The 57,285-nt window shown below is 60.9% G+C and carries 52 protein-coding genes and 7 pseudogenes (1 of these 59 only partly in view); 32 read left to right on the top strand and 27 right to left on the bottom strand.

Annotation, left to right across the window (positions count from 1 at the left end; genetic code table 11):
• Both QRT08_RS14250 and QRT08_RS14245 read right to left on the bottom strand, forming a co-directional pair.
• Positions 1–325, bottom strand: the 5' portion of a protein-coding gene (locus tag QRT08_RS14250) for a multicopper oxidase domain-containing protein (protein WP_286046633.1). It extends 824 nt beyond the left edge of the window; the window shows 325 of its 1,149 coding nt (coding positions 1–325); it begins with the start codon at positions 323–325; its stop codon lies off the left edge, out of view.
• 425 nt (positions 326–750) lie between these two features.
• Positions 751–1,566 carry a DUF7839 domain-containing protein gene (locus QRT08_RS14245; protein ID WP_286046632.1) on the bottom strand — a complete coding sequence of 272 codons (816 nt, stop codon included), beginning with the start codon at positions 1,564–1,566 and terminating at the stop codon, positions 751–753.
• Positions 1,567–1,713: 147 nt separating this feature from the next.
• On the opposite strand from QRT08_RS14245, the gene cbiT reads away from it, so the two are divergent.
• From cbiT to QRT08_RS14190, 11 genes are read left to right on the top strand one after another with little or no spacing between them, the layout of a single operon-like run.
• A complete protein-coding gene (gene cbiT, locus QRT08_RS14240; RefSeq protein ID WP_286046631.1) occupies positions 1,714–2,283 on the top strand; it encodes a precorrin-6Y C5,15-methyltransferase (decarboxylating) subunit CbiT in 570 nt (189 codons plus the stop codon).
• Positions 2,280–3,140: a cobalt-factor II C(20)-methyltransferase gene (locus QRT08_RS14235; RefSeq protein WP_286046630.1), complete on the top strand. Its 861-nt coding sequence runs from the start codon at positions 2,280–2,282 to the stop codon at positions 3,138–3,140. The genes cbiT and QRT08_RS14235 overlap by 4 nt, the downstream gene beginning before the upstream one ends.
• On the top strand, positions 3,137–4,003 hold the full coding sequence (locus tag QRT08_RS14230; protein ID WP_286046629.1) for a cobalt-precorrin-4/precorrin-4 C(11)-methyltransferase: 867 nt from the start codon (positions 3,137–3,139) through the stop codon (positions 4,001–4,003). Before QRT08_RS14235 ends, QRT08_RS14230 begins: the two co-directional genes overlap by 4 nt.
• A 3-nt stretch (positions 4,004–4,006) precedes the next feature.
• Positions 4,007–4,999 carry a cobalt-precorrin 5A hydrolase gene (gene cbiG / locus QRT08_RS14225; RefSeq protein ID WP_286046628.1) on the top strand — a complete coding sequence of 331 codons (993 nt, stop codon included), beginning with the start codon at positions 4,007–4,009 and terminating at the stop codon, positions 4,997–4,999.
• Position 5,000: 1 nt separating this feature from the next.
• A complete protein-coding gene (locus QRT08_RS14220) occupies positions 5,001–5,903 on the top strand; it encodes a precorrin-3B C(17)-methyltransferase (protein ID WP_286046627.1) in 903 nt (300 codons plus the stop codon).
• Positions 5,904–5,905: 2 nt separating this feature from the next.
• Positions 5,906–6,967, top strand: a complete 1,062-nt coding sequence (gene cobJ / locus QRT08_RS14215) for a precorrin-3B C(17)-methyltransferase (RefSeq protein WP_286046626.1) — start codon at positions 5,906–5,908, stop codon at positions 6,965–6,967.
• Entirely contained in the window at positions 6,957–7,217 is a 261-nt protein-coding gene (locus tag QRT08_RS14210; protein WP_286046625.1) for a ferredoxin, read from the top strand. The genes cobJ and QRT08_RS14210 overlap by 11 nt, the downstream gene beginning before the upstream one ends.
• On the top strand, positions 7,210–7,926 hold the full coding sequence (locus QRT08_RS14205) for a cobalamin biosynthesis protein (RefSeq protein ID WP_286046624.1): 717 nt from the start codon (positions 7,210–7,212) through the stop codon (positions 7,924–7,926). Before QRT08_RS14210 ends, QRT08_RS14205 begins: the two co-directional genes overlap by 8 nt.
• Positions 7,923–9,149 carry a CbiX/SirB N-terminal domain-containing protein gene (locus QRT08_RS14200; protein WP_286046623.1) on the top strand — a complete coding sequence of 409 codons (1,227 nt, stop codon included), beginning with the start codon at positions 7,923–7,925 and terminating at the stop codon, positions 9,147–9,149. Before QRT08_RS14205 ends, QRT08_RS14200 begins: the two co-directional genes overlap by 4 nt.
• Positions 9,150–9,153: 4 nt before the next feature.
• Positions 9,154–9,525: a DUF3209 family protein gene (locus QRT08_RS14195; protein ID WP_286046622.1), complete on the top strand. Its 372-nt coding sequence runs from the start codon at positions 9,154–9,156 to the stop codon at positions 9,523–9,525.
• On the top strand, positions 9,518–10,825 hold the full coding sequence (locus QRT08_RS14190) for an outer membrane protein assembly factor BamB family protein (RefSeq protein WP_286046621.1): 1,308 nt from the start codon (positions 9,518–9,520) through the stop codon (positions 10,823–10,825). Before QRT08_RS14195 ends, QRT08_RS14190 begins: the two co-directional genes overlap by 8 nt.
• 28 nt (positions 10,826–10,853) lie before the next feature.
• Here QRT08_RS14190 and thiC read toward each other — a convergent pair whose 3' ends face one another.
• The 5 genes from thiC to QRT08_RS14165 form a co-directional block, all read right to left on the bottom strand.
• The gene (gene thiC, locus QRT08_RS14185) at positions 10,854–12,299 is read right to left on the bottom strand and encodes a phosphomethylpyrimidine synthase ThiC (RefSeq protein ID WP_286046620.1); all 1,446 of its coding nucleotides are present in this window, start codon (positions 12,297–12,299) and stop codon (positions 10,854–10,856) included.
• 149 nt (positions 12,300–12,448) lie between these two features.
• Positions 12,449–12,793 carry a (2Fe-2S) ferredoxin domain-containing protein gene (locus QRT08_RS14180; RefSeq protein WP_286046619.1) on the bottom strand — a complete coding sequence of 115 codons (345 nt, stop codon included), beginning with the start codon at positions 12,791–12,793 and terminating at the stop codon, positions 12,449–12,451.
• On the bottom strand, positions 12,793–13,587 hold the full coding sequence (locus QRT08_RS14175) for a CbtA family protein (protein WP_286046618.1): 795 nt from the start codon (positions 13,585–13,587) through the stop codon (positions 12,793–12,795). Before QRT08_RS14175 ends, QRT08_RS14180 begins: the two co-directional genes overlap by 1 nt.
• 2 nt (positions 13,588–13,589) lie before the next feature.
• The gene (locus tag QRT08_RS14170) at positions 13,590–13,778 is read right to left on the bottom strand and encodes a CbtB domain-containing protein (RefSeq protein WP_286046617.1); all 189 of its coding nucleotides are present in this window, start codon (positions 13,776–13,778) and stop codon (positions 13,590–13,592) included.
• A gap of 58 nt (positions 13,779–13,836) precedes the next feature.
• Positions 13,837–15,978 (bottom strand): ATP-binding protein, encoded by a 2,142-nt coding sequence (locus tag QRT08_RS14165; RefSeq protein WP_286046616.1) that lies wholly within the window; start codon positions 15,976–15,978, stop codon positions 13,837–13,839.
• A gap of 34 nt (positions 15,979–16,012) precedes the next feature.
• On the opposite strand from QRT08_RS14165, the gene cobN reads away from it, so the two are divergent.
• The 9 genes and pseudogenes from cobN to QRT08_RS14125 all read left to right on the top strand — a co-directional run bounded on the left by cobN (position 16,013) and on the right by QRT08_RS14125 (position 27,054).
• Positions 16,013–20,059 (top strand): cobaltochelatase subunit CobN, encoded by a 4,047-nt coding sequence (cobN, locus tag QRT08_RS14160; RefSeq protein WP_286046615.1) that lies wholly within the window; start codon positions 16,013–16,015, stop codon positions 20,057–20,059.
• Entirely contained in the window at positions 20,049–20,780 is a 732-nt protein-coding gene (locus QRT08_RS14155; protein ID WP_286046614.1) for a precorrin-8X methylmutase, read from the top strand. The genes cobN and QRT08_RS14155 overlap by 11 nt, the downstream gene beginning before the upstream one ends.
• Positions 20,777–21,547: a cobalt-precorrin-7 (C(5))-methyltransferase gene (locus tag QRT08_RS14150; protein ID WP_286046613.1), complete on the top strand. Its 771-nt coding sequence runs from the start codon at positions 20,777–20,779 to the stop codon at positions 21,545–21,547. Before QRT08_RS14155 ends, QRT08_RS14150 begins: the two co-directional genes overlap by 4 nt.
• A gap of 207 nt (positions 21,548–21,754) precedes the next feature.
• Positions 21,755–22,543: a CbiX/SirB N-terminal domain-containing protein gene (locus QRT08_RS14145; RefSeq protein WP_286046612.1), complete on the top strand. Its 789-nt coding sequence runs from the start codon at positions 21,755–21,757 to the stop codon at positions 22,541–22,543.
• Between the two features lie 16 nt (positions 22,544–22,559).
• Entirely contained in the window at positions 22,560–23,564 is a 1,005-nt protein-coding gene (gene cobT / locus QRT08_RS14140; RefSeq protein WP_286046611.1) for a nicotinate mononucleotide-dependent phosphoribosyltransferase CobT, read from the top strand.
• Positions 23,561–23,668: pseudogene (locus QRT08_RS18870) on the top strand (nucleotide-binding protein); the annotation flags it as partial. The gene cobT and the pseudogene QRT08_RS18870, both read left to right, overlap by 4 nt.
• 422 nt (positions 23,669–24,090) lie before the next feature.
• Positions 24,091–25,263: an MFS transporter gene (locus QRT08_RS14135; protein WP_286046610.1), complete on the top strand. Its 1,173-nt coding sequence runs from the start codon at positions 24,091–24,093 to the stop codon at positions 25,261–25,263.
• A 98-nt stretch (positions 25,264–25,361) separates the two neighbouring features.
• Positions 25,362–25,718 (top strand): annotated as a pseudogene (locus QRT08_RS14130) (argininosuccinate synthase); the annotation flags it as partial.
• A gap of 310 nt (positions 25,719–26,028) precedes the next feature.
• Positions 26,029–27,054 (top strand): hypothetical protein, encoded by a 1,026-nt coding sequence (locus QRT08_RS14125; protein ID WP_286046609.1) that lies wholly within the window; start codon positions 26,029–26,031, stop codon positions 27,052–27,054.
• Between the two features lie 520 nt (positions 27,055–27,574).
• Here QRT08_RS14125 and QRT08_RS14120 read toward each other — a convergent pair.
• Positions 27,575–28,309 carry a helix-turn-helix domain-containing protein gene (locus QRT08_RS14120; RefSeq protein ID WP_369684848.1) on the bottom strand — a complete coding sequence of 245 codons (735 nt, stop codon included), beginning with the start codon at positions 28,307–28,309 and terminating at the stop codon, positions 27,575–27,577.
• 89 nt (positions 28,310–28,398) lie between these two features.
• Here QRT08_RS14120 and QRT08_RS14115 point away from each other — a divergent pair, with 89 nt between their 5' ends.
• Positions 28,399–29,511, top strand: coding sequence for an MBL fold metallo-hydrolase (locus QRT08_RS14115; protein WP_286046607.1), 1,113 nt, complete (start codon positions 28,399–28,401; stop codon positions 29,509–29,511).
• A 4-nt stretch (positions 29,512–29,515) separates the two neighbouring features.
• On the top strand, positions 29,516–30,805 hold the full coding sequence (locus QRT08_RS14110; RefSeq protein WP_286046606.1) for an MFS transporter: 1,290 nt from the start codon (positions 29,516–29,518) through the stop codon (positions 30,803–30,805).
• 218 nt (positions 30,806–31,023) lie between these two features.
• Here the strand turns inward: QRT08_RS14110 and QRT08_RS14105 are convergent, their stop codons facing one another.
• The 6 genes from QRT08_RS14105 to QRT08_RS14080 all read right to left on the bottom strand — a co-directional run bounded on the left by QRT08_RS14105 (position 31,024) and on the right by QRT08_RS14080 (position 37,954).
• The gene (locus QRT08_RS14105) at positions 31,024–33,378 is read right to left on the bottom strand and encodes a heavy metal translocating P-type ATPase (protein WP_286046605.1); all 2,355 of its coding nucleotides are present in this window, start codon (positions 33,376–33,378) and stop codon (positions 31,024–31,026) included.
• Between the two features lie 67 nt (positions 33,379–33,445).
• On the bottom strand, positions 33,446–34,195 hold the full coding sequence (locus QRT08_RS14100; protein WP_286046604.1) for a helix-turn-helix domain-containing protein: 750 nt from the start codon (positions 34,193–34,195) through the stop codon (positions 33,446–33,448).
• 243 nt (positions 34,196–34,438) lie between these two features.
• Entirely contained in the window at positions 34,439–35,809 is a 1,371-nt protein-coding gene (locus QRT08_RS14095; protein WP_286046603.1) for a metallophosphoesterase, read from the bottom strand.
• Positions 35,810–36,191: 382 nt separating this feature from the next.
• Positions 36,192–36,692 (bottom strand): HTH domain-containing protein, encoded by a 501-nt coding sequence (locus QRT08_RS14090; RefSeq protein WP_286046602.1) that lies wholly within the window; start codon positions 36,690–36,692, stop codon positions 36,192–36,194.
• Positions 36,689–36,940: a helix-turn-helix domain-containing protein gene (locus QRT08_RS14085; RefSeq protein ID WP_286046601.1), complete on the bottom strand. Its 252-nt coding sequence runs from the start codon at positions 36,938–36,940 to the stop codon at positions 36,689–36,691. The genes QRT08_RS14090 and QRT08_RS14085 overlap by 4 nt, the downstream gene beginning before the upstream one ends.
• A gap of 321 nt (positions 36,941–37,261) precedes the next feature.
• Positions 37,262–37,954, bottom strand: coding sequence for a haloacid dehalogenase type II (locus QRT08_RS14080; protein ID WP_286046600.1), 693 nt, complete (start codon positions 37,952–37,954; stop codon positions 37,262–37,264).
• Between the two features lie 668 nt (positions 37,955–38,622).
• Between QRT08_RS14080 and QRT08_RS14075 the strand changes: the two genes are divergently transcribed.
• Together QRT08_RS14075 and QRT08_RS18865 are read left to right on the top strand one after the other, a co-directional pair.
• On the top strand, positions 38,623–40,959 hold the full coding sequence (locus QRT08_RS14075; protein ID WP_286046599.1) for a cation:proton antiporter domain-containing protein: 2,337 nt from the start codon (positions 38,623–38,625) through the stop codon (positions 40,957–40,959).
• 149 nt (positions 40,960–41,108) lie between these two features.
• A pseudogene (locus QRT08_RS18865) lies at positions 41,109–41,315 on the top strand (aldehyde ferredoxin oxidoreductase); the annotation flags it as partial.
• Positions 41,316–41,587: 272 nt separating this feature from the next.
• Here QRT08_RS18865 and gvpA read toward each other — a convergent pair.
• From gvpA to gvpH, 6 genes are all read right to left on the bottom strand, one after another.
• The gene (gvpA, locus tag QRT08_RS14065) at positions 41,588–41,848 is read right to left on the bottom strand and encodes a gas vesicle protein GvpA (protein WP_286046597.1); all 261 of its coding nucleotides are present in this window, start codon (positions 41,846–41,848) and stop codon (positions 41,588–41,590) included.
• 393 nt (positions 41,849–42,241) lie between these two features.
• Positions 42,242–42,514, bottom strand: a complete 273-nt coding sequence (gene gvpM / locus QRT08_RS14060; RefSeq protein ID WP_286046596.1) for a gas vesicle protein GvpM — start codon at positions 42,512–42,514, stop codon at positions 42,242–42,244.
• Between the two features lie 112 nt (positions 42,515–42,626).
• Positions 42,627–42,959 carry a gas vesicle protein K gene (locus QRT08_RS14055; RefSeq protein ID WP_286046595.1) on the bottom strand — a complete coding sequence of 111 codons (333 nt, stop codon included), beginning with the start codon at positions 42,957–42,959 and terminating at the stop codon, positions 42,627–42,629.
• On the bottom strand, positions 42,956–43,417 hold the full coding sequence (gvpJ, locus tag QRT08_RS14050) for a gas vesicle protein GvpJ (protein WP_286046594.1): 462 nt from the start codon (positions 43,415–43,417) through the stop codon (positions 42,956–42,958). Before gvpJ ends, QRT08_RS14055 begins: the two co-directional genes overlap by 4 nt.
• Positions 43,418–43,424: 7 nt before the next feature.
• Positions 43,425–44,183 carry a hypothetical protein gene (locus tag QRT08_RS14045; RefSeq protein ID WP_286046593.1) on the bottom strand — a complete coding sequence of 253 codons (759 nt, stop codon included), beginning with the start codon at positions 44,181–44,183 and terminating at the stop codon, positions 43,425–43,427.
• A complete protein-coding gene (gvpH, locus tag QRT08_RS14040; protein ID WP_286046592.1) occupies positions 44,176–44,697 on the bottom strand; it encodes a gas vesicle protein GvpH in 522 nt (173 codons plus the stop codon). The genes QRT08_RS14045 and gvpH overlap by 8 nt, the downstream gene beginning before the upstream one ends.
• A 323-nt stretch (positions 44,698–45,020) precedes the next feature.
• On the opposite strand from gvpH, the gene QRT08_RS14035 reads away from it, so the two are divergent.
• Complete coding sequence (locus QRT08_RS14035; RefSeq protein WP_286046591.1) at positions 45,021–46,325, top strand: cation:proton antiporter; 1,305 nt, start codon at positions 45,021–45,023, stop codon at positions 46,323–46,325.
• A 278-nt stretch (positions 46,326–46,603) separates the two neighbouring features.
• Here the strand turns inward: QRT08_RS14035 and QRT08_RS14030 are convergent, their stop codons facing one another.
• Together QRT08_RS14030 and QRT08_RS18860 are read right to left on the bottom strand one after the other, a co-directional pair.
• A complete protein-coding gene (locus tag QRT08_RS14030) occupies positions 46,604–47,266 on the bottom strand; it encodes a bacterio-opsin activator domain-containing protein (protein WP_286046590.1) in 663 nt (220 codons plus the stop codon).
• A gap of 281 nt (positions 47,267–47,547) precedes the next feature.
• Positions 47,548–47,706, bottom strand: a pseudogene (locus QRT08_RS18860) (DJ-1/PfpI family protein); the annotation flags it as partial.
• 369 nt (positions 47,707–48,075) lie between these two features.
• Between QRT08_RS18860 and QRT08_RS14025 the strand changes: the two are divergent.
• Positions 48,076–48,222, top strand: a complete 147-nt coding sequence (locus QRT08_RS14025) for a rubrerythrin-like domain-containing protein (protein ID WP_369684847.1) — start codon at positions 48,076–48,078, stop codon at positions 48,220–48,222.
• Positions 48,223–48,346: 124 nt separating this feature from the next.
• On the opposite strand, the gene QRT08_RS14020 is transcribed toward QRT08_RS14025, so the two are convergent.
• The gene (locus tag QRT08_RS14020; protein WP_286046589.1) at positions 48,347–48,733 is read right to left on the bottom strand and encodes a DUF7853 family protein; all 387 of its coding nucleotides are present in this window, start codon (positions 48,731–48,733) and stop codon (positions 48,347–48,349) included.
• A gap of 235 nt (positions 48,734–48,968) precedes the next feature.
• Between QRT08_RS14020 and QRT08_RS14015 the strand changes: the two genes are divergently transcribed.
• The 3 genes and pseudogenes from QRT08_RS14015 (at position 48,969) to QRT08_RS14005 (ending at position 50,550) form a co-directional block, all read left to right on the top strand.
• Complete coding sequence (locus tag QRT08_RS14015) at positions 48,969–49,400, top strand: CBS domain-containing protein (protein WP_286046588.1); 432 nt, start codon at positions 48,969–48,971, stop codon at positions 49,398–49,400.
• A gap of 197 nt (positions 49,401–49,597) precedes the next feature.
• Positions 49,598–49,717, top strand: a pseudogene (locus QRT08_RS14010) (PadR family transcriptional regulator); the annotation flags it as partial.
• A 293-nt stretch (positions 49,718–50,010) separates the two neighbouring features.
• On the top strand, positions 50,011–50,550 hold the full coding sequence (locus tag QRT08_RS14005; protein WP_286046587.1) for a hypothetical protein: 540 nt from the start codon (positions 50,011–50,013) through the stop codon (positions 50,548–50,550).
• A gap of 101 nt (positions 50,551–50,651) precedes the next feature.
• Here the strand turns inward: QRT08_RS14005 and QRT08_RS19040 are convergent.
• Both QRT08_RS19040 and QRT08_RS14000 read right to left on the bottom strand, forming a co-directional pair.
• Positions 50,652–50,917: pseudogene (locus tag QRT08_RS19040) on the bottom strand (hypothetical protein); the annotation flags it as partial.
• 158 nt (positions 50,918–51,075) lie between these two features.
• Complete coding sequence (locus QRT08_RS14000; RefSeq protein WP_286046782.1) at positions 51,076–52,122, bottom strand: carboxypeptidase regulatory-like domain-containing protein; 1,047 nt, start codon at positions 52,120–52,122, stop codon at positions 51,076–51,078.
• Here QRT08_RS14000 and QRT08_RS18855 point away from each other — a divergent pair.
• Positions 52,033–52,314: a hypothetical protein gene (locus QRT08_RS18855; RefSeq protein ID WP_286046788.1), complete on the top strand. Its 282-nt coding sequence runs from the start codon at positions 52,033–52,035 to the stop codon at positions 52,312–52,314. The two genes, QRT08_RS14000 and QRT08_RS18855, sit on opposite strands and share 90 nt — an antisense overlap.
• 286 nt (positions 52,315–52,600) lie before the next feature.
• On the opposite strand, the gene QRT08_RS13990 is transcribed toward QRT08_RS18855, so the two are convergent.
• Positions 52,601–53,560 (bottom strand): class I SAM-dependent methyltransferase, encoded by a 960-nt coding sequence (locus QRT08_RS13990; protein WP_286046586.1) that lies wholly within the window; start codon positions 53,558–53,560, stop codon positions 52,601–52,603.
• 314 nt (positions 53,561–53,874) lie between these two features.
• On the opposite strand from QRT08_RS13990, the gene QRT08_RS13985 reads away from it, so the two are divergent.
• Complete coding sequence (locus QRT08_RS13985; RefSeq protein WP_286046585.1) at positions 53,875–54,819, top strand: VOC family protein; 945 nt, start codon at positions 53,875–53,877, stop codon at positions 54,817–54,819.
• 152 nt (positions 54,820–54,971) lie between these two features.
• Positions 54,972–55,076 (top strand): annotated as a pseudogene (locus QRT08_RS19035) (DNA polymerase domain-containing protein); the annotation flags it as partial.
• A gap of 450 nt (positions 55,077–55,526) precedes the next feature.
• Here the strand turns inward: QRT08_RS19035 and QRT08_RS13980 are convergent.
• A complete protein-coding gene (locus QRT08_RS13980) occupies positions 55,527–56,987 on the bottom strand; it encodes an orc1/cdc6 family replication initiation protein (RefSeq protein WP_286046584.1) in 1,461 nt (486 codons plus the stop codon).
• Positions 56,988–57,285: the final 298 nt, after the last annotated feature.

Raw genomic sequence — 57,285 nt, 5'->3', positions numbered from 1 at the left:
CGCCGTCGTCGGCCTGGAACGCCCAGACGACGGGAAGCGTGATTGGCCCGTTCATCGTTTCGCCAGGATGGAGGTGGTGGCGGGCCATCACGGATTTGATCGTCACCTCGTGGTCACGTTCGTCGAGATTCACGACCTCCGGTCGACCGGTCTCGGGGAGGTCGGGGAGCATCACGTTCGACGCTTCCGAAACCGAGACCGGGCGAGCCGTTGGTTGCGATGTCGTAGTACAGCCAGCGGTGGCGAGAAGGCCAGTGCTGCCCGTCGCTGCGAGAAATTTCCGACGGGAGATTCCGGTTCCGGGCGCACCGATTCTATCACTCATACAGGTTGTCCTTCGAGAGCAAGGGTAATAACGGGAGAAACTGATTCCCGCATTTCGAGAATTAGACCCTATGGACGGTACCAGTGGTCGGAGTAGTGGAATGGGCGGTTCGGGTGACTCAGATTCCGTCTCAAGGTGGCTAGCAGGAGGAGGTTGATCGGAGCAGTCACTGGGACGTCGTGCGTGGGGTAGGTGTCGTGAATTCTTCTCCTTCGTATCGTCCGGATATCAGGACACCACGCTCCCTGCGAGGGGGTGCTCGTTCGCCCGATCACGACGATCATGACAACGGTTAGTAATCTCGGGATTAGTGACCACGAGTTTCTTCTCGGTCATTTCATTCCTTTGACGGCGGTAAGGCACCTTCGCGATGGTTTCACTGTCGAGCACCATGTTCGAGATAGCTCCGTAAGTAGCCAGAGACGCTACGTCTGTGCAACATCTACGACTTCATAGCTGAGGTTCTGGTCCCGTAGTTTGTTGGTGTGTGTCGAAAGCAGATCGGCCGAAGATAGCAGTAGTATATCGAGCCCTTTCGCGGCTGCTTCTCGAACGCCGGTAGCACTTCCGAAACGAATGCTTGGTTCGAGGTCGGCCGCCTGCGCGGCGACGATAGCTTCGACCCCACCGACGGCTATCACGTCATGGTTTTCGGCCAGCTCGGAGATTCTATCCGGGTCGATGGCTGAACTTCCGCCGTTTTGGACCCCTGGAATCGAAACGATCGTCACAAATCCCAGCTCGTAATCGACGACCCCTTCGAAATTCGTGATTCCAACGTCCTGGCCCGCCTTTGCGTTCGTTACTGCAACTGCAGTTGCGCTCCCAGTTCCGCCGGACATAGCGCGGAGGACACCGTCCTGCATCGTCAGTGAAACGGTCTCCCCTTCGCTGAGTTCCGTCGTGGCGATCGCAGTCTCGATCTCGACCTGTCCGATGACGTCTTCGGAAACGTGTCGGACGAAGTGGCGCAACTCGTCCGTCTGCGAAATCAGCCAGTCGACACCCTCCTTGGTTACTTCGTATCGGCCACGACCGTGCTTGGTGACGTATTCGTGTTCGACGAGGTCTCGAAGGTAATCGCTCACGGCCTGGGCGGTTATATCAATCGCGTCGGCTATCTCCCGTTGATTTACTGCAGGTTGGCGTTCCGCGATCTGGACCAAGATCTGATACCGAGTGGCATTCCGTTTGCTCTGGAGCACGCCGAATTCCTCCGCATCGTCCACGTCCTTCGCCATCATCCGTTCTCTGAACTGAGAACTAAAGTAACTTTGCCTTAAATCTGCTGAGATTGGGTACGAGCACGATTCTCGACCGATTACTCAATCTAATTTTCTCTAAAACAACCAAAATTGTTTTACGCTCTACGGTAGTTGTGTTCGGCGATGGCACGCGTATCGCTCCCCCATGATGCGAAGGCCGGCCCGACGAAACCGGAGGTCAGGGCCGTCCTCCTCGGCAAACTCGGCCTCAGGCCGACCGACCACTTCGCGGAGGTCGGTTCGTGTACCGGCGCCGTCACGATCGAGGCGGCGCGCCGCGCCGGTCGGGTCACCGCGCTCGAACGAAAACCGGAACGGATCGACACCACCAGAAAGAACCTCGCCGCGAACGACGTGACCGGGGAGGTGAACCTCCGCGAAGCCGAGGCGCCGGAGGGGCTTCCGGAGGACGCAGACGTCCTGTTCCTCGGTGGCAGTCGGAACTACGAGGCGGTCCTCGACCACGCCGTCGAAACCGGGATCGGACGGGTGATCATGAACGTCTCGCGGCTCGAAGTCGCCGGGGCCGCCACCGAGGCGTTCCGCGAACGGGACCTCCTCGACGAGGTCGTCCAGGTCCAGGTGAGCCACGGCTACGAACTCGCCGGCGCGACGAGTTTCGATTCGGACAACCCGGTCTATATGCTGGTGGGCGGGACCGGCGAGGTCGCGACGGACGGGGGGCGGCGATGACCCTCTACGGTATCGGACTCGGTCCCGGTGACGCCGATCTCGTGACCGTACGCGGCCGTCGCGTCCTCGAGGCGGCGGACGTCGTCTACTCGCCGGGACGCCTCTCCCGGTCGGTGGCGACCGAGCACGTCCCCGCGGATCGGATCGGTGACGTCGACTTCCCGATGACCCGCGACGAGAACGAACTCCGGCGAGCGTGGCGAGACGCCGCCGAAGAGATCGCACCACGTGCTCGTGACGGAACAGCGGCGTTCGTCACGCTCGGCGATCCGAACGTCTATTCGACGTTCGGGCACCTGCGGCGAACGCTCGCCGCGTTTCACGCCGATGTCGACGTCCAGGTCGTTCCCGGCGTGAGCGCCGTGACCGCCTTCACCACGGCCCTCGGCGTCGAGATCTCTGCCGGGGCGAGCATCGCGCTTCACGAGGCCGCTCGCGGTGCAGCCCCCACCGGACCGGATCGGATGGTCCTGTTCAAGGTGACCGACGTCCCGACGACCCACGAAGGGCTCGTCGAGGCGGGCTATGACGTGGTGTACGGTCGGCGACTGTACATGGAGCAGGGCGAGACGGTCGTGACGGACGATCCCGAACCCCTGACCGAACGCGACTACTACACGCTGGCCTACGCGGAGAAGCGTGACCTCGATTCGGAGCCGGCGACTGCAGCCTTCGAAGAGGCTGAATCGGAGAACGGTTCCGGTCCCGAAGCGAGTGCGAAGGGCGATGGCAGGGCCCAGTCCACCGCCGCACCCTGGGTCGAGGACGAGGATGGACCGCCGAGTGACACCGTGGCGGTGGAGCGTGCCGAAGGTGAGGCCTGCGGCGACGAGGCTCCGGAGGGTCCGCCGCGATGACCGATCCACAGGAGGCCATCGACGCGGAGGCGGCCACCCGGGCGACGGAGCGAGACCCCCGGATCGGAGAACGAACTGCCGGCGAGAAGCAGGAGGGTATCCCGTTCATCGGCGCCGGCCCCGGCGACCCCGGGCTCCTCACCGTCACCGGGAGGGAGCTGGTCGAGGCGGCGGACCTCGTCGTTCACGCCGGATCGCTGGTCAACAGCGAACTCCTCGACGAATACTGTGCGGACGCCGAGCAGGTGTCGAGCATCGGCAAGGACTTGGAGGAGTTGGTGCCGCTGATGCGGGACGCCTACGAAGCGGGGCGGACGGTCGTCCGTCTCCACAGCGGTGATCCGGCGATCTACGGCGCGGCCGTCGAGCAGATGGACGCGCTCGAACACGAGGGGGTTCCGACCTACATCGTCCCGGGCGTGACCTCGGCGTTCGCAGCCAGCGCCACGCTCCGGACCCAGCTCACGCTGAACGGCGTGGCCAACCACGTCGCGTTCACCCGTCCCCGGGGGAAGACGCTCGCCCCGGAGGACGACCACATCGGCGAGTTCGTCGGGATGGGCGACGTGACGACCTGCATCTACCTCGGAACCCACGCGGTCGGCGAGACGATGGACCGCCTCCTCGAGGACGGCCACGACCCGGAGACGCCGGTCACCGTCGTCTATCACGCGTCGTGGCCGGACGAGGACGTCGTCGAGGGGACCATCGAAACGATCGGCGAGCGCCTCGAGGCCGCCGGCTACCGTGCCTCGGCGCTCGTCGTCATCGGCGATGCGGCGCGAAAAGCGGGATACGAACGCTCCTACCTGTACGGAGACTGGGCGAACCGCAGTTCCCCCGAGAGCGAGGCGGACGACTAACCCATGAGTACCGACACCAACGCGAACGACACGGATGCAGACGCGGACGAATCGAGCGGCCACTGCTCCACACCGGACTCCGATGGCGAGGTGGCCGAGGAGATCGCGATCATCAGCTTCGAGCGGAAACTCGACACCGCCCACGAGATCGAGGCGGGGATCGGCGACGGCTACGAGCGAGTGGATGTCATCGAGTACCACGGCGACGTGTTCGAAGAGCACTGGGGCGAGTACGACTGCTTCGTCGGCCTGATGGCGTCGGGAATCGCGATGCGCAAGACCGCGCCGCTCCTCGACGACAAGTGGGACGACCCCGCCATCGTCGTCGTCGACGAGGAACTGACGTGGGCGATTCCGATCACGGGTGGCCACCACGGTGCGAATCAGGTCGCCCACGACCTCTCACAACTGGGCGCGGTCCCCGCGATGACGACCGCGAGCGAGGCCGCGGGCAAGCAGGGCGTCGAGAGCAAGGCGAAGGCACTGGACACCCACGTCGTCAACGGCGATTCGACGGTCGCGACGAACCTCGCCGTTTTGAACGATGAACTCGGCCCGGTGGCCCGTCTCGACGGCCCCCGAGCGGTCCTCGTCGACGACGACGTGACCGTCCTCGAGCGCAACGCCGAGGACGGCGTCGTCCTCGGGACCGGCACCGTCTCGGGGGTGAAGAAAGCGCAGGTACTCGCCGCCTGGGAGGCCGCCCTCTCGGACCTCGGGTTGGAGTTCTCGGACGTCGACTTCGTCGCCACCGGCACCCGAAAGGAGGACGAGGAGGGACTCTACGAGGCAGCCCAGGAGATCGGTGTAGGGATCGTCCTCTTCGAGAAGGAAACCCTAGAGGGGTTCGAGGGGCCCTCGCCCTCGCGATCGAAGGAACTCATCGGCTGGCCGGGTATCGCCGAGGCGTCGGCCATTGCCGGCGGCCGCGAACACGAACTCACCCAGGAGAAAGAGCGGTTCGACGACGCCGTGACCGTGGCGGTGGGGCGGTAACATGGATGACCCCGAACCCTCCGTCGACGACGCGATGGGAACACTCTACGTCGTCGGCATCGGTCCCGGACTGCCCCACGCGATGACCCAGCGGGCCAAGGACGTCATCGCCACCGCCGACTGCGTCATTGCGTCGAACCTCTACCAGGAGTTCCTCCGGCGCGACGGGACGCTTCCCCCGGAAAACGCCGAAGTGGAGGCGGCCGCCGACGGCGGCACGACGGCGGGCGACGAGGCCGGAACCGTCCTCGAACGGCCGGAGGGTACCCGCCAGACGCTCGTCCGCTCGACGATGGGTCGACAGGTCGAACTGGCCCGTGAGGCCTTCGGGCGTGTCCGGGCCGGCGAGGACGTCGCCCACGTCTCGGGCGGCGACCCGAACGTCTACGGCAAGAGCGACCTCCTGTTCACGATGGCCGAGGCCGAGGAGGCGTACGACGTCCCCATCGAGGTCGTCCCCGGCGTAACCGCGGCGCTCGGCGGCGCGGCGAACCTCGGCGCGCCGCTGTCGAACGACTTCTGTACCGTGTCGCTGTCCGATAAGTGGCGCGGGTGGGACGAGATCGAGGAGAAGCTGCGCGCCGCGGCCATCAGCGGGTTCGTGGTCGTCCTCTACAACTGCTGGCGGGACTATCAGCGCGCCATCGACGTGGTTCGCGAGGAGCGCGCCGACGACGTGCCGGTCGGCATCTTCAACGACGCCGGCCGCGGCGATGCAGGTCGAAATCTGGACGACGAGACACACACGATCACCACCCTGGGTGAAGCGAACGACCACGACGACGAGGTCGGCGGGATGGGCACGTCCATCCTGATCGGCAACCACGAGACGACGGTCTGGGAGAACGACTACGGCGAACACCTCGTCACCCCGCGCGGCGGGCGTGACGTAAAGGATTTCTGACAATGAGCACCGACGACACCACCGAGACGAGTACAGACACCGAAACCGGCTGTGGCGCGAGTAACGCTTCGAACGAGGCTGAGACCGAATCCGGTTCGAAATGCGGGGCTTCAAGCTCGGAGGCCGAGGCCGACGGCGACGTCACGAGGACCGCCGGAACGCCGACGGATGCCGACGAGAGTGCGTCGACGTGCGGCGGGTCCACTCCGTCGTCCAGTTCCGGATGCGGCAGTTCGAAGAAATCGGCGACCGACGAGAAGGTCGGGTCGACCGTCGACGATTTCGAGGCGGACCCCGGGCGACTCATCGCCATTGGTCTCGGTCCCGGACAGCCCGAGGGGATGACCCAACGCGCTCGCGGGGCGCTGCTGGAGTCGGAGCACATCGTCGGGTACACCACGTACGTCGACCTCCTGCCCGAGGAGGTCACGGAGTCGGCCGAGGAACTGTACGACACGCCGATGTGTGGCGAGGTGTCCCGCACGGAGGAGGCGATCGACCGCGCGCTCGCTGGCAACGACGTCGCCATCATCGGAAGCGGCGATCCGAACGTCTACGCGCTGGCCGGTCTGGCACTGGAGATCCTCGAGTCGAAGGGCGCGACCGCGAGAATGGTCGACTTCGAGGTCGTCCCCGGCGTCCCCGCCGCCCAGTCCTGTGGCGCGCGATTGGGTGCGCCGCTCGTAAACGACACGGTCAGCATCTCGCTGTCGGATCACCTGACGCCGATGCCGACCATCGAGTCACGGCTCCACGCGGCAGCCAAGGAGGGGTTCACCATCGCCATCTACAACCCCTGGAGCCGCAAGCGCCGGGAGAATTTCCGGAAGTGCTGTGAGATCCTCATGGAGCATCGCGCCTCAGACACGCCCGTCGGCATCGTCCACGGGGCGGGGCGCGACGACGAACGGGTCGAGGTCGTCGAACTCCGGGAACTGGAGGGGCTCGGCGAGACGGACCTCGTCGACATGACGACGACGATCCTCGTCGGGAACGAGGAGACGTACGTCTGGGACGGCCGGATGGTGACGCCGCGGGGCTACGAGTCCAAGTATGACTACTGAGTATCGGGTGCGGCTCGACCGCAGCGCCTGCGATGGCGTCTTCGCCTGTCTCGTCCGGGACGACCGCTTCGTCGAGGCCTCGGACGGGTTGGCGACCATCGACGGGGGCCGCGACGGTAGCCACCAGAATCACAATGGGGACGGAGACCAACTCGTGACGTTCACTGACGACCGGCTGGAGGCGGCCGAACAGGCCGCCCGTTCCTGTCCGGTCGACGCGATCGACGTCTTGGAGGGGGACGATGAGTGACGCGCCTCCCGACGACCCGGCGCCGGAGCCGGTCGGGGATCTGCTCGCGGCGACGCCAGCGACGGCGTACTTCTGGGGGCGCGTGGCCGGCGACGGCGAACTGACGCGAGACTGTGTGACCGTCCGGACGGAAGACGAGCGGGCGGCCGACGCGCTGGCGGCGATCGCCGGCACCGGCCGAACCGACCACGACCACCGAATCGCCGCCCGTGAGTCGGCGCACGACGCCTCTATCGTCCGGTTCGAGGACGAGTACGAGGTGCAGGTGTTCGGGACGCCGGCCGACCGCGCGAGCGCTGCGCTCGGCCTTCCCATCGACGGACGGCCGGGCGGGTATCGGTTCGACGCGTTCTCGGAGTACCGTCCACAGCTCGTTCGGGGCTTGCTCGAGGCCTGCGGCACCGTCTGTTTCCGTGAGTCGTCGGGGTCGGTCGGCGTCTCGTTCGTCCACGACGACGAGGCCCTGCTTCGGACGGTTCGGTCGCTCCTCGACGACGCCGAGCCACACGTTCCGACCGACGACCTCTCCGAGACCTCCTCGGGGGGCTACTGGTTCGGGCTGGCCGGGGGCGCGGACACGGCGGCGTTTGCACGATGGGTGTACGCCGACAGCGACGGGTCGGGGCTGTACTCGGCGGAGCGGCGGCAGAAACTCCGGCGGAGCGTCGAACGCGCCACTGACGGCGAGGTCGGCGAACTCTCACGATGACCACGAACGCGAAAGCCACCCCGGTCGCACTCGATGACGAGGCCGCGCTGCTGGTCGGACACGGCTCCCGCCGCGAGAAGTCGAACGAACAGGTCCGTACGCTCGCCGCCGACCTGGAGGGACGACTCGGCGTCCCGGTCGACGCGGGATTTCTCGAACTCGCGGAGCCGTCGATCCCCGACGCCATCGCAGGGCTCGCGTCGAGCGTCTCGCGCCTCACGGTCGTCCAGCTGTCGCTCTTTGCGGCGAGTCACGTCAAGAACGACGTGCCGCTGACGGTCCGGAACGCCCGCTCGGAACACCCCGAACTCACGATCCACCACGGCGCGCATCTCGGCGTTCATCCCGCGCTCGTCGATCTACTCGACGACCGGGCCGCCTCGGTCGAATCCGAGCTGGGCGTCGATCGCGAGGGAGACGACGTCGCGGTCGTCCTCTGTGCCCGTGGCTCCAGCGACCCGGACGCGAACGGCGACGCCCACAAACTCGCCCGGTTGCTGTACGAGGGGCGCTCCTTCGACCGTGTCGAAACGTCGTTCATCGGTGTTACCGAGCCGCGACTCGGAGAGACGCTTCATACGGTGGCGAAACGTCGTCCGGACGCCGTCGTCGTGCTCCCGTACATGCTCGGCGACGGCGTGCTCACCGGGCGTATCCGCGACGGTGCCGCAGAGTTCGACGGCGAGTACCCGTACGTCGATGCGGGGGCCGGCGATCCGCTCGGGACCGACACCCGAATTCTGGACGTGCTCGGCGACCGCTGGCAGGAGGCCCGTACGGATAGTGTGGACATGTCGTGTGACGCCTGCAAGTACAAGGTCGAACTCGACGGGTACGAGGAGGACGTCGGCGGCGCAAGGGCGATGCTGCGGGCGCTGACACACCAGGAATCGCATGCGGACCGCGACGACGTGGACGCCCGACCTCACGCGCACGACGCCCCGGCGAAACACGTCGCGGTCTGTACGAATCGGACCTGCGCCGCCGACGGCTCCCCGGCCGTTCTGGAACGGTTGCGCCAGGAGGCGCGCGACTCCGACGCCTGTGACGCCCGCATCACGCGCTCGTCGTGTCTCGGTCGCTGTGGCGACGGCCCCATGGTCGCCGTCTATCCGGACGGCGTCTGGTACGGCGGCGTCGACCGGACCGACGCGGAGCGAATCGTCTCGTCCCACCTCGATCGGGACCGCATCGTCTCGGACCTCGTCGACCAAACGTTGTGAAACAATGAGCTGCTACGAACTCGAAGCGCTACGACTCGGGCTGATGAACGTGCTCGGGACGGAGGACCGAAGCACACGCGAACACGCGGAGAAAGAACTCGACGGACACCTCGATGGCCCGATCGAGGCCCTGGCGAACGCAAAGACCCTCTCGGAGATAGAGCGGCACCTCGACGGGGCGCTCGTCGACCTCGAGGAGGGGATCGCCGCGGCCGATCCGGACGACCCGGAGTACGACTACATGCGTGGACGCCTGGTGGCCGTCCGTGACGCCGAGCGTGCCGTTCACCGACTGACGGACCAGGGCGAGAGCGTCCTCGACGGGTTGGGTGAGGCACACGACGTCCTCCACGAGACGTTCCCCGTCGATGAGTGATGTACCGAACGGCGTCGAGCGCCTCCGGGCGGTCGACCTCGGCGGGGTGACGCCGGCCCGCTCCCGGCACGCGGGCCGCCGCTCGGCCGTCGAACTGGTCGACGGACTGGTGATTGCCGGAACGGCCGCCGGAGACGTCCTCGCGCACGATCGAACGACGCTCGAGGAACGCTGGCGCGCGGGGACGGCGACCGAGCGGACGGCCGTCGTCTCAGTGGAGTCGTTCGGCGACGGCATCGCGGTCGGCGAACGGGGACCCGACGGGGCCGTCCGCTGTTACGACGTCGACACCGGAGAACTCCGCTGGCAATACGCCACGGCGACGGACGTCGGGTGGCCGCAGAAGCCGTCGCGGGTCTTCCTCCCCTTCGTCGTCGACGTAACGGCAGACGGCGACCGCCTGTACGTCGCGTCCCGCCGCTACGAGCGCGACGGCGAACGAAGTGAGCCGTCGGGTCGAGCGAGCGACGAGGAACGAACCGCGAGCCGCGACGGAGAGCGGCGCTCGTTCACCAGCGCCGTCTACGCCTTCGACGAACGGGGCGACGTCGTCTGGACGCGTGGGACTGACGCCTCTCCGATCAGCATCGACGTCGACGGTCGTCGCCTCGCGGTCGCCTACAACCGCTGTCCCGGCACTCACCAGCACGGTCTCGTGGTTCTCGACGCCGAGACGGGGTCGGTGCGCTGGGAGTGGGACCCCGGAACCGACGGTCAGCGCCGCGTCGGTGACGTCTCGATCGTCGAGGGCGGCGTCGTTGTCGCCAGCCACGGCGACTATTGTGGGTACAGACTCGGCGACGGAGGGACGGAGCAGTGGCGCGTCGACCTTGCGACCCCCACCACGATCGACGGCGAGACGCTGTACGCCTATCCCAACCACGTGCACGCGACGGCCGACGGCGTGGTCTTCGTCACGGGGAACACGTACTCGACCGACGGACGCGAGACGGAGTCGTTGCATCCGCGTGAACACACTGCCCTCGGATACACAGCCGATGGCGAGCGCGTCTGGACGGCCTCCGTCGGCGGCTTCGTGAGCGAACTCGGCGTCGACGGGGATCGCGTGGCCGTTCCCAGCGCGCAGCACTTCCGGACGCGCGACGTCGACGTCCACGGACTCCGTCTGTTCGAGACGGAACGCGGCGTCGAAACGAGCCTCGAAACCGCCGGCGTCGTCGCGGCCGTCGCACTCGAGGGCGAAACGGTTGCCGCCGTGGAGGAGCCGGTCGTTTATTACGACGATGGGACGGTGCGGGGAAACTATCGGTTGCTTATCACGACGACGGCTCTCGGATAGTTCGTCGGCTGGACGACGGTCGGCGATTCTAGTCGTCCGCGCGTGACTCCGGCGTGAACGTGACGCCATCGATCTCGATCTCCTCGGGGACGCGACTGGTGTCGTGGGTCCCAACCGGCGGGACGTTCACCTCCGCGGCGGGCGAGACGGTCAGGTCCGTCTCGTCGTCGAGCGCCGTCATCTCGCCGTCGGCATCGCGCGCGTCCTGATCGATACGCATCGAACAGAACTCGACGCCGCACATCGAGCAGAACCGTGCCTCCTTGTAGTTGTCACCTGGAAGCGTCCGGTCGTGGTACGTGCGTGCTCGCTCGGGGTCGAGCGCGAGATCGAACTGCCGACGCCAGTCGAACTCGTAGCGGGCCTCCGAGAGCGCGTCGTCCCAGTCCCGCGCTCCGGGGAGTCCGCTCGCGACGTCCGCCGCGTGGGCCGCGATTCGGTAGGCCGCGAGGCCGTCCCGGACGTCCTCCCCGTCAGGGAGACCGAGATGCTCCTTGGGCGTGACGTAACAGAGCATCGCCGCGCCCGCGCGGGCGGCTTCCGTCGCCCCGATCGCGCTGGTGATGTGGTCGTATCCCGGCGCGACGTCCGTAACGAGGGGACCGAGCACATAGAACGGCGCGCCGTCACAGACCACCTGCTGTCGTTCGACGTTCTCGGCGATCTCGTCCATCGGAACGTGACCCGGCCCCTCGACCATCACCTGCACACCGTGGTCCCACGCGGTCCGCGTAAGTTCACCGAGCGTCTCGAGTTCGGCGAACTGGGCCTCGTCGCCGGCGTCGGCCAGACAGCCGGGACGGAGGCCGTCGCCCAGCGAGAACGTCACGTCGTGGGCGGCGAATATCTCACAGATCTCCTCGAACTTCGCGTAGAACGGGTTCTGCATCCCGTTCTCCTCGATCCACTGGGCCAGTATCGACCCGCCTCGCGAGACGATTCCCGTCTTGCGACCGTCCGTCAGCGGTAGGTGTTCCATCAGCACGCCCGCGTGGATGGTCATGTAGTCGACCCCTTGTTCGGCCTGCTTCTCGATGACGTCCAGCAGCAGTTCGTGCGTGATGTCCGCTGGACTCTCGGCCCGCTTGACGGCTTCGTAGATCGGAACCGTCCCGATGGGAACCGGCGAGTGGCGGACGTTGAGTTCGCGAATCCCGTCGAGGTTCGCGCCCGTCGAGAGGTCCATCACCGTATCGGCGCCGTAGTGGACCGCCGCGTGGAGTTTCCGGAGTTCCTCCCGACGATCACTGGTCGTCTCGCTGTTGCCGATGTTGGCGTTGACCTTCGTGGCGAACTCCCGACCGATGACCATCGGGTCGAGCGACTCGTGAGCGTGGTTGCTCGGGATCACCGCCTGCCCGTCCGCGACCTGCTGGCGGACGTCCTCCGGCTTTCGGTTCTCCCGCTCTGCGACGCGCTGCATCGCGGCGGTTATCTCTCCGTCGGCGGCCCGCTGGAGCTGTGTGGCTGTCATCGATAACTGAGTAATACTACTGAGTTATAAACAGTGTGGTAGACTCCGCCGGGTCGTCAAGGATGTCACGCTCGTCGACGTCAGGACGCTCCGTCGGAACAGTTCGACGGAGAAGCACCAAACGTGGGGTTCGGACGTTCGCTCGTTGGTTACCGGGTCGTCGTGTCGCCGCCCAATTGCGTTGCATTGGGGCCGAACTCGTTTTCGAGCAGCGACGGAACGTCCGCCGGAACCACGTCCGAGTACCAGCGGTTACGGGGGTGGATGGCGACCGCAGTCCCCTCGGCGCTACACAGTCCGAGACAGCCCGTCTCGACGACGTGGACGCGCGACCAGAAGACGCCTCGGTCGCGCAACCACGACTTCACCGCCTCGTACACCTCGCTGCCGTGTGCCTCCGCACAGCAGGCGTACTCCGAGTCGCGGTCGTTCGTACAGACGAGCACGTGGTCGGAGAACCCGTTCTCGTGGACGTCATCGGTTCGCTCCTGCATCAGTCCCCGGTGACCGTCGTCTCGGTAGGTGTGGGTACGGTCTCGGCGGCTCGATCATCCTTCGAGGGGCGACGGAATCGGGCGTGGATACCCGCGAGGAGGAGCCAGAGCATCGCCTGCCCGAAGACCGTTATCCCAATCAGTCCGGTCGCCAGTTCGGGAGGGAGTGTACTCTCCACGGGGTTCGACGGCGCGAGAACGACTGGAATCGCGAGCAGGCCAAAGGGGAGCACCGCGATACCGGCGGCCGTGATCCGGCCATGCGCCCCCCGGAGTCGACCGTACGCGAACCCCGCTAGCAGGCAGACAACCGCGCCGACGACCATCATCCCTCCATAGAGGGCGAGACGCGTCTCCGTGGGGAGCGTCTGTGCGACGCCCGGCGGCTGGGGTGGAAGCACGAGCCACGGCGCTCCCGAGACGGTGACGAAGCCAGCCGCAGCCAGGAGATAGCTCTTCGCTCCACCGGTTCCCGGGATCGCAGGTTCGAGGAAGTAGTAGGCGATCCCGAAGACGACGCCACCGAGGAGGACGCCCCAGAGAACGCCGGAGACGACACTCACGCCGTTCGTAACCGTCATCGAGACGGCGCTGTCGTGGTGTTCTCCACCATGATCCTCGTGGTGTTCACCGGCCGCGTGTTCGTGATGCTCACCGACAGCGTGGCCTCTCTCGTGTCCGAGTTCGTCGGCGAAGGCGACGAGCGGATTGGCGACGAGTGCCATGAAAAGACCGAATACCAGCCCAGCAACCACCCCTGCCTTCACCCCTCGCTTCAGATGGGTAGCGAGCATGATCAGTGGCAGGTTATCCCCGCCGCGTGCCGGAAGTTGTGCATCGAATCGTGCAGCATCGGCTCTTGCACGAACAGGAGTGCGAATCCGAGCGCGGCAACGAGAGCGAGTCCGACGGCCACCTGCGTCGGCGTTAATTCCATGCGAGCCTGTTCGATACGACCGTGAACGGTATTGTTGGCAGTCGCCATTCTAAACCACACTTGCACATAATCAAATGAGGTTGTAAAACTTCCGGACGAGCCAAACCTACCTTTCGCGTGCGATATCGACGGCCGCATCGATTCGTTCGGCGGACAGTACGGAGAGCGGGACGCGTTCGCCGTCCGTTTCGTCGGCGACCAAGCCCGTTAGACCGGATCGGTCACCGTCGCTCGCGTCGACGACGACCACGTGCGGGTCGAACTCGCTCAACCGTCTCGCGGCTTCACGCGTCTCGCGAACCGGGCTCTCTTCCGCGACGTTCGCCCGTCCGTCGGTGACCAGCACGACGACGCTGGCGTTCGGCTCGGCCCGGTCGAGAACGTCGCCGGCGGTTCGGAGGCCGGAGGGAAGCGGCGTCCGGTCGCCGGTTGGCAGTTCCTTGAGATGTCGGGCGGCGAGGGTGACGCTGTTCGTCGGCGGGAGGAGCACGGTCGCCCCCTCGCCCGCGAACGCGACGAACGCGACTTCGTCGCGCTTCCGGTATGCGTCCTTCAGGAGTTCGAGGACGGTCCCCTTCGCCGCACGCATCGCCGGGAGCATCGACGCACTCGCGTCCACGACGAACACCACCAGCGCGGAGGCATCGCTCTGGCGGACGGATTGACGGAGATCGCACGACTCGACGGACGACGCCCCCCGGGTGGACGCCGCTCGAACCGAGGCCGCGGCGTCGATGCGCCGGCTCGAATCCGCACGCTGAGTCCGGACCCGGACTCCCTCGTTGTCGACGTGTGGCCGCGTCCGCGACCGGGAGCCGCCACCTGCTCTCGCGCTCTCGACGGCGTCGGTCGCGGCCAGTTCGGGAGCGCGTCCGCCACCGATGTCGGTATGGGACTGACCGGGAACGATCGGTGTCCCGTCCGTCGCGTCATCGTTTTCGTCAGCCTGCTGGCCCTCGTCCGTCGTCTCCGCTTCGACGCCCTCGGTCCCCGTCTCGTCGCACCGATCCGAGGGTGACGTATCGGTCTCGGCTTCGTCGCGCCGACCGTTTTCGGTGGACGAGTCGGGATCCGTCGGGTCCGGCGTGGCTGTTTTTTCGATGTCTCCAGAATCGTCCGTCCCGTCGGAAGGGTCCCCGTCGGCTTCGGACTGCCCTTCACCGGGTTGTCCCCCTCGTTCCTCCTGACCCTCCTTCTCCCCCTCACCATCGAAGTGTTCGTCGATGAGGTCGCTGGGGTTGGGGGCGTCTTCGAACGGCCGTGACCGAAGCCGGTGCGGGAGCGCGAGCTCCGCCGCCCGTCTGACGTCGGGTTCGATGACCGTCGAGCGGTCGTCGAGGGCGGCGAACGTCATGGCGGCGCGCGCCGTCGCGATGTCTCCGCGGTGTCCGTCGACTCCCGAGTCACGACACAGTTCCGCGATCTCCCGGGCGAACTGCGTCGAAAGCTCGACCTCTGCGAGCCGATTGCGGGCCCGCCACAGCCGGTCTCGGAAGGCGTCGTTCCCCACGCCCTCGTCAGTCGACTGCTCCGGTACGTCCCCGTCCGTTCGTCCGATAGCCCGGTCGATGATGCTGACCCGCTGATCGACGTCCTCACAGGCGGTGACCGTCGCCTGGAGAGCGAACCGATCGCGCAACTGCGGTCGGAGATCTCCCTCCTCGGGATTCATCGTCCCCACGAGCGTGAAGCTGGCTGGATGGGAGACGCTCATACCGTCACGCTCGATTCTGTTGACCCCGCTCGCCGCCGCGTCGAGCAACACGTCGACGAGGTGGTCGTCGAGGAGGTTCACCTCGTCGACGTAGAGGATGCCGCGGTTCGCGCGGGCGAGCAGTCCGGGGTCGAACTCGTAGTCACCACCGAGGGCATCCGCCACGGAGAGCGTTCCCACCACCCGTTCGCGGGTCGCCCCCAGCGGGAGCGTCACGAGCGGGACCGGTCGCTCGGCCGTCGGCGGGTCGGGACGCTCACGGCAGTCCTCACACTGGTGTTCGGGCACGTCCGGCGGGCAGCCGTACGGACAGTCCTCGATGACGTCCTGTCTCGGGAGGAGGTCAGTCAGCGCCCGCACCGCCGTGGACTTCGCCGTCCCCTTCTCGCCCTGTACGAGGAGGCCATCGAGGTCGTCGTTCGCCGCGACGGCCAGTAACGCCCTTTTGAGTTCCTCCTGACCGACGATCTCCGAAAAGGACAGCGCATCCCCCCGCCCGTGCGAAGCTTTTTTGCCCTCGCCATAATCAATCATACTTGTATTAGCGCAATGGAGGTTTAACAACGTTATGCCAACGATCGGCCTATACACCGCGACCGAGAACGAACTCGGGGCCGTCCAGCAGGCGGCGGCGCGAACGGACGTCGACCTGGTCGTTCGCTCGGAGAGCGATCTCGAGGAGCAGAGCGACGTCGATACGTTCCTCGACGAACTTGCCAACGCGACGGCGGCGATCTTCTGGCTGCACGGTGCCGAGGAGAGCATGCCGGGATACGACCACGCCGTCGGTCGCCTGGAGGAGGCCGGCGTCCCGCTGGTCGTCAAATCCACCGGTGACGCCTACGCGCTCGAGGACACGTCCGTCCCTGCGGGGGACCGCGATCGAGTCTACGACTACTTGGAGAAGGGAGGGACCAGCAACGTCGCGAACTGCGTCCGGTTCCTCGTCGACGAGTACGGGGAACTCGAGTGTGACTACGACGACCCCGTGGCGCTTCCGACGGAGGGGGTCTACCATCCGGACCATCCTGGAGCATCGTACGAGGAGCTGGTAGACACGCTCGATCCCGACACGCCGACGGTCGCCATCTGGTTCTACGAGTCCCACTGGACCCACGAGAACACGCGCTACGTCGACGCCCAGGTGCGCGCCGTCGAGGCGCAGGGTGCGGACGCGCTCCCGATCTTCTGTAACCCGGCGACGGACAGCGACGAAGGGTGGGACGCCGAACGCGTGACCGAGGAGTGGCTCCTCGACGACGGCGCCCCTCTCGTCGACGCGGTACTCTCGTCGTTCATGTTCTCGCTGTCGATGGACGAGCGGGGGCGGGCAGCCGACGACGAGGGCGACGGGGCGGAGGACGTCTTCCTCGACCGACTCGGCGTCCCCGTTATCCAGACCGTGACGACGATGCGCTCTCGCTCCCGGTACGAGACGAGCGACACGGGCGTCATGGGCTTCGAACTCGCGCTGTCGGTCGCGCTCCCGGAGTTCGACGGCAACGTCATCACCCACCCGATCAGCGGCAAGGAACGGACGGACGACGAGGCCGACATCGGGAGCGCGCCGAAACAGCACTTCCCCATCGACGACCGGGTCGACCACGCCGCGCGGCTCGCGGTCAACTGGGCGACCCTTCGGCATACCTCGAACGGGGAGAAGAACGTCGCGGTCGTGTTGCACAACTACCCGCCGAGCGACGACGGCATCGGCACCGCCTTCGGACTCGACAGCCCCGAGAGCACCGTCAACCTCCTCGAGGAACTCCGCGAGCGCGGCTACGACCTCGGCGAGGCGCAGCGCGCCTCGGAACGGTCGAGCGGGGAGCGAGGCGACCCGCGAGACGGCGGACGGACCCCCGAAAGCGGACAGGCTTTGATAGATCGGCTGACCGCACAACTGACGCTCGACGACCGGTGGGTCGCCCCCGAGGACGTGCGTGACCTGAGCGTCGACGTCGTCTCCACGGAGCAGTACCGCGAGTGGTTCGCGGCCACGGACGAACGCTTCCAGGAGAGCGTCGTCGACGAGTGGGGAGACGCCCCCGACCGTCCGTTCGCCATCCCCGGCGTCGAGTTCGGGAACGTCCTCGTCACCGTCCAGCCGCCGCGTGGGTTCGGGATGGACCCCTCGAAGGTCTATCACGATTCGGACCTCCAGCCCCCCCACGACTACGTGGCGTTCTACGGTTGGCTCCGACACGCCTTCGAGGCCGACGCCGTCGTCCACCTCGGAACCCACGGGAGTCTGGAGTGGCTCCCCGGCAAGACGGTCGGGCTGAACGGCGAGAGCGCCCCGGACCGGCTCGTCGACGATATCCCGAACGTGTATCCGTACATCATCAACAACCCGGGCGAGGGGACCCAGGCGAAGCGACGCTCGTACGCGGCCATCGTCGACTACCTGACGCCGGTGATGCGCAACGCCGGAACTTACGACGAACTATCCGAACTTGAGGAACTCGCCGACCAGTATCGCGAAGCCGGGATGGAGGACGCCCGCACCGACGACGGGGAGCACCTCAAACGGCTCCTCCGCGAGAGCGTCGACGAACTCGACCTCGCAGTCGAACTCGGTATCGCGGGCGAAATAGAGAACCGAGCCGACGTCCGAGGCCCCGAGGAGACCGGATCAACGCTCGCGGAAGGCGAAGTCGACGGTGACGAGGTCGCCGTCGACGAACTCGTCGAGCGCGTCCACGCGTACCTGACGGACGTGAAGACGACGCAGATCCGGATGGGACTGCACACGATGAGCGAGCCCCCCACGGGCGAGCGACTCGTCGAGTACCTCGTCGCGCTCACACGATTGGAGAATCCGGGCGGGCCGAGCCTCCGTGAAAGCGTGGCCGGTGTGCTCGGTGTCGATTACGGACGGATGCTCGATGAACCGGGCATGTACGACGATGATCTAGGCATGACACTCTCGGAGGCTGCCGACGAAGTGTACGAGACGAGTCTCGCGCTCGTGGAGACGCTGGCCGACCACGACTTCGACCTCCCGGCCTCGGAGGCGGAGACGGGGCCGGACGACGTCTCGTCCGAGCGCAGCGAGGACGAGGCTCGTCGGACTCAGTCCGACGGTGAGGTCAACATGAACCTCCTCGTGGTGGACATCGATCCACTCGGGGACGCACGTGCGAAGCCCGGCGCACACGACGACCTCCGCGAGGTGCTGGCGTTCGTCTGTGAGGAGGTAGCCCCCCGCGTGCGAGGTGCGAAAGAGGAGATCCCGAGGACGGCGGACGCCCTGGCCGGCGAGTATATTCCGCCTGGTGGGAGCGGCGCGCCGACGCGGGGCGGGGTCGACCTGTTGCCGACGGCGCGGAACTTCTACACGCTCGACCCGCGGAAGGTACCCGCCAAGAGCGCGTGGCGCGTCGGACACGAGGTCGCCGACGGGATCGCGGAGCGCCATTATGAGGAGAGCGCGGCGCGTAGCGCCGCGGAGAGATCGAGCGGTGAGCGAAGCGAGCCGCGAGACGAGGGCGAGTACCCCGAAGAGGTCGGCGTGGTCGCGTGGGGGACGCCGACCGTCCGAACGCGCGGCGAGACCATCGCGCAGGTGCTCGCGCTGATGGGCGTCGAACCCGAGTGGACCGACGCCGGACGGATCGACGGCGTCACTCCCATCCCGCTGGACGAACTCGGACGCCCCCGCATCGACGTCACAACCCGAGTTTCGGGGCTGTTCCGCGACGCCTTCCCGCAGGCCGCGAGCGTCGTTCACGACGCCGTCGACGCGGTCGTCGAGCTCGACGAGCCCCACGGGATGAACTACGTCAAAAAGCACGTCGAACAGGAGGCCGAGCGACTCGACGAACAGGGTGTCGACGACCCCGAAAAAGCCGCCAGACACCGCGTGTTCACGACGCGACCCGGCGGGTATGGTGCGGGCACGAACAAGGCCGTCGACGAGGGGAACTGGGACGACCAATCCGACCTCGCCGACGTGTACGTCCAGTGGGGCGGCTACGCACTCGGGAAGCGAGGACGGGTGACGGAGGCGCACGACGCCTTCGAGCGACGCCTCGGCAGCGTCGACGCCACGGTCAAGATCGAGGACACCGCCGAGCAGGACGAGTTCGACAGCTCTGATTGGTACGCGTTCCACGGCGGGTTCATCACCGCCGTCTCGGAGATCGCCGGCGAGGAGCCGGCCTCCTACGTCGGCGATTCCAGCGACCCCGACAACGTTTCGGTGTACACCAACGAGGAGAAGGTCCGCAAGGCGATGCGCGCGCGCGTTCTCAACCCCGACTGGCTCGACAGCATGGAGGACCACGACTACAAAGGGGCTGGCGACCTCTCGACCACCGTTGACGTCGTTCTCGGCTGGGATGCGACTACCGGCGTCGTCAGTGATACACTCTGGGAAGACGTCGCCGAGAAGTATGCGTTCGACGAGGACCGACGGGAGTGGATGCGCGACGTGAACCCGTGGGCCCTCGAGATCATCAGTGACACGCTTCTGGAGGCGATCGACCGCGGACTGTGGGACGCCGACGACGGGATGGCCGATCGGCTCCGCGATATCAACCTTCGAGTGGACGGTGACATCGAAGCGCGTGCCGGGAGCGCGACTGCACTGGAGGCAGCGAACGATGACGACTAACGAAGGACGGATAGACGGTGGTAGCAAGGCTGGGGATGGCAGTGATGTCGAGGAATACGCCGATCTCGGTGCGACCACCGAGAACGCGATGGAGATCGCCGAGACGAGCATGGATCGCGTACGCGAACTCGTTCCGGACGGGACGCTCGCCGACCGCATCCGGCAGAAGAGCGTCCACGCGACGGGCGACCCCGAATTTCAGCACCTCGTGCGGTTCACCGGCGAGACCGAGGACGAACCAATCGTCGCCGGCGCACGGGCCGTCCTCGACGAGCGTCCCATCGTCACCGACATCACGATGGTCAAAGCCGGTATTACCGGTCGCGGGCACGACTGCCCCGTCCAGAAGGCGATCGGAAGCGGCGCCGAACTCGCAAAACGGACCGGCATGACGCGGACGGCTGCGTCCGTATTCGAACTCGATCGGCAGGGACTCTACGACGACGCTATTGCCGTTATCGGGAACGCACCGACTGCAGCACTCGCCCTTGCAGACTGTATCGAAGGCGGAACACGCCCTGCCGTCGTGGTCGCCACCCCGGTCGGCTTCGTCAAAGCCGCCGAGAGCCGGAAGCGCCTTCGCGAGGTCGCCGGGACGCACGGCGTCCCCGCGATCACGAACGTCGGCCGTCGCGGCGGAAGCGGGTTGGCGGCCGGCCTGACGAACGAACTCGTCCACGTGGCGAGCGACGTCCGGAGCGGAGAGGTCGACCTCCCGTGAGCGACACGTACGATTTGGACGCCGGCCCCGATCCAGCGGCGCTGGCGGCGTCGGAACCGGAACCGGAACCAGCGTCTCTTCCGACGGAAAATCCGGTGTACGCCGTCGGGATCGGCCCGGGCAACCCGGAGTATCTGACCCCACGCGCCGAGCGCGCAATCCGCGATGCCAACGTCGTCGTGGGGTTCGAGACCGTCGTCGAGTTCATCCGCGAGAAGACGAACGCCGACCTCCTCACGTGTGGGTATCGTGATGAAGCAGAGACGCTTGCGACATTCGCTGACCGCGTGGCCAATGGGAAATCCGGAACGGCCGTTCTGATGGGTGATCCGAACCACTCGGGGTATCAGTTCGTCGGGAAGGTTCAGGTGGCTGTCGAAGCGCCAGTCCGGGTGATTCCAGGGATCTCGTCCCTTCAGGTGGCCGCCAGTAGGGCACGAACACCAATGGAAGAAACGGTCTTCGTAACGCTCCACAAGAGCGGTGATATCACACGGGATCTCCGTCGGCTTCGAGATGACGTCGGTAAGCGACACCTGCTCGTGCTCCCGCGCCCCTACGACTGGATGCCTGAGGACATCGCCGCCGAGTTACTCGAAGCAGGTGCATCCCCATCGCTTGAGGCTCTCGTCCTGGAACATTTGACACACGACGACGAAGAAGTAACGACGACGACGCTAGGGAGGCTCCAAGCACTCACGAAAGAATCAGATGGAGATACGTCACCGTTCTCTGATCTTTCGGTATTAGCTGTTCGGTCCGACTAGATTAGGTCGATTCAGCCTCCTCCTGAATCTTCGTTTTTTATCGCTATTACCGCTATCTACGGGCTACTGGGTTCCATTATGTGTCACTATTGCCACTCACACGCTGAACGAAATCGGGCTCACCAAAACTTATTTGATAGTCCGTCTCAACCCGTAAGACAACCCAAATTGGGTTAATGCAACTAAAATTGAATGCGTGGATGACCCATGACAACCGAATCAATCCTGCTCATCGGCCGGAATACGAGAAACGCCCACGAAGTGCTCGAAGCACACGCCGATCGTCTCAGCCGGCGTGATGTCGTCGACGACGTCGAGATAGCGACGTACAAGCGAGAACCGATCCGCGAGCTCAAAGCGGAATTCGAGCGAATCTCCGCCGATACAGTGTACGCAGTCCCGATGTGTGCCGCACACAGCCACGACACGATCAACGGTATCCCTGCCGCGCTTTCTTATGTCTCCGGAGACGTCAACTACTGTGAACCACTCGGTCAGAGTCCTGCCGTTACCGAGGTGCTAGAGGAGAACGGAGCGAGTATGGTTCCGGCATCCGACGACGTCTCCCTGATCCTCGTCGGATTCGGGAGTAGCTCGAAACCGTACCACCGGCAAACGACCGACTATCACGCCGCTCGCCTTCGGGAACAGTCAGCGTACGGGGAGGTGCTGACCTGCTATCTACTCCAGAACCCCACAGTCGAATGTGTGCGGTACAATACCACCAAGAATCAGTCGGTAGCTGTCCCGCTTTTCCTGACGCGAACCGAAGCGACCGAGAGTCGAATACCTGACGAACTCGAACTCGCACGCGGCGGCATCGAGTATGCTGACCCGCTCGGCGAGCATCCGCGGATAACGGATGCCGTTCACGCGGAGGTCGAAAAGCAGCGCGCGCTCGCTGTCGACGATGCCGCTTCACCATCCTCTTTCGAAGAGCAGTTAAATCGGACGCGACGCCCGGTCGCGACCGACGGGGAAGGGATTCGGCGGTAATGATTCGGGTCTCACAATGAGATTCGTTCTCGTCGGTGGGAACACCGATACGGCCCGCATCGATGGCATCAGCGCCGCAGGGGCCAACCCTGACGCGATGATTCACACGCCCAGTGCAGATCTCGAAATCGTCGAGTACGGTCACCCAGTGCAGGCGCCAGTCGTCCCCGTCAGTCCGACTGGCTGCCCGACTCCAGCGGTCGTCACTCGCGCTGTCCGCGAACTCCTCGGGTTCGACGTGCTTGCCGTCGACGCCGGACTTGCCAGACCAACCACTGCGCCAACGGTTACAATCGGAGACGGAGCCGGACGCGACATTCGCACTTCGGACCCGGTCGCGTCGGCATCAGAAACGTTCGAAGCCGCCCGTCGTCTGGGTCGATGCCTGCCGGACGCAGAACTCGTGATTGGCGAGACGATTCCTGGTGGCACGACGACTGCTCTCGGTGTTCTGACTGCGCTCGGGGAGCAGCCGACAGTCTCCTCGTCGCTCCCGGAGAATCCACTCTCACTCAAGCGTGACGTCGTCAGCGAAGCACTGGGTACAAGCGGCCTATCGCCTGGGAGCACTGCCGGTAATCCGATAGAGACCGTCCAGTGCGTCGGGGATCCGGTGCTTGCTGCCGTGGCCGGATTGACCACTGGAGCGACGGCCACTGGCACGACCGTAACGCTCGCCGGCGGAACTCAGCTGGCGGCCGCCGCTGCACTTGTCCGTCATGCAGGCACGGACGTCTCGCTCTCGCTTGCGACCACTTCCTTCCTCGCTGCCGACGACACTGCGGGAATCCACGACCTGGCAAACGACCTCGATGTGAACCTAACTACCGATCCCGGGTTCGATACCGTTAGTCATCCGGCGATGGACGCCTACGTAGCTGGTGAGGCCAAAGAGGGCGTGGGCATGGGCGGGGCGTTGGCGCTGGCTGACGCGGCCGACGTGTCGATGGCGATCGTGCGCGAGAAAATCGCCGATATCTACGACCGGCTCGTGAGTGAGGACCGTACTATGAAGATATGAACGGGGTCGCCATTGGTGACACCCGCTCAGGCGTCGGGAAGACCGTGGCCACGCTGGCTCTCATTCGGGCTCTCCAAAACCGAGAGTATACGGTCCAGGCAGCAACGAGTAGGCTCCCTCATTCGACAGTACCAGAAGCGAGGAACAATTAGTAGAGGATTTCGATCCTTCATCGATAGAGTGACAAGACGGTAATGGATTCACAGGCCGTATGATGGTCGTTTTGGAGAGGAAGGGTCCGGAACCTGCAATTACGAACGGGCTTATAGGCCATGCTACTGAGGAGAAGACGTAGCTACTCACACCGTGGTGCGATCTGTGATGTGCTCTGGGAGCGTACAGATCCGTTCGAGTGGTGTCTCGGCGGGCTGGGTTGCCGTGGTACCCGGAGTCTCGAACAGTTATCTGTCACTGCAGACATATAGACCGCTGTAATTAGTGGCTCTACTCGTCGGTGGTGTCTTCCTCTATCAGCATATTCATACAGGCACACATACCATCTCCAAGAGATCGATCAACGAATGCTATGAACTGGCGATACCGCGATACAGTTCTTCTCTCGTGTACCTGTGCTCTATTCGCAACGATGGTTGCACGACTGGTCCTCAGCCCCGTCGTGCCAGCGATCACTGCTGAATTCGACATCTCGAATACCGTTATCGGTATCGCACTGACGGGCATGTGGATGGCGTACGGACTCGTCCAATATCCGAGCGGGGTCCTAGCCGGTCGAGTTGGAGAGCGGAAAATCATTCTGGTCGCGGTCGGCGGAACCGCCGTCATGAGTTTCGCTGTCGCAATTGCCCCTCTGTTTGGCCTGTTTGTCCTCTGTACCATTCTCCTTGGCGCTGTTGCTGGGCTCCATTACAGCGTTGGGACGACATTGCTGTCACGGACGTACGAAGACGTTGGAACCGCGATCGGGTTGCACAATATCGGCGGAACCACGGGTGGGCTTCTTGCCCCGATCGCCGCTGCGTGGGTCGGTGTCCGCTACGGGTGGCGGCCAGCAGTCGCGATCGGGACGGGAGTCGCAGTACCTGTTTTGCTCCTTTTCGCGTGGCAGGTTCGACCGACCGAGCCACTGTCCCCGACGCGATCCATACGCGAGCAGTTCGAACTGCAGCCCGTACGTGATTTTCTCAGACGACCGCCGATCGCCTTCACGGTGTTCATCGCCGTTATCGTTACGTTCGTGTGGCAAGGAACGGCATCGTTTCTTCCGACATTTCTCGTCAAGCACAAGAATCAATCAGCAACAATGGCTGGCACTATTTTTTCGGTGTATTTCGTCGTCCAGGGCGTTGTTCAGGTTGGAGTGGGTACGATTTCAGATCGCTACGGTCGCGATCTCGTTATAACTGGCTGCTTGGCGACCGGTATCATCGGGTTCGTCCTTTTCATCGCTATTTCCGATCTCGTAGCAATCGTAACGGGTGTTATTTTAGCGGGCATCGGCATGAGTTCGTTTACTGCGATAATGGCGCGATTTATGGATGAATTCGCTGAAGCTGAGCGAGGGACAGGATTCGGGCTGACACAAACGGTGAATATGGTGCTATCCTCGTTCGGGTCCGTTGCAGTCGGCGTATTTGCTGATGTACTCGGTTGGGCTGCTTCGTTTGGAATACTCGTTTTTCTATTGATCTGTGCGTTCTGTGCTCTTATCGCGAACCGCCTTTTCTCGCTTGGCTATTGAAGCGAGCAACGGTATGTTCTATACACACCAGGTGATAGTGAGCGAAGCTGTCTGATCAGGGTCAGTGCAGCCATTCTCGATGACAGAGTCGCTAAGAGCAGTGGACCGAGAACGCCTATCAGGGCCTCGTTGATTCCCCGCTCGTGGCGGCTCTCGAAGCGTTCGTCGACACGACGAACGAACGCGCGACCGGCACGGTCACGATGAGTCTCGAAGACGGTCAGGCCGGGCCGGTCGGACGCGAGAGCGAGTATGCGGTCTACTCCGCCGAAACGGCCTCGTTCACCACCGAGACGGTCGGCGACATCACGCAGGCTGACGCGAGCGGCGTCGCCAAGTATCGCGGCTTTCAGGATCGGTTAGCGAACGCGATTCACGAGCGGGCACTGAAGCGGGCGATCGCGGTAGTCGCGGCAGATGGCGGCGACGACGAATCGACTACTGGAAACGACTGACGATCGGCAGTGAATTCCGGAGTGGCCGGAATTCGCTACACCCTTCCCGCTGTCCAAACCATGAATTCCTACGACGGATTGCTCGCAGCCATCATGGGCGGGCTGCATAGGGAGGGTATATTCAGGACGAGATCCCCACTCTCTAAATTGAAAAAGCTGCTTGTCGAAGGCGCGACCCCCTACGCTCGAAACTACGGTAGAGAGGGGTCAGGCGAGTAAGACCAGAGAGTTTGAGTGCTGAGGAGCGGTATGTGAGTGACCCGTGTGTGCCATCAGAAAACATTCATCTGTGTCGCTGTTCTGTTTGGGTATGGCATTGAGTCGGAGACAGGCGTTGCAGGTGACCGGTGCATCGATATCGGGTGGGTTCTTGGCCGGGTGTCTCTCGTCAAGTGATCCAACGGGAGTCGGCGAGGATGATCCAGATGAGGATGGAGACGCGGACGATATGTCGATCGATGGGCGGTTGCACAACGAGTCGGGTGAGCCCCAGACGTTCATGATTACGATCCGGAATGCGGCCGGTGAGGAGGTTACAAGTGACGAGTGGGAGGTCGGTGCGGGGGAGACGAAGCCGGTTTCGGCGGTGGGCAAGCCGAATGAGCCGCGGACGTTCGAGGTTACCGTTAACGGGATGACGGAGACGGCGACGCTGGAGTTCGACGTGGATGCGGAGCCGGGAAAGAGGGCCGGATACGTGGAGATCACGTATACGCAGGTTGGGACGGTCGAGGTCGTGTTCACGCCCGTCGGTGATGGTGGGGCAGGTCTGGCGCGTGTGGAGGAACCGCCGTATGAGATCTCGGAGCCGGAGTGCAGTGGTGCCGGTGATCGGGACCCGCTGTGGCTCTGTGAGAACATGGATGCGGAGCCGTCGGTGGCGTTCGACCAGGTGGAGACCAGTTCGATGAGCTTCGCGGATGAGGAGCTTGCATCTGATGTGGAGAATGAGGGTAATCCGCAGTTCTACGCGGCGTTGTTGACTGATGAGGATGATCTGGACCGGGTCGATGAGAACACGGGTGGCGATGTTGATGAACTGATTGGGGGGACGGATTTCGAGTCCGAGGCGTTACTCGTCGTCCAGACCGGGTGGGGGTCGGGATCGGAAACGCCGCATTTCAAGCGGATTGAGGAGACCGATGATGGCGTCCACGCGTTCGGGTGTTACCGGCGACCGTGTGGAGGAACGGGGGATGTTACGATGCGGACCGTGGTTGCTCGGTTTGAGCGCCCTGAGATCCTGAACGAGGCGATCGTGAGCTTGACGTTTGATCCGAAGTACCTGGTGAATTTCGAGGCCGGCGAGGGCGTCGTTACCGTTGATGGATTGTAGGCGGTGGATCACCTCTGGCTTGCGTGGCGTATTCAGGCATCCACGTATTCCGCATTCGACATGCCATCGGCCCGATGCTCCATAGAAGAGAGGAATATTCTGACATCGGATTGATTTTCGGCAACGGAGACGCCACGTGCCGTACAGGACGACAAAGACGGGATTCAAGCGGCGATCTGCCGGTACACGAATGCCTTCGAGAGCGAGGCCACCTACGAGCAATAGGCAGCGGAGGCGAGAGCGCGACCGCACCACTCCCCCAGCGAACGTTGTACCGCTGCTGCAGAAGTTGCTACGGAGTCCCAGCTAGCTGGACCGTGAACTGTGATACGCTCGTGTATGGTCCACAGCTCTCGGAGTCCGCGTATCGGTAGACGTCTCCGTCAGTGTACGTACTTCGTCCGATCCGCTCGGTGGTCATAGGGATTATCGTAGAAGTTCATAGATTTCCGGTCCGAGGATCGAAACACAGCGTCACCCCTCGTGAGTCACGATATACGGTTGGCTACGATAATCCCTATCAGTCAGCGTGTTGTTCGGGCCGGCGGGACCGATCAACGTCCAACGGATCTGCCGAGGAGTGTGCCGTCATCAACCGCAGGAATCGGCCAGCGTTCGTCAGCAGTTTGTTCTCCGCCTTCCGAAGGTGTTCCTCGTAGGTCGACCGGGCCACGGATGTCTGAGCGGCCAGGTCGCGAAGCGACGTCTGCCGTGGCTGCTCGTAATAGCCCTCGTCGAGGGCCAACCGGAGTGCTGCCAGCTGACGGTCAGTCACGCTCTCGAACAGTTGATCGACCGGCGCCAACATACTGTGTGGGACATGTCGCTCATCGATTGCAGTCTTCGAGAGGAGTTCGATGTCTCGGTCCGCCTCGAGGGCTTGCAACAGTGCCCGAACATCGGTTTCGTCGAAGGCGACGACGGTGTAATGCTCCCACCCGTGGCGGTGAATCGTCGGCGGCTGGTACAGACAGTCGTGTGCCTCGAATCGCTCCAAGATCGACCCTTCCAGCGCACAGAGACGGGATTGAGTGACGACGTGGAGTCCGGAGCTGTCGACGGACTCGTGCAGGATTTCACCCAGTTGGTCGATCTCGTCGAGGAGAGCGTCCGTCGGAGCTTCAGTGGACGTGATTTCGAGCACCTGGCAGTCGCTCAGGTACCACTCCCGAATCGTGAGGTCGGGGAAGCGTTCCGAAATCTCACGATATGGGCACTCGTGTTTCATCCGGAACGACGCTTGATACAGACTCACACGCGAATAGTCGTGGTGAAGCTACATAGGAGTCCCGGTCATGTCCGGCAGCACCTATATTCAGCGATTCCCCGTGATCACACCATACGATGACCGAAATCGAGCCAGATACACTCGGAGACCGTTTGCAGAATCGTACCGATGACCTCCTCGTCGTAGACGTTCGACATCGGGATAACCATACCGACTGGCACATCCCCGGGAGTCGGAACGTCGACGTCTACGACGAACTCGCGTTCGACCGGGAGTCTGCGAAAGAGGCGCTAAACGACCTGCCCGACGGGGCGGAGATCGTCACCGTCTGTGCTGCAGGGGTCATCTCGCAGACCGCAACAGATCTGCTTCAGGAGCTGGGCTACGACGCGAAAACGCTCACTGACGGGATGGCCGGGTGGAGTCGCGTTCATCGCAGTGCGCCCGTTCTGATCGATATCGACGGGATGCTCATTCAGGTCGCACGGCCGGGGAAGGGCTGCCTCTCGCACGTCCTCATCTCGGACGGAGAAGCCGTCGTTTTCGACCCGTCACACTACCTCGACGAGTACGAGGCGATCCTCGACGACTACGAAGCCGAACTCGTCGGTGTCTTCGACACGCATGCTCACGCAGATCACGTCTCCGGAGCTGCGGAACTCGCCGACCGTCACAACGTTCCGTACTCCCTCCACCTGAAAGACGCGCTTGCCCTCGATGCAACGCCCCTCGAGGATGGGAAGACCGTGACGGTCGGCGGTCTCGATATCGAGGTCATCCACACGCCGGGACACAGCGAGGGAAGCGTCTCGTTCGAAATCGACGGTACAGCGCTGATTACGGGCGACACGCTCTTTCACGAGAGCGTGGGCTGGGTCGAACTCGGCGTCGAAGCAGGGGTCGAAGACACGGACGTCGAAGGGAACGCCGCGACGCTGTACGAGAGCCTCCAGCGGTTACTGGACCGACCGGACGACGTACTGGTTCTGCCGACGCACGATCCCGGGTCGCCCGAACCGCCGGTGACCGCGACCCTCGCCGGAGTCGGAGAACGGAACGCCGATCTCGGACGTGACCGCGAGGATTTCGTCCGGGAACTCGCGTCCGACATCCCGGCTCACCCGCCGAACTTCGAACGCGTCAAGCGGACGAACGTGGGGCAGGAATCGGTTCCGGCCGAGGAACTGGCCGAGTTGGAACTGGGGCCGAACAACTGCGCGGCTGAGTGAGTCCATGAGTACGGCAACCGAGTTCAAACGGGGAATCCGCGAACACCTCGGACAGTTCTCACTACACGTCCTGCTGGTGTTCGCTACCGGGCTGACCATCGGATCCGAACGGACCGTCGTCCCCGTTCTGGGAGAAGAGGTACTCGGCGTCAAGTCGTTTCTCGTTATCGGCTCGTTCGTCGTCTCCTTCGGCTTCGTCAAAGCGCTGCTCAACCTCTATGCTGGGAAATGGGGCGAGGAGTACGGCCGCAAGCCGGTACTCGTCCTCGGGTGGGCAACTGCTTTGCCCCTCCCGATTATCCTCATCTTCGCTCCCAGCTGGGGCTGGATCACCGTCGGGAACATCCTGCTGGGCATCAACCAGGCACTGACCTGGAGTATGGCGATCAACGCGAAGATCGACCTCGCGGGCCCCGACCAGCGGGGCCTTGCGGTCGGCATCGACGAGTCGTTCGGATACACTGGCGTCGCTGTCGGTGCCTGGATCACGGGCGTCATCGCCGGGCAGTGGAACCTCCGGCCCGAACCGTTCTACTTCCTGGCCGTCGTCGTCGTGCTGGCATTTCTCATCTCGATCTTCCTGATCACGGAAACCGTCCAATACGCCCAGGCCGAAGGTGACGACGACCACCACGACGCGAACCTCCCGTTCAACGAGGTGCTGAAGCGTGCGACCTACGGCGATAAGACGCTGTTCGCTGCTGCGCAGGCCGGTCATATCGAGAACTTCGTGGACACACTGTTCTGGATCGCCGTCCCGCTCTATCTGATAAACCGAGGTCTTGGCATCGCGGCAGTCGGAGTCGTGGTCGGCGTCCACAGCGCGATGTACTTCCTCCAGATCGCGACCGGTGGGCTCGCGGATCGCATCGGTCGCCGGCCGCCGGTCATCTGGGGGATGTTCATCGCGGGTGCGGGTGTCCTCGGAATGGTGTTCGTCGAAGGATACCTGCCGTGGGCTGTGTTGGCCGCCATCTCCGGGCTGGGCATGGCGTTGCTGTATCCAAACCTGATGACCGTGCCCGGCGACGCCGCACACCCGACGTGGCGGTCGGCAGGCATGGGTGTCTACCGGATGTGGCGTGACTCCGGCTACGGCGTCGGCGCGATCCTGATCGGGCTCTCGATGGAGTTCGTGAGCGCCGAAGCCGCCTTCTACATGACGGCACTCCTGATGTTCATCTCCGGTGCTGTCGTGTACGTCTGGATGGAGGAGACCCATCCGGACTTCGGCACACACGAGCCTCCCGCACCCGCTACCGAGGAACCGGGCCGGACGGTTGCTCGAGACTAGCTCCGCAGAGATTCGAGGTGGAGCCTCCGACCTCAAGGAGCGAGCGAAGCGAGCGAGCAGATCGGGGAGGAAACCGACGATACACGACACAACCGCACGACAGTAGCTACCCGACTCGTCCCAGATCCACCCGATAGTACACAGCAACTGAGCGCACCTTGTGCAACGCTGTCCACAAACCGACCAGTCGTTGTACAAGGTTGAAACTCGATCAGTAACTAGGAGATCCGATCGGGTTTCAACCGCGAGAGTCGCATCGCGTTGCCCGTGACGCCGAGGCTCATCCCCATGTCGCCGACCACGACAGCGAGAGCGACGCTCACGAGCCCGAGCGGCACGCCAATCGCGAGCAGTAACTTCACGCTAAGGCTCACCCAGATGTTCTGCCTGATGACACCGTTTGCCGTGTGCGACAGGTCGTACAAGTACGGGAGCTTCCCGACATCGTCGCCCATCAGCGCGATGTCAGCGGTCTCCAGTGCGGTGTCAGTACCGGCCGCCCCCATCGCGACGCCGACCTCGGCGGTCGCCAGCGCGGGAGCATCGTTGATGCCATCACCGACCATCGCCACGACACCGCATTCGGTCTGGAGCTCCTCGATAGCGGTGACCTTCTCGTCCGGCAAGAGTTCGGCGCGGTACTCGTCGACGCCGACCTGTTCGGCAATCGCCCGCGCCGTCCCCTCGTTGTCGCCGGTCAGCATCACGACACGCTCGACGCCCAGTTCGTGCAGTCGTGCAACCGCCCGCTTCGACGCGGGACGTACCTCGTCGGCGATGGCAATGGCGCCTAGCAGCTCCGACTCCGTCCCGACGAGAATGACCGTCTTGCCCTCCTGTTCCAACGTGGCGAGAGCGCCCGCTGCGAACGTCCCGGTGTTGGCCTCGACCGCGCCCGCGGCCGGGACGCCACCGTCGGTCTCGTGGTGGGTCCGCGAGAAATCGAAACCCAGCTCTTCGAACAGCGCGGGCTTGCCCGCGTAGTACGTCTCGCCGTCGATCTCCCCGCGAATACCCTTGCCAGTCAGGCTTTCGAAGCCTGTCGGGTCGGGGAGGTCGCTCACGCCAGCCTCTTGGGCACGGGCGAGAATTGCTCTGGCGATCGGATGCTCACTGCGGCGTTCCAGCCCGGCAACGTGGCGGAGCAGTGTCGCCTCGTCATCGCAGAGCGGAATGACGTCGGTGACGACGAGTTCGCCCTTGGTGAGCGTCCCCGTCTTATCAAGCGCGATGACGTCGACCTCACCCATCGCCTCGAGATGGTTGCCGCCCTTGATGAGGACACCGTTTTTCGCGGCACTCGTAATGCCTGAGACGACGGAGACGGGTGTCGAAATGACGAATGCACAGGGACAGGCAATCACCAGCAGCGTGAGCCCACGGATAAACCACGTTTGCCAATCGTCGACGAAGGTGAACCCGTATCCGGCCACCTCCACCGAGAGAGGGTCCGCGATTGCGAGTGGCGGGATGACGGCGGTTAGGATCGCCAGCACGACCACGACGGGGGTGTAGTAACCTGAAAACCGGTCGACGAACTGCTCAGTCTCGGTCTGTTTCGCTTGCGCCCCTTGCACCATCTCGATGATACGTGAGAGCGTGGAGTCGCCCGCCGTCGATGTCACCTCGACCTCGAGATAGCCCTCCTCGTTGATGGCGCCGGCGTACACCTCGTCGCCAGCGGCTTTATCGACGGGGACGCTCTCACCGGTGATCGGCGACTGGTCGATCGCGCTCTCGCCCTCGATGACTGTCCCATCGAGCGGGATCTTCTCGCCAGGTCGGACGACAACCGTCTCGCCTACGACGACGTCGTCCGTCGGCACCGTCACTTCCTCGCCGTCCCGTCGGACGGTCGCTTCATCCGGCGACAACTCCATCAGTTCGCGAAGGGAGTCACGTGCCCTGTCCATTGCGTAGTCTTCTAGCATCTCGGCGATGCTGAACAGGACGGCCAGCGTCGCCGCCTCGACGAAGTAGCCGATGGCAGTCGCGGCGATGATGGCCGTTCCCATCAGCAGATCGATGTCGAGGCTTCGATTCTTCGCCGAGTAATAACCGCTACGGACGACGGGGATACCGCTGGCGGCGACCGCGCCGAGGAACAGCACATCGGCGACCTGGAGCGAGTACTCGAGGACGCTCGCCACCGCGACGTTCTGGGCAGTGAGGAGGAATTCGAGGACGAGTCCGAGGATGACGAACGCTGCGCCAAGCCAGGTCTTCTTCGCGCGGAGGCTCGTCCAGACCTCAGACGGTGGTGCGATATCGACGCCACCATTCAGTTCGTCTCCTTCGGACTCCGAGTCCGATCCTCCGACGACTTCGTAGCCAGCGGCTTCAATTGCGTTGACCAGGTCGGCCTCGCTGGCACGATCGGGGTCGTACGTGATGATGGCCGTGCCAGTGGTCGCCTGGAGCGTAGCGTCCACGAGGCCGTCGATACGTTGGAGACCCTTGTCGACCTTCTGTGCACAGGAGGGACAGTCCATCTCGGGGACGGCGAGGCGGGCGGTCAACTCTCGTCGCTGGCGGCCCTCGTTCTCCTGGCCCGCCGCATCCGGTTCATCCATCTCACCTCAAGGGACGGGGGTCGGTTCGATAAGCCTTCGTTGGAATATTCCAAAGATCGCCGTCTCGTTAGAGCAGCGTCGACAGCCCCTCTATAGCCTGCTCGCCCGCCACGTGGCGCTTCGCCAACTGCTCTTCAGCCCGCCGCAGCCGATAGGTGAGCGTCGACCGTGGGACGCCGAGATGTGTGGCCAACTCGCCGACGTCGACCCCACGCGGCGACTCATAATAGCCGTGTTCAACGGCGGCCCGGAGTGCGGACTCCTGCTTGGGGGACAGGCCGCTTGCTTTGCCGTCCGTGTCACCCATCGGTGCGGTAGAGTCCGTCGTCCGGAGCATTTCCATCCGGGCGCAGTCGCCGACGGCCGCCTCGAGGTCGTTGAAGAATGCGGCCACGTTTCCCTCGCTCGAGTGGATAAGCCGCCACGTATAGTGGCGGCCCTCATGGCGCGTCTCGAACAGCACGCCATCACCGAGATGGTCGCGAGCGATGTGGGGAACGGACGCACAAGTAGGGGTGCGCTCCCAATATGAGTAGAGAACGAGCGTGTCGTCGGTGTGATCAAGAATCTCCGTGGTCTGCGTGGCCCCGCAGTCTTCGGTGGCGAGGCAGTCCGCGTAGTAGTCGCTGGTGAAAAAGGCGTCCTCGATGTCGACGAGGGCAGCCGCCTCGCCGGTAGCATGGTCGACCCGCCAAAGGCGCTCGGCGGTAACGTGCAGCGAGAGCGAGCGGATCCGGGCATCGGGATGATCGGCGAGCGTATCGGCTACCCTGTTGCAGCCGGGTTCGTATTCGAGGGCGAAGACGAGTTCACGCATACGATTCTGTAGGGGCTACCTGAACATAACACATGGCTACTGACGGTACTCTTCTTGCTCAAATAGCAGTCCGCCGCCGATCACGCTGCTGTTGACGCTTGTGTTTCTCCCGCCGATGGGCCATGTTCTCCTCGGGTCGGAACGGGAGCACTTGCTGGTGATTCAAGAGGAACCGTCCATCGTCTCCGTAGTTCCCAGCCCGAACGCAGGCGACCTCCATGCCAGACTCCTCGATCACCTCCGTCAGGTGACCGATTCGCGCTCTGGCTCGGCGCCGGTCGTCGATTCTGGATCGGAGCCGGATTTCGCGCCCGGGATCTCGAGCGTTCCTGCAGGATCGACGACCGTGCGTTCCGGAATCGGTGTCGGCGCGGGCGGTTTACGCGCGACCAGTCGCTGAATCCAGGTGAGGTCCCGCGGTTGGTTCGTCTCGATCTCCTCGTACTCGACGACGATCCGATCGCCCTCCGGAACGATCCGGAAGTAGTTCAGCCGGAACGAGGGGTAGTAGACCCCGGGTAGCCGAGAGAACCACGTTTCGACGTGCTGGACCTTCTTCAGCCAGGTTCCCGTGTTGACGACGACGCGGTCGCCCCACCTCGTGAGCGATGCGCGGTGAGTGTGCCCGTAGACGAAGACGGTCACGTCGGGGTGCGATTCGAAGACGTCCCTGGCCGCGTTCAGAAACGGTCGATCGCCCTGGCCGACCCGAACCCCGGACAGCATGACGCCGAAGCGTTCGAGGGTTCGCCTCAGGTCCCGTCTGAAGAGCCAGAACGGGATTGCGAGCATGAGCAACACGCCGATGATGACGATGTTGACGGCGATGATGAGTTCGAGGACGTAATCGGCAACTCCGAGGTTCCGAATCACGGGGTTGTTAGTGAAAAAGTGCGGCGGGAGGAGTCCGATCACCTCGAGGACGGTACCGAACAGGTAGAAGATCGTGATGTTGAAAAAGAGCAACAGTGGAACGACGATCGCCCGCAAGAGCGGGCTCATCTCCCGATAGAAGTAGTTCGAGAGCAACCAGCGCGGGATCTCTTCCATCGGCGCGACCGACTGGATGTCGCGGAGCCAGTCGCCTCTGGCGTGCTCGGAGTAGCGCCCTGCGGCGGCGACGATCCGCTGGACGACGAAGTAGCCAACCGGCAGCGCGTCCGGATTGCCCCAGTCAGGCATGCGATTGTTTGCGTCGTACTGCTGGCCGTGCTCGATCCAGACCGTTCCGTCGGCGACCTCGCGGGTGATGGCGATTTTGGGCTCGAGGGTCAGGTTGTACTCCGCGAGCCGATCCACGTAGGACGGGTAACACGCGAGGTCGTAGTCGTGGTTACCCGGAATGAGCGTGATATCGATCTCCTCGCCGGTCGCGCGGAACTGTTCGAAGACGCGAGGGTGGTCCTCTATCACCCGCTCGAGCTTGTCGGTACCAGTCACCTCGGCGTACTCCCAGAGGCCAAAGGTGTCGCCATTGATGATCAACTCGACGTTGCCGCCGCGCTGCCTCAGGTCCTCGAGAAAGGAGATGAGTTCGTTCTCGAAGTCGAGCGTGGTGAGTTGCTCGTCACCGCCCATGTGGAGGTCGCTGATGAAGACGTACTCGGTGACCATTCGGATCGTCGTTCGATGTACTACCAGCAGCGACACGATAGTGGTTTCCCCGTTTTCGCGCTCCATCTCGTGATCCGCACCGGTCGGTATCAATCCAACAGCGTACCGAGAATAGCGTTCCGACTCACAGTGATGCGCGGGCACTCACGGTGTAGCCGCCGGAGCCCGCAGCAGGATATCCTCAAAATAACCATTGATAATTGCTCTCAAAGGCACCGTCCCAACACGACCAGCGACGACGTTCGCACGATCGACGATGGAATCGCTGCGCTTGAATCGAGACAGTCGAACGGAAAGCAGATCGAGATCACATCGAACGGGGGCCAACGGCGGCTGGCACCCACTCATCACTCCACCACTGTGCTCGTCTCTACGTCACGAATCACTCAGCCGGGACTCCCTCTTGCTTACGCTGTTCGTCTCCCGACCGATCGGTGTTATCTGCCATCGATTCGAGTGCTTCGACACCATCGTGGATCGTACAGACATCCTCACCATCCACGTGGGGATAGACTACCTGCAGGGCTCCCTCGTTCTCGGTGTAGATGGCGAGGGTAATCAACGGCGTGACGATCTCTTGTTTCTGGCTCCCGGTATCGCCTGCTGATTCGCTGGACTGCCACTGGAAGGCCGGCCGGAGCGTATACCCCTGTTCGGTTGCCCAGTGTTCGAATTCGGCTACTCGTTCGCGTGTCTCCGTCGGATTCCGCCGATCTTGCGTGGTTCCCATCGACGGTCCCCATACATCGACATCGAGTTCATCGACTGGACCCTCGTCTGCCAGCATCTGGAGGCGATTAATGACCTCGATCTGCGGAGGGTTGAGTCCCGCTGGGCCCAGCGTCCGCACTCGAACGACCGCACGGACTGAGTCTGTACTCATGCATTCCCCCCCGCTGCTGTCTGCTCCTGGCAGACGTACACGGGTCCGTCACGCTCCACGAGATCAGTTGCAGTGAGTGTCTGGAGCAGCGAGTAAAGTGTGAGCTTCTTCAGTCCGAGTGCGGCGTGAAGCTCGTCGATCGTTGCTTCGTTCTCGAGCCACAGATAGAGGTAGACGAGTTTGGCACCGGATGAGGTGATCGTCGAAAGTGCATTGCATTCTAGCTGGTGCTGGTGAGTATTGGTCATACAGCTGCTTCACGTGCCAACTCAGTAATCATTCGGCTTTGTACACGATCGTCTTTACATGGGGAGTGAAGTGTACACCAGTACGATCGTGAGCGCTGAGCGGCGTCGAGACGGAGTCGATAGAATCCAGGGAATCGTTATGTCCTCGTCTGCCACGCATCCTCGGACGTCTATAACAGGTGGCGTACCAATCTGCTCACACACGGATGCCGGCGAAACTATTACTACGATTCTGCCGTTCACCAAGCAGCTGGTGGATCTCGGGTATCGATAGCGCCCGGAATGAGCGAACACCGCCCGTGATCTGGCTGGACCATGACGTCATTCGAGACGGTTCGCAAGATCATCGAAGTTCTCGATGACGATGTCAGGGTCCGGCCCAAGGTACTCACGGGGGGTTTTCTGTTCGGGCCGTGTGAGCCAACCAGCTTTCATGCCGGCATGCTTTGCACCCCAGACATCACGCATACTGCCACCGGAAATATGCAGAATGTCTCGAATGGGTGTTCCAACACGTGTAGCGGCATGCTGATAGATCGCTGGATCGGGTTTATAGATCCCGATCTCGTCGGCGCTGATCGTACCGGAAACGAGGTCCTCGAGTTCAGCAGCCTCGATCAGGTGCTCAAGCATTGCCGGATCGCCATTCGAGAGCACGTATACTTCGTAGCCTGCGTCGACGACCCGTCCGATGCCATCGGCCACGTCATCAAAGACGGTAATCCGATCCTGGTAGACCTCATTACGAATACGGTCGCGTACGTCTCCGGGAACCTCATAGTCGTTCGCTTCGAGAGCATATTGTAGCCCGTAGCCGATTAACTCCCAGAATGGGCGATACTCATCGATCTCGTTAGCGATCATCGAGTACTGAATATACTGGTTCCGCCATGCTTGTGAGACGCGCTCTCCGTCGTCTATCTCCGCGATATGATCCTCTAGAACGGCGGCTTGTGAACTGACGTCAACGAGCGTCGTGTACGAATCGACCGTGACCACGTCGGGCTTTTCCATTCTAGATGAGAGACTATATCCCTCTATAAGCGTACCTGAACGGTTCATAGACTACAGCGACACGTACGCCGCGTTCAGATTCCCCAGACGTATGTGGCTCCAAGGTACGGGTTGACGGGACTGCCTGCATGACTCTGGAACCGCCAGTTAGAACGACGGAACGCGCCATATGGATGCAAAAGAAACAACCATGATTCTATGAGTCACCTGGAAAGGGTTGTGAGCCTCCCATTAGATGCCCTTTCCCGGCAGTTTAGAGAACGACCCCGACGAGGTTAGCGGTAATTGTTGCCCATTCAAGGTGTTTAAGCTCTCAAAACCCACTACGATTTATCTCGAAAAGATTCGATGAAAGTAAGGATCCAAAAGAAGCAACGTCGGATGCGAGATCTACAGTCACGGGTAGAGAGAACGATTATCAAAGTGCCTGATTCTGTTAATCGATTCTGTCCATTGATCCGGTACCGGGTTATTCGCCGCCTGATCACGGGGTAGAGCGTTTTTATACTCTCGCTCCTTAGCTCACTAACACTTACCTTCGGTTGAACTATGTGGAGCATAGATCCCCCCTTAACCGGAAGAGTAGGGGCTATACGTGGCAAATCAACGGGACGCCAATCGATTGAGCAACGGGGATTGGTCTCCATCGAAACCGTGGGATGGTCATAATGCTAGTTCTCGAGCCAATCGGCCATCATGAACTCTTCATCGTCATCGTCCAACTTACGGTGTTGCTGTTTGTCGCACGCGTTCTTGGCGAATTGTTGAACTCGATGGGACAACCCACGGTCGTGGGAGAATTGCTTGCTGGCGTCATCCTCGGGCCATCTATACTGGGATTGGTCGCTCCAGGCATCTACGATCCCTTGTTTGCGATTCCCGAGAGCGAGTTCCACCTGCTTGAGATCATCTCCTGGATTGGGCTGATCATGCTGCTGATCGTAACAGGGCTCGAGACGGACATCGATCTCGTCATCAGTAAGGGCCGGACGGCCGTCATTCTCTCATTGGGCGGCATTCTCGTGCCGTTCATAACTGGGTTCACGCTGGGATGGTTCCTTCCAGGCAACTTTGTTGGTGCGACCGATCAACGACTCGTGTTTAGCCTGTTTATTGCGACGGCGATGAGTATCTCAGCTATTCCCGTCATTGCGAAGGTACTCATCGAACTCGATATCGTTCGGCGGGACATCGGACAGCTTATTCTCGCAGCAGGGATGGTCGATGATACGATCGGTTGGATCCTCCTTGCGACTGTCGCTGGATTGGCCCGAAGCGGTGTGGTGGATGTGGGTTCAGCCCTGACTACCCTCCTTTCGGTAGTGGTCTTTCTCGGAATCACGTTTACCGTCGGCCCACACGTGGTTCGGAAAATCTTCCACTGGGTCGACAACGTCGTTACGGGCGAGATGGCGATGCTGTCGACGCTCATGATTCTCGCACTCACGGCGGGCGCAATCACTCAGTACATGGGTCTCGAGGCAATTTTGGGAGCATTCGTTGTCGGGGTCTTAGTCAGTCAGGTCAACCGTTTTGATTACCACCTCAAGCACACATTCGAACTGATGACTCTCGGAATCTTCGCGCCGATCTTCTTTGCTATCGCTGGGCTCCGAATGAACGTTGCTGCGTTGTTTGATCCGACGGTGTTCTTGGTCGGCCTCGTCGTCCTCAGTGTCGCCTGCTTCGGTAAGTTCGCGGGTACGATGAGTGTCGCTCGAACGGCTGGCCTCTCGAAATGGGAAGGGATCACGATTGGTGGTGGAATGAATGCCCGTGGCGCGATGGAGATCATCGTCGCGACAATCGGGCTTGGACTCGGCATTCTGACGACCGATATGTACAGTATCATCGTCATGGTCGCTATCGCTACCTCGCTCATGGCACCGCCGATCATGCGCTGGTCACTCCCGAAAATTGAGATGACCGAGGAGGAACACGAACGGCTAAAACGAGAAGAACGGCTCCGGGAAAGCTTCGTCGCCGGTATTACGCGAATTCTACTGCCAACTCGCGGTGGAGTCACCACTCAGTATGCAGCGCGCTTGCTCGGACCCGTGATTCGCGACCGCGATATCGAACTGACGACGATGTACGTTACAACCGAAGGCGACGAAAACGACGATAGGATACGTAGGTTTTCCAACTCGCTCAATCGGTTGTTCAGAAACAGAGGGCGAACCAAGCTACATACGGTACCAATTCGGGAAGCCGATGGATCGGATGGTAAGCGGACGGACGGCAAAATAGCGCTCAGGGAGGTGGGAGAGTCTCTTGAGCAAGTTGCTGATGACGACGATTCCGAAGACGTCTTTGGACGTATCAAACAGCAGTTGGGTGAACAGAACCAATCACCTCGATCTCTCATTCGCGAGTGTCGTGGAACCGTGGCCGACACGATCATTAACGAAGCTATCAACTACGATTTACTCGTTCTCGGGGAGGCCAGGCGTAGGAGCGATCCCAACGAACCACTCTTCAGTAAGAACGTCGACCAAATCCTTCAAGAGACATCATGCCCAACACTGGTTGTCAGTACGCCTTATTCGGGCGAGTATGCCCTTGAGCAAACGGGCGAGCAATTACGCCGCATCCTGCTACCGACGGTAGGGACCGAGTATAATCGCCGTGCTGCCGAGATTGCCTTTGCGATTGCTACACAGGAAAACGCTATCGTCGAGATCGTCCACATCGTCGATGAACCGCAACCTGACGATCGTTTCGCCGGTCAACCTGATCTTTCGAAGATGATCGGTATAGGTGAGGAAATCGTCGATCGGGAGGCGACTATTGGCCGCGAGATGGGCGCCAAAGTGCTCACGACTGTAGCAGTAAGTCCCCGACCTGAGATGGGGATTATCGATCTCGCTGAAAAGAACGATGCGGATCTGGTTATCGTTGGAACAGAGACACGTTCGATTAGTCAACGAGCATTCTACGGTCCGCGTGTTGAATATCTTCTCCAGAACGTAAACTGTCCGATCGTGATCGTCAATTCGATCTGATCTACCTCTATTCTAGCTGCAGTATCGCATATTCCGACGTTGATTTTCACGCGCGTTTTCAATTCCGTTTAATTCGTCGAGGAATGGAAAACACATGATTGATCAATAGTTTGCTGTCCTTCATAGCTATCTTACAATAATTCCTCGAGGAGGACGGTACCTCCGGTCAGGGCGCGAGCGAGGGCGAGTACTGCGAACTCGACGAGATGAAGGCGGAGTACTACGAGCACCGCGGTGGGGTCGACGGTGTCGTCCCCGACGAGAAGCTCGACGACCTCGGGATCGACGTCGGGCCCGGCACGGGCGTCTCGTCCGGTGACTCGCCGGCCCCGCCGACGACTGAGCGGTATGCCTAGTAACGATTTCTGTAGAATCGGGCCGATGGCCGTTGGCAGACGTGACTCCTTTCCGGGGGTCTCGATGTGAGGAAGAGATTTCGATTGACTAGCGTCTCCTATGAATCAGATAATTGGAATAAATGCCGTGGGGTACGTTGTCGAGAGCTCTCCCATCGGTACTGACGCAGGCGGTCTTCTCCTCGTCCGATTTAGGTTTCGGGGTGGGTCATCGAAAACGAGCCAGTCGGGATCGTGAAAATGGCGAACGAGGGAGGAGATGTCCCTCACATTTACGACGATGCTTGAGGTTTGATTTCGATCTCCTCGAGTTCCTCCCAGTCGCCGGATTCCTCTGCCTGTTCGATCTTGGAGATCTCCTTTGCGTAGTGGAGGAACGTGTCCACCGACGCAATGACCACTCGTGCCTCAATCGTGAGGATTTCGATCCCCACGAGCGACACGCGAACCCAGAGATCGATCACGACGCCCTTATCGAGGATTCGATCGAGGACTTCCGCGAGGCTGGACGTGTTTGGTCTTGATTGACTCATTGGTACTCGCTGTTATGGAAGGCACCCAGCCTCGTTACCATTTGCCATGCGCTGGCAAGTCCGGCCTGGGCAAGCGCATCGTAGCCCGCCGAATAGAACACATATACACCTGAAAATACGTCTCCTCTATGTCGCCTCGAACTAGCTATATTTCCCGCTATTCATGGGGATTATCGTAGAAGTTCATGGATTTCCCCACTCGGAATCAAGGGACTGGGTCGGTCGATGGGCCACAGGGGTTTCCGATTGGTTACGATAATCCCTATCAGTAGTTCACGGTTCGATCTGACCGGTCTGCTGGGTAACTCCTCTTTCCCCCTCATAGGGGAAATGCGCCGGTTAGTGGCTGTCAAAATCCTACTGGAGAACATCGGGACGCACGAAAGGGGCGTATCATTCGTCCTCAGCCGGTACCTTCGGACGCGGCCGGCGACCGAACTCCGAGTGGCGATACCGCTTCTGATTTCTAACTTCCTCGTCCCATTCAGTGAACATCCCGTACTCGACCATCGTCGTCATCCCCGCGATCGCCGCCCGGAGGTTGATCCCGATTAGTGGAATGTCCGCAATAGTGACGACGACGTCTGCCTGTACTATCGCGCCTTCGGTGAGCAGCACGTCCAGTAGATCGACAACGGCGTGGCCCTCAGGGCGTGTCGGCTCCATCAGTCATCATCTCCGATATTTGAGGTGTGCGAGTACGGCGGCCACGGACCGGTGAGCCTAGCGTCAAAGCGTTCCCGAGCGGTGAACTCGGGCGAGAACGGTCGGTTATCGATCATCGTTCTATCCCCTCGTGATGGTCATTGTACACTTGCTCGATTCCTTCGCTGAGCAGGCCGTTGAGTTCTGTTCGCAACTCGTCGACGTCGTTGTCGATCCCCTCTCGTTCCTTGATTACCTCAATCTCGTCTTCGATCGCCAGAAGCCGGGTTCCGAGGCGTTCGATCTCCTCCGGATTCAACACGCCTGAGCCCATGCGGCGAATCGCCTCTTTCTCCATCGCTTCGACGAGCAGCTCGACGACGGTCATCACGAGTGCGAGCAGTCCGGACGCCGCGTCCGTCTCACTTTCCCCAGTGGCCTCACCGACGAGATCGATCCGTCTCATGATCCGTTCTCGTCGCCGTTGTCCTCGTCGTCATCACCTCCGTCCCTCGATTCATCGCTCCTGCCACTACGACTGGTGATGGTCGGGACTTCAGGATCGGGCCGTTTGCTGGGCGACCTCTGGCCGGCGGTCTCGTCGTCCTCCGCATTCGAGCCGCCCTCGCTCGCACTGATCCCGAGGTCGATCGTTTCACGCTCGCCCTGCTCATTCTCGATTTCGAGCGGTTCGCGCCCTGAGGCCTGTTCGACTCGGCGCATATCGGTCCCACTGGGGAACGCGAGACCGTACTGTGCAGCGGTCTCGAAGGAAGCGATTGCTGCCCGGATCTCGATTCCCAAGAGCTCCGTATCGCCAATTGTCACTGCGATATCAGCGTTGATGACAATTCCCTTATCGAGCACTAGCTCGAGGACATCTGCGAGATCGCTTTGCTGTCGTGTGGGTTTCGCGCTACTCATGGTTTGTTCACTTTGTGTTCGCATGCTCGAACCGCCGGCCGTAGATCCGCCGGGGGTTCTTCGCCCGCGAGTATTTGACCTGCGATGGCACTGTCGAGACGCGCGTCGACGCCGAGTCAGGGATCGGCCCCTTCGGCATCGTTGAAATCGCCGTCGGATTCAACGAAGCCTGACCGCCGAGTTTCTCTTGGTTAATCTCGTAGAGCACCCGGACCTTGTCATGGGTCTCCAACAGCGACGTTCGGAACGTCTCGACGGCCGTCTCGATGAGTTCCTGCATCTTCTCTTGGCGGTCATCGATGTCGAACTCCGTGTTGGCACCGCCCGTGGCGAACATCCCATCCATGTTGAGAAGGCCGTCGTCTTCTTCGTTCCCGTCGCCGGTGACGTCCGCTACCTCCGTGTCGAGCTCTTGTTTCTGTTTGCGTAGCTCCGGGAGGTCGACGGCCTCCCACAGCTCCCTGAGTTCCACCGCGTCGTTCAGCTCCGAGAGATCGATCGCGTCGCGTGCGTCGCCCGTCGAGACCGCCTCTGGAACGTTCTCCGCATCGATCGCGTCTGGAAGTTCCTCGAAATCGACCGTCTCGAGGACGTCTTCTACTTCCTCTATGATGTCCCAGATCTCTTCGACAGTCTCGATGAGGGCTTTATCGTCGCTGTTCTCGACGATCTGTGTCTTCAACTGTTCGAGCGCGGCTGTGAATCCGGGAATCCGTTCCTCTAATCGGACGAGAATCGACTGTTCCGTCGTCTCGGTTTTACTCATTGGATCCTCCTTCTACGGCAGATTCGCCGGTTTGAAGGCGGACCTCGAGGACGCCATTGTTGAACGTCGAGTCAGTCACAGTGATGGCTGCATCGTCGAGTGGGATCCGCTCGATGGTCTTCTCTCCGAGTTCGATTACGAGCTCGTCTCGCTCGCGATCGATCTCGGTAGTAACGCTCTCGGCCGTCATCTGTGACAGGTCGGCCAGCACGATGATGGCGTCTCCCTCCTCGCGGACGTCGACGAGATAGCCCTCATCCGTATCGATACTCGTCGCCGTGGATTCGTCGGACAGCTCCTCGATACCGAGGTGGCCCCAGTGACTGTCAGGGTCGGGGTCGAGGCCTGTACTCACGGTAAACTCGTAGTCGGTTCGGAAAGACCGCCCGGAGACCGTCCCGTGACCGGCTGTTTCGCCCTCGTCGCTGCGTTCTGCATCGTGGAGTGTCTCGACGACGTGTCGAAGAATGTCGAGCAGCGACGAGGTTTCTTGGTTGTTGTCGTCGGTTGTCATTGTGTATCCGAATATTGGTATTGTGCTAGTCGTGTGCCTGTTCTACTGCTTTGAGTGCGGCCTTCTGCTCTACGAGAATCACAACAAACGGCGGTCACAGGAGCCTTCCGCTTGCTGAATGCGTTTAACTCCGAAGAGCGTACGCGTTTAGCGTCAATGATGGATTAGGATATCCACCGAGACAACCATGCGGGTTACTGTCGCAGGTAGTCTATGTAGGTTTCGACTCAAGGACGAAAACTTACGACGAAGACGTAATCGATACGGGAGTGATTGAGTGCCGTACCTACTCCTTTCGTACCTCGGACACCAACCACTCCAGGATGGGCACTTACGAGATCGGCCTGATAATCATCTCTATCGCTCTGCTGGGTACGGTCGTTTTGCCACGACTACTCGAACACCGGCCCTTATCGTTCCCAATGATATATGTGGTGCTCGGCAGTCTCCTCTTTTCACTCATCCCCGGCGCTCCAGCACTTGATCCGATCGCGAATTCATCACTCACCGAACGTCTCACTGAACTCGTCATCATCATCTCGCTTATGGGAGCAGGATTGAAGCTTGATCGACCGTTCTCGCTGCAGACGTGGACTGCAACGTGGCGATTAGTAGTTGTTGCATTACCACTCACGGCGGGATCGGTAGCGGTCCTGGCATGGGGGGTCCTCGGTCTCTTGCCAGCCACTGCCATCCTGCTCGGAGCTGTGATCGCGCCGACCGATCCGGTTCTTGCCTCTGGAATCGAAGCAGGAGCTCCGCTGACCGAATTCGAAGAGGAACAGGATCCACGGTATGAGTGGGGAACCGTTCGATTTGCGCTCACCTCAGAAGCCGGATTCAATGACGGATTGGCTTTTCCCCTCACAAACCTAGCAATCGTCATCGCCGGAGCGGCGTTCGTAAGGCCAGAGGTCTGGATCGTAGACTGGCTTCTCGTTGATGTTTTCTACAAAATCGGTGTTGGAATAGTGCTCGGCTACCTGATTGGGCAGCTGATGGCTCGCTTCCTGTTTCGACTCCCGACATCAGGAAGTATCGCAGACATGATGGTTAATGAGCGGGACGTAATGGCGGGTGTTGAAGCGCTGGCCACGACATTACTCGCCTACGGTATAACCGAACAGTTGCATGGGTATGGCTTCATCGCCGTATTCATAGCTGCATTGACGCTTCGACATTCCGAATGGGAGCATGACTACTACGTAGAACTCCATGATTTCGCCGTCCTCGTTGAGCGACTACTAATGGCAACGGTTCTTCTCTTATTCGGAGGGGCTATCGCCGGAGGCCTACTCTCTCCCCTGACCTGGTTAGAAGGGGCAATCGGGGTACTCTGTATATTTGTCATTAGACCAGCGACTGGAATCATTAGCTACCTTGGAACAGCTGCTTCTTGGCCAGAACGGGCGGTAATCGCGTTTTTCGGTATACGAGGAGTCGGATCGTTTTATTATCTGTCTCATGCATTAGCAGAATCATCATTCCATGAAGCGGAACTGGTTATTGCTGCTGAGGAACTGTGGGCGTTTGTGGGCTTCGTTGTGCTGGCGTCGATTATAGTTCACGGAATAACCGCAAGTCCAGTAATGGCTGCTCTCGATAAGCGACAGCAGGAGGAGGGATGACTAAGACCAAACAGATCGGACGGTTATCGAGGTGGGTATCGAGAGACACCGATATCCAGGACAATTACATAGATATGTATGTAATACATGCGCGAAGAATAGAATGCGCTTGAGGGGTTTTCACAACTCGGTGAGGGTTTTGATTACGATCGTCTCGAAGCGTAACATTGCGGCAGCTATCCCGTCTTTCGTAGTGGCAGCGATGCATTTCATAGGCACGTGCCTAACTATCTTGAGGGAGCCCATGGTGAACGCCACGGCCGTTAGGCCGTGGTAGCTTACCCTCCATTCGTGTTTCTATCCGAGATAAGCGTTGACTCGACGAGATGGCTCGTCGCACGTCGCAGCTGTTCTGAGATCGCTTGGTGTGACAGATTTTGCTGCGCAGCAAATTCCGACAAGGAAACGTCCCGTGGGACTTCGAAATAGCCTGCCTCAAAGGCTGCAACGATGGTATCGCGCTGCTTTTCCGTGAGCCCGTACTTAACGTGTCGGGTATCGTCTGTTCCATAAATCGACTGAACATCGAACTGCAGGCCGACATTCTTTGCAGAATCGTGCGCTTGGGAGAGGGACTTTCGATCTGGAAACACTGCACGGAGATGCCACTTCTCATCTGATCCCGTCGCAGTAATGATCGTTCCCTCATGGTCCGTAAGTAATCTGATAATGAGGTCAACTGAACCGGTCCATACCATCTGATACGAACGCTCTTCATCAGTTTCGGATAACAGGGTCATTGACTCGACAGTAGGATCCTTCTCAAATGCGGCTTCGAGCGCGTCAAAGTCATCGGTCTGGACCCATACATACGGCGTAATCCGAGTCGGGTCGTCGGCAACGACCCGCTCGATCTCGATGTGTACCCCCGGGAGTGCCCTCAATGTTTCTTCAAGCGCGAAATTCTCGGCGGAAAGCTCAAATTCGATGATCGCGACCATACGGATACACGGAGGGCGACAGACATAGTCTTGATGACACCACAGCCACCTGCGTGGGGCGTTCGGTAGATCGTTGGTGGTACATAGTCGTCCTTCATTGGCGCTACGGCCGATCAAGCCACGGATGTAACCGCATCGACTGTGGTAGGCGTCACTATACCGGTCGCAGTACCCGTAATCTGGATGACTCTTGGTGGCGGCTCGAACCAACGTCTAGCAAGGAGATTCGATGTAGCGAGCTGAAATAGAGTGAGCAAGGCATATACTGCTCCATACCGAATTATTAGTATATCACAGAAGGCAGGCAGGTCGTCGGGATCACGGCTTGTTACCAGCCCTTCGTCGGCGACGGCCCCCGCGTCGACTCACTCGCCGCCCGTATTCCGGATATCAGTCTGCAGGCTGGGGCAGGAGGGCAGGGTTCGACCCTCAACGGTCTCCTTCGAGCCGCGGTACACGTACGAACAGACGGTGGAATACCGTGGCATGAGTATCAACGTGGATCGCGCTGCCAAAAGATGGTCTTTCAGTGCCTTGTGCAACCAAGCCCGTTGGCAGAAGGCAGATGTTCCACAGGGTGAGACGCTCGCCGAAATCGAATGGGCGCTCGGAAGGCCAAGACGTGGAGACGGGGTGATATTCCATCGAGGGACAGGCTAGAGGCCGTATTACAACCAGTCGATAGTGATTGCTCCCGAGGAGGATAGGGCGCGTATTTGCAGGACTCGATCTCGAGTTGTAGCGTTCTATGATATTTTTGGAAGTTTATAGAGGATAGGTTGATAACGGTGGGAGATCATATAGTACTCATGGGAAAGAAACAACTATCTAAAGAAGTGTCTCCGAATATATTCGAATGTATGGACTGTGGACACAGAATGGAGGCCAACCACCATCCAATGGAATGTCCGGACTGTGAAGGTGAGATGCTCAATATCAGCAACCCTCGAGAATGAGTCATCCATCGGAGATTCGATGACTGGGGATCGTTTCTAATTACTCAAACGTTCGGGAGCAGGCCCGCCTGAGAACGTGGTTCGTTGCGGTGTTGTCGGCTCCTCCCTACTCCGTTCGCTTCGCTCACTTCGTCGAGGAAGGGTCCTCCGCCTCGAAATTTAGGTGAAGTTTGCGATCGGTATTGCGTGCTTCCGAGACGTGCTGAAGCAGGAGTTCAACACGAGGACGGTCGACGCTCCACCGGTCAGTATCGTGATGGTAGTCCGTAAGGACGGACTGAATTGCTTCGAGTTCGGCGTCGGTAAACGAGAGGTCGCCGGCATCAAGCGCAGCGAATGCACGAAAGACCTCAATCGGTGGTGGTTCCTCTGATGGATTAACCGACTCCTGATCGATACGACGGAGTAACACGTGATGGAGTGTCCACTGTTCGGATGGTGACAGGGAGAGGGATTTTTTGACATTGGGTGATGAGGGCGGCATCGTATCTGTAGGGACGGCCTCAGCCACTATAGCGCTTGTTTCACGTTAACAATACACGTCATATACGAATGCTAATACGGCAGGTAGTACCAAAACACAGCAATAATGACCAGTCCCCGTTGAGAACCGAAGCCGTATACTATGGTCCAGAGAGCGTACGGCACAGGGTGTCTCAGTGATGAATGATGATTCTGAACAGAGCAAACAGCTATGCCATCTGATGACATACTAGGAGAGAGATGAGAAACTCAGGTACGAGATCATGATCGAACTTTCCGTTGGCTCGATACGCTACCAGCCTGTTCGAACGATTCGATCCGATCGGATGGTGTTCGAAGCCGCACAGGAACTCTACAATCACGACGTCGGATCGCTTATCGTCGTTGCAGATGACGAGAAGACGCCAGTGGGGATCATCACGAAATCCAACATCAACATGATGGTCGCCGAAGGCAAAACGCCGACCGAGAGTACGGTAGAAGAGATGATGAGCACACCGCTCATCGTAGTGACTACCACCGAGACGATTCAAACCGCTGCCGAGCGAATGCGGGAACACTCCATCAAAAAGTTACCTGTGATGGATGGGGACGGCTCCGTTGTTGGGGTACTCACTGCGGGTGACCTTGTGTACTATCTCCCAACCTTCGTGAAGAAGCTTCACAGTCATCGATCGATTCACACGATAACGTAACGCTACGAGAAGAATCGGCTCGAGAATGAAGTCATATGTGCTTGTTCGCAGAACGGCGTGTTGAGTTCCTCGTCGGTGATCTCTGTGAATCCCCCTCTCCGAACCACCATTCTATTCCGTCGCGACTGGCTCGCGGGTCAAATGAGCATACGAGGTCATGCGTAAAAGGATGGATAACTGCCTCGAGGGGTACTACGGAAATTCATCACGGACGGCTGTACGCAAACCTCGATACGCTCGTCAACGAGGGATTAGTCGAGAAAGCACATCTGGACCGTCGAACGGACGTGTACACGTTCATGACACGTGGACGGTGAAAACTCGACGCTCGTCGAGAGTGGAACAGCAGTACTTCCGCGAGACAGTCAGTGCAGCCTGCCGGCGACATCCACTGGTCACACGACGGCTAATCAGCGCTCGACTCTACGTCCACGTTGACGTCCTCTCCGCCCTTCAGGGCGAGGCTTTCTCCTTGCACTTCCGTAAAACAGTGACCGTTCGAGTTACAGACTCGCCGTCACCCAACGATGATACCTCGTACCGTTTGCAGTCGCCCTCACGAGTCGTCGATCAGTTAATGGTTCTTGTTAGCTAATAACACACTATGGGTGTGAGCACGGATACAGTCACCGTTGAGAGAGGGGAATCGGTAGTAAACGCAGTGCGAGCGGGCATTGCGGGAGGATTCGTCGGTGGTCTCGGGATGGGCGTGATCCTTCATACAGGAGCGAACATGATGCCGCTCATTGGTGCCCTGTACGGTTGGCCAACAGTGATCGGCGGGTGGGCCGCCCATCTAGCCAACAGCATCGTAATCGGGGTCATCTTCGCTCTGATAGTTTCGCGTCCACTCGTGCGGGAACAGCTCACCTCCGTTTCTGAGTATACGGCAGCCGGGCTCGTCTATGCAGCGGCCGTCGGTCTCGTCATGACCGGGATCGTGATACCGGTCGCGATGCAACTGCTCAGAGTTCAAACCTTCCCGGAATCACTGCTCCCCATTCCAGGGGTTATCGGTGGCGTACTCGTTATCATCTCAATCGGCGTCGCACACATGATATTCGGGCTGCTTCTCGGTGCCACCTGTGGGTTCCTCTGGTGTAAACTACCCGACCCTACTCCCTCGGTGCATACGCGCCTCGGTCCTTGAGGGTCGGGCTTTGATGTGGACGCCCGGGTGATCAGTTATCAGCAATAGGCCGGTGGCTCTTGCCGTTCAACGTCACCAGAACGCGGAGCGTTCTGGTTGGCTCACGAGAGCTCTGCTCTCGTGAACGTCCCACCATTCACACGCACGTCTACTGGTGTCGAAGGAGATCTTCGATTTTCTGACCATTGGAACGCTTCGCTTTCCAAGACGTCTCCGCCCCCCGACGTGGGCGAGGAACGGAGTCTGTGGTGCCGCTTCCGAGCGTAGCCCGATGTTCTTCGCCATCGCAGAGTCGCTACGCGACTTTGCTGCCCGCCGGATGTAATCCGGCGACCGCGGTGCAGTCTGCGTTGACCTCGTAACCGCAGTACGCCATTCGTCGATTCAGACGACCGATCACCGATCAGGTCTACGGACACCTACGACGGCGATAGATGGACATCGAGAGCGACTGACCGGTCGAATCGGCATACGCCGACTGGAGCCTCGGAATGGAGAGTGGTGGGCGAAAAGTGAACGAACCGCTTAGCTCACTTTTGCGCAGTCATCGTCAGCGTCGTCCGTCGCGGGGACGCCATCCCCGTCCGCATCGGTCTTCCTCTTGCATTCATCGTCATTGTCAGAGCCGTCGGTCTTCTCAGTCTCCTTCTCCGAGTCGTCAGTGTCGTCACCGTCGTCGCTATTGTCATCATCAGTTGAGTCGTCGCCATCGTTCTCAGACGTATCGACTTCGAAGACGACCTCTTGGACACCTTGATACGCGTCGCTCATGATCCCGAGTCTCTGTTCCTGGTCGCGCACTTCGACGTCGAAGCCGGTGACATCGGTCGGTTCGAGCCCGCTGAGTTCGATCACAACCTCGCCGTCGGCGTTCGTCTCGCGCGTCTCCGTCGCCTCTTCCTCAACGGTACCGGGCGGCCAGAGCGTCACGGGCTCGCCCTCGACGGGATCGCCGTTCCGATCGACCACGCGGACGATCCCGGTCGCCCTGCCGTCGGTCGTGTCGAGCGTCATGCTTACTTCGGCATCGGCGTCGTCGACAGTCGTCCGAGTGGCCGCTGGGCCGGTGACATCGTCGTGGTTGACGACGACGTCATACTCGCCGCTCTCAACGTCGAACGTGACCGTACCGTCGCTATCGGTTTCGCCGCTCGCGACCTCTTCACCGCCGTCAGACGTGACAACGCTCACGTTCGCACCTTCAAGGGGCTCGTCGGTCTCGTCGACGACGGTGACGGTCAGCGTCCGCTCCGGCTCGTCTTCACCATCGCCGGAGTCGGATCCACCGGAGCCGTCGGTCGAAACGACCGTGTTCCCGTCGGGATCGACGAGGGCGACGACGTCGGTGCCGTCGTTGTTCAGCACGGACCCGTCGTAGGGGTCGGCAAGTGTGACGTCGGTATCGACCGTGGTTTCGTCACTCGTGGCGACGGTGACGTCGTCACCGGGAGCGAGCGCGACGTTGCCGGAGAGTTGGCGCACTTGGTCGCGCTGGCTACTCTCCTCGTTGTCGAAGTTGAGGCCGTAGCCGGTGAGATCAACCTCGTCGTCGCCGAGGTTCCAAAGTACGATGTACTCGTCTTCGGCGTTCTGTTCGATCTCGATGGGAAGATCCGTTTGGGCGACCGCCGCTACCGGAGTGACGAGGCCGGTGAGGGCGAGGGCGCTGCCTGCTTCGAGAACGGTGCGTCGGTTCGTGGTTGCTGGTGGTCTGTTAGACATAACATAGCACACCAGATATCCCAGGGTCTTAAATCAGTATAATATGAGTTAGAATACCAATAAATGTGCGAAGTAAAACGATGATCAATTCATTACAGACAACAGCCGATACGGAGGGACCATTGACGCGCTGAAGGGCAGACTCTCGGAGACTACTATCATACGGGTGTCGAATGAAAAGCCGTCGTCCCCGCCCTCCGGACTATCCAGGCACCTCTATTCAGACGCAACTATCGGGGGTTCGACGTCGATGTATACGCAATCCCCGAGGTATGCACATCTCTATGACAATGAACGGGCTGCGTGCTGAACAGAGAGGGGTTGTTCATCACTTCGTTCCGATACCGATGTGTACCGGTTGGGTGAGGACGGCGGGGCCGGTCTCCCCCGCTCGCGCGCGGAGCATCTCATCCAACACCTTCCGGGCAGCGATCCGCTGCTCCTCGGTGGTGTCGGCCACCAGCGCCCCAGCAATGGGGTTGCTGTTCATCAGCCAGTCCCATAGGTGATGCCCAGAGTCGAACTCCAGCTCTTCGGCGACCGTTTCTACATGCACCTCCTTCAGGCCCGCCTCTCGGAGACGCTGGCGTAGCTTCCGGGGGTCCGACACCTGAAATGGGAGCGGCGTGGGATCCAACGGGAGTCCTTCGAAGTCGGGGATGACAGTGCGCATGGCACGCATAAAGAAGCCGAGGAACTCCACCTCCTCCGGATCGCCAAACACGACGATGAAGACGCGGCCCCCGGGCGTAGTGACGCGTACCATCTCCCCCAGCGCCCGTGGAAGGTCCGGAAAGAGCATGACTCCATACTGCGAGCCGGAGACATCGAAGGTGTCGTCCTCCAGTTCGAGAGCATGGCCGTCCATGACCCGTGCCTCTACGTTGGGGAATCCCATCGCTTTCGCACGTGCTTCGAGGTGCTCAACCATAGCAGGGGAGATATCCGTCGCGACCACTTCTGCGCCGATCCGCGCCGCGGGAAGGCTGAGGGCGCCGGTACCCGCCGCTACGTCCAAAAAACGCATCCCCCGTTGAAGACCCGCGGTGTCCAGGGCCGTCTTCGAAACGGGCCTATGTGTGGGGGTGACGAACTCGTCATAACCCGCCGCGATTGCATCCCAGGCTTCCCGTGTTTGCTGTTGTTGAGTGTTCATCGACGTAACTACGCCCACTGAGGAGATAAAATCGACCCTTGTTAACAACGAACACACTCGAGGAGAGAGATCTGGGTTCAGAGCGATATTCTCGATAGATAGGGGAAAGTGCCGATTGGCGTGCGATGGCATCCATCGTCGTCGACCGAACTAATTCGCGGTTTTCGAGCGTCCCTATACTGGATACACACCCGGTATCTTCCACGCCGATTGCAACAAGTAGCCAATCCGTGAGATGAGAACTCCGGAGTCGTCCGCTAATCCATCTAGTATAACACCCACCTGAGAGCGATGGGGAACGTCCGGCCACACAACAGCGAGTGACCTCCAGAAACCGGGAAAAGAGGACAGTGCTGTTCACTTTCATCGCACTTGGCGCGAGTATATGATGTTGTCTAGCCTACCTATGCTGCGGAGGCGGCTCGCCGAACGGAGGGAGAGATGGTATGACCGCAGATAATGAAACCAAAAGCCTGACCGAATCCGAGCGGAAAATCACCCCGAACCTGTGGTTCGACGACACGGCCGAGGAGGCAACAGAATTCTACGTCGCAACCTTCGATAACACAAAAATCGGTCCGATCAGCCGATACGATGCGGCGGCAGCAGAAGCCGCTGGACGGCCGGAGGGCAGTGTCCTGACCGTTGACTTCGAACTCGACGGCCAGCAATTCGTCGCGCTCAACGGCGGCCCAGGGTTCACCTTCAATCCGGCCATATCCTTCATCGTCAACTGCTCGACGGAAACCGAGGTCGACACACTCTGGGAACGGCTATCGGACGGCGGCGAGGTACTGATGCCACTGGATGCGTACCCGTTCAGCGACCGATACGGCTGGGTACAGGACAGGTACGGGGTGTCATGGCAGTTGATCTTGACCGATCCTGAAGGCGAGTGGCGACCCAAATTCACGCCGTCGATGCTGTTCGTCGGCGATAACTGTGGGAACGCGGAAGAGGCGATGGACTTCTACACCACCATATTCACCGACACATCCGTGGGACAGATCGCGCGATACGGCCCGGATCACGACCCGGACGAGGAAGGAACGATCATGTACGCCGATTTCCAGCTCGAAAGCCAGTGGTTCGCGGCGGCGGACAGCGCACAGGCCCACGAGTTCGCCTTCAACGAGGCGATCTCGTTCATCGTCCACTGCGAGACACAGCAGGAAGTCGATTATTACTGGGAGAACCTCACCGCGGACGGCGGGACGAAAGGCGAATGCGGCTGGCTCACGGACAAATACGGTGTCTCCTGGCAGATCGTCCCCACCGTCTTATCCGAGCTGTTGCAGGACGAGGACGCTGCGAAAGCACACCGAGTGGTGGAAGCAATGCTGGAGATGAAGAGAATCGACATTACAGGGTTACAACGGGCCGCTAACTAGGGACGAACGGGGAAAGCCACCACCGATGTTGACCGCCCGCCAACGAGCATCCTCCTCCCGATGACGCAGTGGACAGACGGCTGTACGAAGCCGGCCACCAACTTGAAGATCACGACCTAACCCTTTGTGAGGTTGAAGCTTAGTGATGGAGAAGCGTCCTTTCACCGCTCGGGTGGGACCGTACAGATATTCGACGGGAACTCGCGGAGACGAAAGAACTGGATCTGATAAAGTTCGCAGCAGCCGTGACCGAGTGAACCAGTACGAGTAGGGTGCGACCCCACTCCCTCCCCCCGTCATCGATGTGTAAAACCCAACGAGGGAGAGGGGGGCTGGGAGAAGAAAAGCAGGATATCCGTGAAAGTGTGGCAAACAAGACGGAGAAAGCCCGAAACGGCGATATCACGTTCTCTATCACGATCTACTCTAGACTAGCGAAGTTTTATATAGGGAGGGATTGAACCGGAACCGTAGTAGACAAGGGCGAGAGGGTTAGGAGGAGAGCAGCTCCGACTAACCGAGCGTGGGGTCCATTTCTCACCGTACTCTCTTACTCGCTGTTTCAGGCGATCCTTCGGCTCTCACGTCCTGTCTGTGGGATCCCGGCTCCTTATCGGCGAACCGGCCTCCCACTCTCTCCGTTATTTACACATCGAACACGGGGGGTGGGTCCACTCGATAACCGTCGCACGGGATCGATGCCACCATCACTTTTCGTGGAACTGCTTCAGTTGGGAATTGACGACTGTTCGGAGGAGTTCTCCCTGTTCGGCAATCGCTTCCAGGCGCGTGTCGTCGACAATCCGGCTCATCATCGCTTCGGGATCACCTGTGAACGTGAACTCCATGTACATCCCGCCACCGCGACCGCGACTCTTCCGAGCCGTTGATACCAGACCATACGTGGAGAGCTCCTTGACATACTTGACATACGTCTCCCGCGTCATCTGATCGGCATCAAGTTCGTCAGTCACCCACTGGTACACCTTGAACCCTACTGGGCTCGGGACAGAACTTCGCGACCGATTCGAGTAACAGGCGACAGCAGCCGTGGAGTATAGCGAGATCTTTTTCTGCGTCGTTAGTCCCTCAACGAGTTTCAACGAGCGGTCTTTGTCGATCTCTTCTTGGGACTCACGAACGTGGTCCTCGCGAACCACCGCGTCACCGCGTTCGTCCGCTAGGTCGCCGGCACCACGGAACAGATCGATCGCTTTTCGGGCGTCACCGTGACTCTGCGCCGCAAATGCAGCGACAAGCGGGATTACGTCGTCTTCTAGTGTATCCTGGCGGAATGCGTCACGACGATTACCGAGGATTTCGCGCAATTGGTTGGCATCGTAGTCGGGGAAGTAGACGTCGCGAGGATTGAACGAACTCTCGGCACGACCGTCGATGTCCTCCATGAACTTCGGGTCGTTCGTCAGCGCTGCGACCGAGACTCGTCCTTCGATCTCGTTCGTATTACTCGCGCGCGACAACTGATACAGCAGTTTCGAATAGGCGGGTTCCTCGTTTGATCGTCGGCCGACCAGGAGGTCGATCTCGTCGAGGATGAAAATGACCGAGTCGTAATGGTCGTTGATGAGTTCGTACAGACGTCGGTACTTGCGCTTCGTAGAAACGCCCGTCTCAGGAACGCCGATCGCTGCGCCGACATCCTTCGCGACGGTCTGGACGAGTTCGTACACCGCCTGATCAAGGGTGTTGATCGGCTGGCAGTTGATATCGACCACGCCGAATCGTTCGCCCTTGGATTGGCAGAGTTCGATGATTTGCTGCGTGACTGCACCGATGATTAGCGATTTTCCCGTTCCAGCGGGACCGTACAGAAGCATATTCGGGGGGCGGTTTCCTTGGAGCGTCGGCTTCAGAAACGACACGACGGATTCGAGCTGCTCGTCGCGGCCCACGATTCGCTCCTCATCGATGATCGTGTCCGGCTCGACGAGATCCCGATTTACGAACACCGATGTCTCCTCCTCGACGTCGAGCATGTCTCGGATCGACAGCTGGCTACTATCCGCCGTCGCTTCCTCATCCTGATCGGGAATCGTGTCCCCAGCGGCATCTTCACGGGCAGCTTCGATCAGTTCTTCGTTCGCATTAGAACGTGTTTTCTCATCAAGGGTAGATTGATCCGTTTCCTCCTGATCGCTACCGGTCATATGCTTGCTGCATGCCGGAGCATCAAAAAGATTCACCTCCGTCGATGTTTATCCAGCCGATATGGGAGAGTTATCGCTCGTATTCTCGCGATTCAGTTTCCTAGACCTAGAACCGGCAGCGAAGTATAGCGGCTACCAGACCCCCCGTCATCGAAGTGTAAGCCGAACGTCTGACACCCCGTCATCGATGTGTAATCACTACTTGGCCACGCCCCCCATCGTCGAAGTGTAAACCTTGCTCAGACACACCCCCCATCATCGAAGTGTAAACCTTGCTCAGACACACCCCCCATCATCG

This window comes from Halalkalicoccus sp. NIPERK01 (assembly GCF_030287405.1).
Lineage (GTDB): Archaea > Halobacteriota > Halobacteria > Halobacteriales > Halalkalicoccaceae > Halalkalicoccus.
Note: the sequence above shows the minus strand (reverse complement) of the source record. Positions and strands in the feature narration are given on the sequence as shown.

Bases quoted from the DNA above. Each gene is read 5' to 3' on its own strand.
- QRT08_RS14015 (WP_286046588.1), top strand. From the start codon at position 48,969: ATGATCGAACTTTCCGTTGGCTCGATACGCTACCAGCCTGTTCGAACG.
- QRT08_RS14145 (WP_286046612.1), top strand. From the start codon at position 21,755: ATGACAACCGAATCAATCCTGCTCATCGGCCGGAATACGAGAAACGCC.
- QRT08_RS14230 (WP_286046629.1), top strand. From the start codon at position 3,137: ATGACCGATCCACAGGAGGCCATCGACGCGGAGGCGGCCACCCGGGCG.
- QRT08_RS14205 (WP_286046624.1), top strand. From the start codon at position 7,210: ATGAGTGACGCGCCTCCCGACGACCCGGCGCCGGAGCCGGTCGGGGAT.
- cobJ (WP_286046626.1), top strand. From the start codon at position 5,906: ATGAGCACCGACGACACCACCGAGACGAGTACAGACACCGAAACCGGC.
- QRT08_RS14105 (WP_286046605.1), bottom strand. From the start codon at position 33,378: ATGGATGAACCGGATGCGGCGGGCCAGGAGAACGAGGGCCGCCAGCGA.
- QRT08_RS14055 (WP_286046595.1), bottom strand. From the start codon at position 42,959: ATGAGACGGATCGATCTCGTCGGTGAGGCCACTGGGGAAAGTGAGACG.
- QRT08_RS14075 (WP_286046599.1), top strand. From the start codon at position 38,623: ATGCTAGTTCTCGAGCCAATCGGCCATCATGAACTCTTCATCGTCATC.
- QRT08_RS14180 (WP_286046619.1), bottom strand. From the start codon at position 12,793: ATGCAGGAGCGAACCGATGACGTCCACGAGAACGGGTTCTCCGACCAC.
- QRT08_RS14085 (WP_286046601.1), bottom strand. From the start codon at position 36,940: ATGACCAATACTCACCAGCACCAGCTAGAATGCAATGCACTTTCGACG.
- gvpM (WP_286046596.1), bottom strand. From the start codon at position 42,514: ATGGAGCCGACACGCCCTGAGGGCCACGCCGTTGTCGATCTACTGGAC.
- gvpH (WP_286046592.1), bottom strand. From the start codon at position 44,697: ATGACAACCGACGACAACAACCAAGAAACCTCGTCGCTGCTCGACATT.
- QRT08_RS14170 (WP_286046617.1), bottom strand. From the start codon at position 13,778: ATGGCGACTGCCAACAATACCGTTCACGGTCGTATCGAACAGGCTCGC.
- QRT08_RS14190 (WP_286046621.1), top strand. From the start codon at position 9,518: ATGAGTGATGTACCGAACGGCGTCGAGCGCCTCCGGGCGGTCGACCTC.
- QRT08_RS14115 (WP_286046607.1), top strand. From the start codon at position 28,399: ATGACCGAAATCGAGCCAGATACACTCGGAGACCGTTTGCAGAATCGT.
- gvpJ (WP_286046594.1), bottom strand. From the start codon at position 43,417: ATGAGTAGCGCGAAACCCACACGACAGCAAAGCGATCTCGCAGATGTC.
- QRT08_RS14200 (WP_286046623.1), top strand. From the start codon at position 7,923: ATGACCACGAACGCGAAAGCCACCCCGGTCGCACTCGATGACGAGGCC.
- cobT (WP_286046611.1), top strand. From the start codon at position 22,560: ATGAGATTCGTTCTCGTCGGTGGGAACACCGATACGGCCCGCATCGAT.
- QRT08_RS14245 (WP_286046632.1), bottom strand. From the start codon at position 1,566: ATGGCGAAGGACGTGGACGATGCGGAGGAATTCGGCGTGCTCCAGAGC.
- QRT08_RS14035 (WP_286046591.1), top strand. From the start codon at position 45,021: ATGGGCACTTACGAGATCGGCCTGATAATCATCTCTATCGCTCTGCTG.
- QRT08_RS14125 (WP_286046609.1), top strand. From the start codon at position 26,029: ATGGCATTGAGTCGGAGACAGGCGTTGCAGGTGACCGGTGCATCGATA.
- QRT08_RS14100 (WP_286046604.1), bottom strand. From the start codon at position 34,195: ATGCGTGAACTCGTCTTCGCCCTCGAATACGAACCCGGCTGCAACAGG.
- QRT08_RS14025 (WP_369684847.1), top strand. From the start codon at position 48,076: ATGGGAAAGAAACAACTATCTAAAGAAGTGTCTCCGAATATATTCGAA.
- QRT08_RS14220 (WP_286046627.1), top strand. From the start codon at position 5,001: ATGGATGACCCCGAACCCTCCGTCGACGACGCGATGGGAACACTCTAC.
- QRT08_RS14210 (WP_286046625.1), top strand. From the start codon at position 6,957: ATGACTACTGAGTATCGGGTGCGGCTCGACCGCAGCGCCTGCGATGGC.
- QRT08_RS13990 (WP_286046586.1), bottom strand. From the start codon at position 53,560: ATGCCATCGCACGCCAATCGGCACTTTCCCCTATCTATCGAGAATATC.
- QRT08_RS13980 (WP_286046584.1), bottom strand. From the start codon at position 56,987: ATGACCGGTAGCGATCAGGAGGAAACGGATCAATCTACCCTTGATGAG.
- QRT08_RS14045 (WP_286046593.1), bottom strand. From the start codon at position 44,183: ATGAGTAAAACCGAGACGACGGAACAGTCGATTCTCGTCCGATTAGAG.
- QRT08_RS14135 (WP_286046610.1), top strand. From the start codon at position 24,091: ATGAACTGGCGATACCGCGATACAGTTCTTCTCTCGTGTACCTGTGCT.
- QRT08_RS14080 (WP_286046600.1), bottom strand. From the start codon at position 37,954: ATGGAAAAGCCCGACGTGGTCACGGTCGATTCGTACACGACGCTCGTT.
- QRT08_RS14155 (WP_286046614.1), top strand. From the start codon at position 20,049: ATGACGACTAACGAAGGACGGATAGACGGTGGTAGCAAGGCTGGGGAT.
- QRT08_RS14235 (WP_286046630.1), top strand. From the start codon at position 2,280: ATGACCCTCTACGGTATCGGACTCGGTCCCGGTGACGCCGATCTCGTG.
- QRT08_RS14195 (WP_286046622.1), top strand. From the start codon at position 9,154: ATGAGCTGCTACGAACTCGAAGCGCTACGACTCGGGCTGATGAACGTG.
- gvpA (WP_286046597.1), bottom strand. From the start codon at position 41,848: ATGAGTCAATCAAGACCAAACACGTCCAGCCTCGCGGAAGTCCTCGAT.
- QRT08_RS14165 (WP_286046616.1), bottom strand. From the start codon at position 15,978: ATGATTGATTATGGCGAGGGCAAAAAAGCTTCGCACGGGCGGGGGGAT.
- cbiT (WP_286046631.1), top strand. From the start codon at position 1,714: ATGGCACGCGTATCGCTCCCCCATGATGCGAAGGCCGGCCCGACGAAA.
- QRT08_RS14090 (WP_286046602.1), bottom strand. From the start codon at position 36,692: ATGAGTACAGACTCAGTCCGTGCGGTCGTTCGAGTGCGGACGCTGGGC.
- QRT08_RS14095 (WP_286046603.1), bottom strand. From the start codon at position 35,809: ATGGTCACCGAGTACGTCTTCATCAGCGACCTCCACATGGGCGGTGAC.
- QRT08_RS13985 (WP_286046585.1), top strand. From the start codon at position 53,875: ATGACCGCAGATAATGAAACCAAAAGCCTGACCGAATCCGAGCGGAAA.
- cbiG (WP_286046628.1), top strand. From the start codon at position 4,007: ATGAGTACCGACACCAACGCGAACGACACGGATGCAGACGCGGACGAA.
- QRT08_RS14175 (WP_286046618.1), bottom strand. From the start codon at position 13,587: ATGCTCGCTACCCATCTGAAGCGAGGGGTGAAGGCAGGGGTGGTTGCT.
- cobN (WP_286046615.1), top strand. From the start codon at position 16,013: ATGCCAACGATCGGCCTATACACCGCGACCGAGAACGAACTCGGGGCC.
- thiC (WP_286046620.1), bottom strand. From the start codon at position 12,299: ATGACAGCCACACAGCTCCAGCGGGCCGCCGACGGAGAGATAACCGCC.
- QRT08_RS14110 (WP_286046606.1), top strand. From the start codon at position 29,516: ATGAGTACGGCAACCGAGTTCAAACGGGGAATCCGCGAACACCTCGGA.
- QRT08_RS14030 (WP_286046590.1), bottom strand. From the start codon at position 47,266: ATGGTCGCGATCATCGAATTTGAGCTTTCCGCCGAGAATTTCGCGCTT.